General features: G+C 54.5%; 44 protein-coding genes and 1 tRNA gene. 17 read left to right on the forward strand and 28 right to left on the reverse strand.

Annotation, left to right across the window (positions count from 1 at the left end; translation table 11 throughout):
* The 4 genes from DOU50_RS12950 to mmuP all read right to left on the reverse strand — a co-directional run.
* Positions 1–312: ATP-binding cassette domain-containing protein (locus DOU50_RS12950; protein WP_148769521.1), on the reverse strand; the 312-nt coding region annotated here is incomplete at its 3' end.
* 10 nt (positions 313–322) lie between these two features.
* Positions 323–1285 (reverse strand): taurine ABC transporter substrate-binding protein, encoded by a 963-nt coding sequence (gene tauA / locus DOU50_RS12955; protein ID WP_023293188.1) that lies wholly within the window; start codon positions 1283–1285, stop codon positions 323–325.
* A 213-nt stretch (positions 1286–1498) separates the two neighbouring features.
* Positions 1499–2431 (reverse strand): homocysteine S-methyltransferase, encoded by a 933-nt coding sequence (gene mmuM / locus DOU50_RS12960; RefSeq protein WP_148769522.1) that lies wholly within the window; start codon positions 2429–2431, stop codon positions 1499–1501.
* Positions 2418–3818, reverse strand: coding sequence for an S-methylmethionine permease (gene mmuP, locus DOU50_RS12965; protein WP_008503244.1), 1401 nt, complete (start codon positions 3816–3818; stop codon positions 2418–2420). The genes mmuM and mmuP overlap by 14 nt, the downstream gene beginning before the upstream one ends.
* A gap of 363 nt (positions 3819–4181) precedes the next feature.
* Here mmuP and DOU50_RS12970 point away from each other — a divergent pair, with 363 nt between their 5' ends.
* Together DOU50_RS12970 and DOU50_RS12975 are read left to right on the forward strand one after the other, a co-directional pair.
* On the forward strand, positions 4182–5291 hold the full coding sequence (locus DOU50_RS12970) for an AI-2E family transporter (protein ID WP_024906767.1): 1110 nt from the start codon (positions 4182–4184) through the stop codon (positions 5289–5291).
* Positions 5292–5411: 120 nt separating this feature from the next.
* Positions 5412–7196: a diguanylate cyclase gene (locus DOU50_RS12975; protein ID WP_148769523.1), complete on the forward strand. Its 1785-nt coding sequence runs from the start codon at positions 5412–5414 to the stop codon at positions 7194–7196.
* A gap of 31 nt (positions 7197–7227) precedes the next feature.
* Here the strand turns inward: DOU50_RS12975 and DOU50_RS12980 are convergent, their stop codons facing one another.
* Both DOU50_RS12980 and DOU50_RS12985 read right to left on the reverse strand, forming a co-directional pair.
* Positions 7228–7737, reverse strand: a complete 510-nt coding sequence (locus DOU50_RS12980) for a hypothetical protein (protein WP_148769524.1) — start codon at positions 7735–7737, stop codon at positions 7228–7230.
* Positions 7738–7753: 16 nt separating this feature from the next.
* On the reverse strand, positions 7754–8653 hold the full coding sequence (locus DOU50_RS12985; protein ID WP_090418099.1) for a LysR family transcriptional regulator: 900 nt from the start codon (positions 8651–8653) through the stop codon (positions 7754–7756).
* Between the two features lie 109 nt (positions 8654–8762).
* On the opposite strand from DOU50_RS12985, the gene DOU50_RS12990 reads away from it, so the two are divergent.
* Positions 8763–9968, forward strand: a complete 1206-nt coding sequence (locus DOU50_RS12990) for an L-dopachrome tautomerase-related protein (protein ID WP_148769525.1) — start codon at positions 8763–8765, stop codon at positions 9966–9968.
* Here the strand turns inward: DOU50_RS12990 and DOU50_RS12995 are convergent.
* Together DOU50_RS12995 and DOU50_RS13000 are read right to left on the reverse strand one after the other, a co-directional pair.
* A complete protein-coding gene (locus DOU50_RS12995) occupies positions 9965–10369 on the reverse strand; it encodes a helix-turn-helix domain-containing protein (protein WP_148769526.1) in 405 nt (134 codons plus the stop codon). The genes DOU50_RS12990 and DOU50_RS12995 overlap by 4 nt on opposite strands.
* A gap of 123 nt (positions 10370–10492) precedes the next feature.
* A complete protein-coding gene (locus tag DOU50_RS13000; protein ID WP_032646111.1) occupies positions 10493–11137 on the reverse strand; it encodes a TetR/AcrR family transcriptional regulator in 645 nt (214 codons plus the stop codon).
* A gap of 179 nt (positions 11138–11316) precedes the next feature.
* Here DOU50_RS13000 and DOU50_RS13005 point away from each other — a divergent pair, with 179 nt between their 5' ends.
* The 8 genes from DOU50_RS13005 to catA all read left to right on the forward strand — a co-directional run bounded on the left by DOU50_RS13005 (position 11317) and on the right by catA (position 21291).
* Positions 11317–12813, forward strand: coding sequence for an efflux transporter outer membrane subunit (locus DOU50_RS13005; protein ID WP_148769527.1), 1497 nt, complete (start codon positions 11317–11319; stop codon positions 12811–12813).
* Positions 12814–12861: 48 nt separating this feature from the next.
* Entirely contained in the window at positions 12862–14004 is a 1143-nt protein-coding gene (locus DOU50_RS13010; protein WP_032646109.1) for an HlyD family efflux transporter periplasmic adaptor subunit, read from the forward strand.
* A 13-nt stretch (positions 14005–14017) separates the two neighbouring features.
* On the forward strand, positions 14018–15562 hold the full coding sequence (locus DOU50_RS13015) for a DHA2 family efflux MFS transporter permease subunit (RefSeq protein WP_228117533.1): 1545 nt from the start codon (positions 14018–14020) through the stop codon (positions 15560–15562).
* 489 nt (positions 15563–16051) lie between these two features.
* Complete coding sequence (locus DOU50_RS13020) at positions 16052–17125, forward strand: catalase family peroxidase (RefSeq protein ID WP_148769528.1); 1074 nt, start codon at positions 16052–16054, stop codon at positions 17123–17125.
* Positions 17122–17709, forward strand: a complete 588-nt coding sequence (locus tag DOU50_RS13025; protein WP_148769529.1) for a cytochrome b — start codon at positions 17122–17124, stop codon at positions 17707–17709. Before DOU50_RS13020 ends, DOU50_RS13025 begins: the two co-directional genes overlap by 4 nt.
* Positions 17710–18106: 397 nt before the next feature.
* Positions 18107–18601: a molybdopterin-dependent oxidoreductase gene (locus DOU50_RS13030; protein WP_048990400.1), complete on the forward strand. Its 495-nt coding sequence runs from the start codon at positions 18107–18109 to the stop codon at positions 18599–18601.
* Positions 18602–18618: 17 nt separating this feature from the next.
* Positions 18619–20550, forward strand: coding sequence for a putative bifunctional diguanylate cyclase/phosphodiesterase (locus DOU50_RS13035; protein WP_032646104.1), 1932 nt, complete (start codon positions 18619–18621; stop codon positions 20548–20550).
* A gap of 63 nt (positions 20551–20613) precedes the next feature.
* A complete protein-coding gene (gene catA, locus DOU50_RS13040; protein WP_148769530.1) occupies positions 20614–21291 on the forward strand; it encodes a type A chloramphenicol O-acetyltransferase in 678 nt (225 codons plus the stop codon).
* Between the two features lie 51 nt (positions 21292–21342).
* On the opposite strand, the gene DOU50_RS13045 is transcribed toward catA, so the two are convergent.
* Entirely contained in the window at positions 21343–21699 is a 357-nt protein-coding gene (locus DOU50_RS13045; RefSeq protein ID WP_228117534.1) for a hypothetical protein, read from the reverse strand.
* Positions 21700–22040: 341 nt separating this feature from the next.
* On the opposite strand from DOU50_RS13045, the gene DOU50_RS13050 reads away from it, so the two are divergent.
* A complete protein-coding gene (locus DOU50_RS13050; protein WP_024909473.1) occupies positions 22041–22850 on the forward strand; it encodes a DUF4225 domain-containing protein in 810 nt (269 codons plus the stop codon).
* Here DOU50_RS13050 and DOU50_RS13055 read toward each other — a convergent pair.
* The 4 genes from DOU50_RS13055 to proB form a co-directional block, all read right to left on the reverse strand.
* Complete coding sequence (locus DOU50_RS13055; RefSeq protein ID WP_020882780.1) at positions 22847–23161, reverse strand: hypothetical protein; 315 nt, start codon at positions 23159–23161, stop codon at positions 22847–22849. The two genes, DOU50_RS13050 and DOU50_RS13055, sit on opposite strands and share 4 nt — an antisense overlap.
* A gap of 638 nt (positions 23162–23799) precedes the next feature.
* Positions 23800–23872 (reverse strand) — tRNA-Thr (locus DOU50_RS13065).
* A gap of 111 nt (positions 23873–23983) precedes the next feature.
* Positions 23984–25237, reverse strand: a complete 1254-nt coding sequence (gene proA, locus DOU50_RS13070) for a glutamate-5-semialdehyde dehydrogenase (protein ID WP_032646979.1) — start codon at positions 25235–25237, stop codon at positions 23984–23986.
* Between the two features lie 11 nt (positions 25238–25248).
* A complete protein-coding gene (gene proB / locus DOU50_RS13075; RefSeq protein ID WP_008501877.1) occupies positions 25249–26352 on the reverse strand; it encodes a glutamate 5-kinase in 1104 nt (367 codons plus the stop codon).
* A gap of 304 nt (positions 26353–26656) precedes the next feature.
* Here proB and phoE point away from each other — a divergent pair, with 304 nt between their 5' ends.
* Complete coding sequence (phoE, locus tag DOU50_RS13080) at positions 26657–27709, forward strand: phosphoporin PhoE (RefSeq protein ID WP_148769531.1); 1053 nt, start codon at positions 26657–26659, stop codon at positions 27707–27709.
* A gap of 160 nt (positions 27710–27869) precedes the next feature.
* Here phoE and crl read toward each other — a convergent pair whose 3' ends face one another.
* The 3 genes from crl to gpt all read right to left on the reverse strand — a co-directional run bounded on the left by crl (position 27870) and on the right by gpt (position 30136).
* Positions 27870–28271, reverse strand: coding sequence for a sigma factor-binding protein Crl (gene crl / locus DOU50_RS13085; protein ID WP_024909470.1), 402 nt, complete (start codon positions 28269–28271; stop codon positions 27870–27872).
* Positions 28272–28328: 57 nt separating this feature from the next.
* Positions 28329–29573, reverse strand: coding sequence for an esterase FrsA (gene frsA / locus DOU50_RS13090; protein WP_045909843.1), 1245 nt, complete (start codon positions 29571–29573; stop codon positions 28329–28331).
* 104 nt (positions 29574–29677) lie between these two features.
* Positions 29678–30136 carry a xanthine phosphoribosyltransferase gene (gene gpt / locus DOU50_RS13095; RefSeq protein ID WP_010427903.1) on the reverse strand — a complete coding sequence of 153 codons (459 nt, stop codon included), beginning with the start codon at positions 30134–30136 and terminating at the stop codon, positions 29678–29680.
* Positions 30137–30396: 260 nt separating this feature from the next.
* Here gpt and pepD point away from each other — a divergent pair, with 260 nt between their 5' ends.
* Positions 30397–31854, forward strand: coding sequence for a cytosol nonspecific dipeptidase (gene pepD, locus DOU50_RS13105; RefSeq protein ID WP_148769532.1), 1458 nt, complete (start codon positions 30397–30399; stop codon positions 31852–31854).
* Positions 31855–31930: 76 nt separating this feature from the next.
* On the opposite strand, the gene dinB is transcribed toward pepD, so the two are convergent.
* The 8 genes from dinB to DOU50_RS13145 form a co-directional block, all read right to left on the reverse strand.
* Positions 31931–32989 (reverse strand): DNA polymerase IV, encoded by a 1059-nt coding sequence (gene dinB, locus DOU50_RS13110; RefSeq protein ID WP_090418129.1) that lies wholly within the window; start codon positions 32987–32989, stop codon positions 31931–31933.
* 107 nt (positions 32990–33096) lie between these two features.
* Positions 33097–33300 (reverse strand): (Na+)-NQR maturation NqrM, encoded by a 204-nt coding sequence (gene nqrM, locus DOU50_RS13115; RefSeq protein ID WP_023615899.1) that lies wholly within the window; start codon positions 33298–33300, stop codon positions 33097–33099.
* Positions 33300–34523 (reverse strand): NADH:ubiquinone reductase (Na(+)-transporting) subunit F, encoded by a 1224-nt coding sequence (gene nqrF / locus DOU50_RS13120; RefSeq protein ID WP_148769533.1) that lies wholly within the window; start codon positions 34521–34523, stop codon positions 33300–33302. Before nqrF ends, nqrM begins: the two co-directional genes overlap by 1 nt.
* Positions 34524–34533: 10 nt before the next feature.
* Positions 34534–35130, reverse strand: coding sequence for an NADH:ubiquinone reductase (Na(+)-transporting) subunit E (gene nqrE, locus DOU50_RS13125; protein WP_023334613.1), 597 nt, complete (start codon positions 35128–35130; stop codon positions 34534–34536).
* Between the two features lie 6 nt (positions 35131–35136).
* Positions 35137–35775 (reverse strand): NADH:ubiquinone reductase (Na(+)-transporting) subunit D, encoded by a 639-nt coding sequence (locus tag DOU50_RS13130; protein WP_024909466.1) that lies wholly within the window; start codon positions 35773–35775, stop codon positions 35137–35139.
* Positions 35768–36562: a Na(+)-translocating NADH-quinone reductase subunit C gene (locus DOU50_RS13135; RefSeq protein ID WP_061715913.1), complete on the reverse strand. Its 795-nt coding sequence runs from the start codon at positions 36560–36562 to the stop codon at positions 35768–35770. Before DOU50_RS13135 ends, DOU50_RS13130 begins: the two co-directional genes overlap by 8 nt.
* Entirely contained in the window at positions 36555–37790 is a 1236-nt protein-coding gene (locus tag DOU50_RS13140) for an NADH:ubiquinone reductase (Na(+)-transporting) subunit B (RefSeq protein ID WP_061715914.1), read from the reverse strand. Before DOU50_RS13140 ends, DOU50_RS13135 begins: the two co-directional genes overlap by 8 nt.
* Before the next feature lie 3 nt (positions 37791–37793).
* Positions 37794–39134 (reverse strand): Na(+)-translocating NADH-quinone reductase subunit A, encoded by a 1341-nt coding sequence (locus DOU50_RS13145; protein ID WP_148769534.1) that lies wholly within the window; start codon positions 39132–39134, stop codon positions 37794–37796.
* Between the two features lie 298 nt (positions 39135–39432).
* Between DOU50_RS13145 and dpaA the strand changes: the two genes are divergently transcribed.
* A complete protein-coding gene (dpaA, locus tag DOU50_RS13150) occupies positions 39433–40173 on the forward strand; it encodes a peptidoglycan meso-diaminopimelic acid protein amidase (protein ID WP_024909462.1) in 741 nt (246 codons plus the stop codon).
* On the opposite strand, the gene DOU50_RS13155 is transcribed toward dpaA, so the two are convergent.
* Together DOU50_RS13155 and lpcA are read right to left on the reverse strand one after the other, a co-directional pair.
* Entirely contained in the window at positions 40144–40911 is a 768-nt protein-coding gene (locus DOU50_RS13155; protein ID WP_008500262.1) for a class II glutamine amidotransferase, read from the reverse strand. The two genes, dpaA and DOU50_RS13155, sit on opposite strands and share 30 nt — an antisense overlap.
* A 46-nt stretch (positions 40912–40957) precedes the next feature.
* The gene (gene lpcA, locus DOU50_RS13160) at positions 40958–41536 is read right to left on the reverse strand and encodes a D-sedoheptulose 7-phosphate isomerase (protein ID WP_010427884.1); all 579 of its coding nucleotides are present in this window, start codon (positions 41534–41536) and stop codon (positions 40958–40960) included.
* 239 nt (positions 41537–41775) lie between these two features.
* On the opposite strand from lpcA, the gene fadE reads away from it, so the two are divergent.
* On the forward strand, positions 41776–44220 hold the full coding sequence (gene fadE / locus DOU50_RS13165; protein WP_024909461.1) for an acyl-CoA dehydrogenase FadE: 2445 nt from the start codon (positions 41776–41778) through the stop codon (positions 44218–44220).
* A gap of 108 nt (positions 44221–44328) precedes the next feature.
* Positions 44329–45099 (forward strand): amidohydrolase, encoded by a 771-nt coding sequence (locus tag DOU50_RS13170; RefSeq protein ID WP_148769535.1) that lies wholly within the window; start codon positions 44329–44331, stop codon positions 45097–45099.
* A 57-nt stretch (positions 45100–45156) separates the two neighbouring features.
* Here the strand turns inward: DOU50_RS13170 and DOU50_RS13175 are convergent, their stop codons facing one another.
* On the reverse strand, positions 45157–46758 hold the full coding sequence (locus DOU50_RS13175) for a gamma-glutamyltransferase family protein (protein ID WP_148769539.1): 1602 nt from the start codon (positions 46756–46758) through the stop codon (positions 45157–45159).
* Between the two features lie 9 nt (positions 46759–46767).
* Positions 46768–47070, reverse strand: a 303-nt coding sequence (locus tag DOU50_RS13180) for an ABC transporter permease (protein ID WP_148769536.1), incomplete at its 5' end; no start/stop codon positions are given.

The following is a 47070-nucleotide window of genomic DNA, read 5'->3' on the forward strand; positions in this document are numbered from 1 at the left end:
CTGTTCACGATTGACGCCCGCAAGCTGCAGCCCAAACGCCACGTTTTCCTGCACGTTGCGCCACGGGAGCAGGCCTTCATTCTGGAAGACCACGCCGCGCTCGGCGCCGGGGCCTTCTACCTTTTTGCCTTCCAGTTGAATGGTGCCATGCTGATAAGGGACAAACCCGGCGATCAGATTCAGCAGCGTGGTTTTTCCGCACCCGGACGGGCCCAGCACCACCAGCAGTTCACCGCTGTCCAGCGTCAGGTTGATCTCCTCCAGCGCGGGTTTGCCACCGTAATCAGCAGACAGATTTGTAATATTCAGCATGGCGGACTCCTTATTTCACAAAACGATCGGTCACGTACTGGCTGTAATCCGCTGCCACCGCGGGCACTTTGCCCTGCTCTTTCAGGAAGGTGGCGGTATCAACAATCGCTTTGTTTACCGGCCCGGTCAGCTGCTGCACCTGCTGCGCGGGGGTCAGATAGGTGTTGCCCTTCACCAGCCCCGGCACGTCCGCTTCCGGCACGCCGCTCAGGCGGGAGAGTTTTTCCAGGTTGGCGGGCTGCTTCAGCCATTCATCCGGGTTAGAGATGTACGGCTGCTGGGCGTCAATCGCGCTTTTGGCGAAGGCTTTCACCACCTCTGGATGTTTCTCGGCGAAGTCTTTGCGCACGACCCACACGTCGAGGGTTGGCGCGCCCCACTGGCCCACTTTTTCGGAGTCGGTCAGCACGGTGCCGTCTTTTTCCAGTTCGTTCACTGCCGGTGCCCACACATAGGCCCCGTCAATGTCGCCGCGCTGCCAGGCGGCAATAATCGCCGGCGGCTGCAGGTTGATGATTTGTACCTGCCCCGGCTTGATGCCCCAGTGTTTGAGCGCCGCCAGCAGGCTGTAGTGGGTGGTGGAGATAAACGGCACGGCGATGCGTTTGCCTATCAGGTCTTCCGGCTTGGTGATGTTTTTCTTCACCACCAGCGCTTCAGAGTTACCGAGCTGCGAAGCGAGCAGGAACACCTCAATCGGCACCTGCTGGCTGGCCGCAACCGCCAGCGGGCTGGAGCCGATATTGCCGATCTGCACGTCGCCGGAGGCTAACGCACGCACGACGGAGGCCCCGCTGTCGAACTTGCGCCAGTCGACTTTCGCGCCGCTCTCTTTGGCAAAGGTGTTGTCCGCCTGCGCGACTTTCGCCGGTTCCGCAGAAGTTTGATATGCGACGGTGACGTCCACCGCCTGTGCCTGAAATGCCCACAGCGCCAGTGCGCCGAGAAGTGTGATTCGCGATGAAATTGCCATAGTGCCTGCTCCCCTTGTTGTTATGAGGGCAGTATTTCCAACGCGAGAATTTTGATAAAGGAATAAAAATGAATCGCTCATAACGATTCGTTTTTAGATAAAAAGCGGGAAAGGATAGTTGGTTTTGTGCAGTTGTTTTTTTTCCCTCTCCCCGTGGGAGAGGGTCAGCGATCCGTAGGACGGGTAAGGCGTAGCCGCCACCCGGCAAAGCACTCAGCGCTGCGCGTTAAGCTCAGCAATATCCTTCGGCGTGGTGCGACAGCAGCCGCCAATCAGCTTCGCTCCGGCATCCAGCCACTGGGGCAGATACCCTGCCAGCGTCTCGCACGCTTCACCGTGGTGGTGCCAGGTTTTGGTCACCGCGTCATAATGCTCGCCCGAGTTCGGGTAAACCACCAGCGGCAGCGGCGTCAGGCTTTGCAGATGCTTCAGCGCCGCCGTGGTGTTTTCCAGGGCGATGCAGTTAATGCCCAGCGCAACAATGCGCGGAGAGTTGGCCAGCGCGCTGACCACGTCACGCAGGGGCGTACCGTCGCTCAGGTGCTCGCTGTCCCGCAGGGTAAAGGAGAACCACGCCCGGGCGCGGGGATATTCAGACAGCAACGCCGCCAGCGCCTTAATCTCCTCAAAGGACGGTAGGGTTTCGCAGGCCAGCAGGTCAGCGCCCGCATCCAGCAGCGCTTCCACGCGCGGGCGATGGAAGTCGGTGAATGCTTCCGCACTGCGCACGTAGTCGCCGCGATACTCTGAGCCATCCGCCAGATACGCGCCGTACGGCCCAACGGAGCCCGCCACCAGCAGCGTGCCCGCATGCGGATTTTCAGCCAGATACGCTTCGCGCGCCTTACGCGCCAGTTCCACGCTTCTGCCAATCAGGGCTCGGGACTGCGCCTCGTCCAGGCCGCGCGCCGCAAAACCCGCAGGCGTAGCCTGATAGCTGGCGGTGATCGCCACCTGCGCGCCCGCGCGATAGTAATCAAGATGCACTTCGCGGATAAGCTCCGGGTTTTCCATCAGCACTTTGGCAGACCAGAGGCTGTCTGCCAGGTTACAGCCGCGCGCCTCCAGTTCCGTCGCCATCGCGCCATCCAGCACCACAAACGGCTGCTTTTCAAGGAGGGCGGTAAGCGGATTATTCTGCGACATGTTCGGGCTCCTGCGATGTCATATTTCGGGTCAGATAGTAGGCACCATAACACAGGGCGACAAACGGAATCCCGCAATAAAGGGCAATGCGCTGGCTTGGGTCAAACCACAGGCCGACACAGGCCACCACGCAGAGGATAAAACCGAGCACCGGCACCAGCGGATACCACGGCGCGCGGTACTGCAGCGCAGAGAGCGGCTGACCGGACTGCAGATGACGACGACGGAAAACGAAGTGCGACGCGCAGATGCTGATCCAGACGGCCACCACCGCAAAGCCAGAAATCGCCGAGAGCGCGACAAACACCGTGTCCGGCGCCACGACGCTTGAGAACAGCGCCAGCACGCCGCCGAGCATAGAGACCGAGAGCGCCGTCAGCGGCACGCCGTTTTTGTTCACGCGGGCAAAGCAGCGCGGGAGCGTTTTCTCATTAGAGAGCGACCACAACATGCGCCCGGAGGCGTACAGCCCGGAGTTCGCCGCCGAGAGGATCGCCGTCAGGATCACGAAGTTAAAAATATCCGCCGCGTAAGGAATACCGACCTTTTCAAACACCAGCACGAACGGGCTCTTTTCCACGCCCGCCTGCTGCATCGGGATCAGCGCCGCCAGCACAAACACGGTGCCGATAAAGAAGATAATCAGGCGCGCAATGGTGGTGCGGATCGCCACCGGAATGACCTTGTGCGGATTTTCCGTTTCCCCTGCGGCGATACCGATAAGTTCGGTCCCGGAGAAGGCAAAGTTCACCGCCACCATGGTCATCAGGATCGGCAGGCCGCCGTGCGGGAACCAGCCCTCGGCGGTGATGTTGCTTAAGCCCGGCGCGGGTGAACCGTCCTGCATCGGGATAAAGCCAAAGACCGCTGCGCCGCCAAGGATAATAAAGGCGATGATGGTGATGACTTTCACCAGGGAGAACCAGAACTCGCCTTCCGCAAAGAAGCGCGTTGAGATGACGTTCAGGCCAAAAATCACCACGCAGAAGACCACGCACCACGCCCAGACGGGCACCTGCGGGAACCAGTACTGCATGCAGAACCCGGCGGCGGTAAAGCTCGACCCGAGCGCCACCGTCCAGGTGAGCCAGTAGAGCCACGCCACGGTGTAGCCCGTCGCCGGGCCAAGATAGCGGGCCGCATAGACGTGGAACGCGCCGGTTTCCGGCATCGCCACGGAAAGCTCGCCCAGACACTGCATCACCAGCCAGACCACCAGCGCGCCTATCAGGTACGCCAGCAGCGTGCCCGCCGCCCCGGTCGTGGAAATGATGTAGCCGGTATTGAAGAATAACCCTGTCCCAATCACGCCACCCAGCGAGAGCATAATCAGGTGGCGTGTTTTCATGGTGCGCTTAAGCTGCCCATTTTCTTGTTGTGTTTGCATATTACCTTCTATACGTATGGACATCTAAACATCCAAAGAAGGTGTGTTATACCGCGATTGTTAATAAAAAGCTAGATGACCAGACGCAAACGGGCGCGCCGCGCGCTGAGTCTGGGGTGGGTTGTGAGGATCACATAGAGAATCGGACGCCAGGCCATAAGCACCTCCGCAAGCAGATACTTACAGCATGGTGCGGGAAAAGGCGCTCTTCGGTCAGTCGAAAGTGGTATCCGTAAAGCGCGAAGTCATACCGTAACACTGCCCGCAGGACGGGTAAGGCGCAGCCGCCACCCGATGCAAGGTTGGTAATTCTCACAATCAGTTCTATAGTCGACACAGTTTATGAGTAACCAGGACTGACTGATGCGCTTTAACGGACTGACTAAAGGTTTCTTTATTTTCATTCTCGCCCTTGTGACCTGGGCCTTCTTCGACGTGCTGTCGCCCTACTTCTCCGCGATACTGTGGGCCGCCATTCTGACCGTCATCTTCAACCCGGTAAAAAACAAGCTGCGCGCCGCGCTGGGGGATCGCAACGGGCTGGCCTCGCTGTTGACCATCGGTATTATCTGCCTGATCGTCTTTATCCCGCTGATGGTGATCCTCTCCTCGCTCGCCATTGAGCTGAACGTGGTTTACACCAAACTGCAGGAGAACAACACCCAGTTCCCGGAGGTGGTGGCAAGCATCTTCAACCACCTGCCTGACTGGGCCAGCGGCTTCCTCGCGGATCACAACCTGACCAACGCGGCGCAGATCCAGAAAAAACTCTCCGATGTCGCTCTGCAGGGCGGACAGTATCTGGCGGGTAGCGCGTTCCTGATTGGCAAAGGAACGTTTGGCTTTGCGATTAGCTTCGGCATCATGCTGTATTTGCTGTTCTTCCTGCTGAAAGACGGCCCGTATCTGGTGCGCCAGATCCTCGACTCCCTGCCGCTGTCTGATTTCGCCAAGCAGCACCTGTTCGCCAAATTCGTCGGCGTATCGCGCGCCACGGTAAAAGGGACGGCGGCAGTGGCCGTGGTTCAGGGCATACTCGGCGGTATTGCGTTTGCTATTGCGGGTATTGACGGCAGCGTGCTCTGGGGCGCATTGATGGCGTTCCTCTCTCTGGTGCCCGCCATCGGCTCGGCGATTGTCTGGGTGCCCGCCGCCATCTTCCTGTTCGCCACGCACCAGATCTGGCAAGGGCTGTTTATTGTCGGCTTCTTCGTGATCGTCGTCGGGCTGGTGGACAATATCCTGCGCCCGCTGCTGGTGGGGAAAGACACCAAAATGCCGGACTACCTGATTCTGATCTCCACTCTCGGCGGCATGGAGCTGTACGGCATTAACGGCTTTGTGATCGGGCCACTCATCGCCGCGCTGTTTATCGCCTGCTGGAACCTCTTCTCAGGGCGCGATCACGAAGGTAACGCCGAAGAGCTGGACCCCGATTTCATCGAAGAAGGAAAAAACCCTCCAGATTTGTAAGGACGTGACGATAAAGACCACACCAGGCGGCGCTGTGCCGCCTTTTTTTTACGCCTTAAATCAAACGTTTTCTATAATTTGAAGAACGCCATCCTACTCATGTCGTAAAAGGATCATCTGGTGCGAATCGCGACGATAACAAACTGGGCCTACGGTGCTACGGTCTGCCTGACCATCGCCTCAGGCATTATCATGCTGTTGGCATCCAATGCTGACACGGCAGAGCGTCACGCCGTTGAACAACGCCAGCGATTCGATCAGCTCACAGAGGATGTTGAGACAGACGCCTGGGCACAGTCCGATTTAGCGCGCCTTTACGTCATCAAAAAAGATCCCCAAACGTTAAGGGAATACGGTCAGGCAGAGAATGGCTTGAAAAACATCGAGATACTGCTGGAAAAACTGCGGGACAACGGCGCATCGGATGATGAGCTGTCCCTGCTGCGCGAAGGCATAAAAATCATCGATGAGCTGCAGGACGAGCAGCAGACCGCCCTCGCCAGCCTGGCGCGAGGAGAAGACGCCCAGGCCGTTGCCCTGCTCTATGGTGCGCCCTATGAGCAGGAGCTGGATCGCGCGCAGAATCAGATCGATCACTTCCGCCAGATACTCGACAAACGCGTCATCGCCTCCGTTCAGGAGGCAACAAAAAAATCGAAAGCGCTGCGTACCGCCTCTGAGCTAACGGTCGGCCTGACCGCCCTGCTGTTCTTGTTTGTGCTTGGGTTCATCTTAAAACGCCGCGTGCTGCGTCCCGTGGTGCGCCTGAGCGACGTGGTGCACCGTCTGGCATCCCAGGATTACGCGGTTGAAACGCCCAATTTCAACCAGATCGATGAGATAGGCGATATGGCCCAGGCTATCAGCATCTTCCGTGAAAACGGCCTTGCGCGACAGCGTCTGGAAAAAGAGCGGGATGCAGACTGGGCCATCCGCGAGCTGCTGGCACGCATGACCCAGCGGCTGCAGGGGTGTGAAAACTTTAACGATGTGATTAACGTGGCGGAGCTGTTTGCGCCGAATATCGCGCCGGGGATCGCGGGCCGGCTCTACGTGCTCGACCGCGAACCGTGGCAGATGCGCTGCGTTGCGCAATGGCTTTCGCCGGTCGGTGAAGAAAATACGTTCCATCCGGACGAGTGCTGGGCCGTGCGTCGCGGACAGAGTCACCCGCCGGTGAACGGCGAGCCCGATATCGCCTGCTACCATCTTCCGGCATCCCAGGCCGAAAGTTCGCTTTGCGTGCCGCTTATCGCTCAGGGCGAGGCCATTGGCCTGCTCTCCTTCCAGAACATCACGGCGGAGAATGCCCCTTCCCGCGCGTATCTGGAACTGATGGCCGAGGCGCTCGGGCTGGCGCTGGCCAACCAGCGTCTGCGCGACGCATTGCTGGAAAAAGCATTGTTTGACCCGCTCACCGGGCTGCGAAACCGTCATCATCTGGAAGATACCCTGCAAACCCAGACGGCACACGCGAAACGCACCGGCGTGCCGTTAAGCTGCATGATGATCGATATCGACCACTTCAAGAGTATTAATGACCGCTTTGGTCATGAAGCGGGCGACCTGGTGATCAAAAGCGTGGCGTCCATTGTTCAGCGGGCCGCACATGACAACGGGCTGGCATTCCGCTTCGGTGGCGAAGAGTTTCTGGTGCTGCTTTCCGGTGCCGATGAAGCAGAGGCGTACGCCTGCGCGCAGAAGATTTACACCGGCGTGCATGAGCTGTCGCTTCGCTACGGGCTGACCGAGATTGGGCCGGTGGACGTGTCGATTGGCATTGCCAGCTACCCACAGCATGCCCAGACCGACAACCTGCTGCGCGCTGCGGATGTGGCGCTATACCGGGCAAAAGAGCTGGGACGCGCGCGAATTGTGAGTTTTGGGGTGCTGGAGGCGGGCTGACGCTGATTCTCGCGCCCTGACTTTCCCCGGTTCAGGCGCGGGTGATAGCCCAAAGCACCACAATCCCCAGGGCATTGCTCCGCTTTTCCACATACAGGGTGGTATCGGAATAAACATGACCCTGCGGGTTACAGATGCGAATCTCTTTTTTTAATTCCGGCTCGTAGACTTCCGCACCCGAGCAGCTGTGGCGGGTACTGGATTCATACCGGTAAGGTTTGCTCCAGGCCGAATAGTCCCCCTCCAGCAGCCAGGCCGTTGTAAAGACCACGAACATGGCAACCGGCAGACTGCAAATAAAGAAGCCGAGGTAGATTTTTACCGCGCCAGCAAGGCGCTTACCTTTCAGTCTCCCCTTTCTGATGAAATAGACCATCGGCACCAGCGCCAGCAGCAACGCCCCACAGGCAAGGTACTGCTCCCCGCGGATCGAAAGGTATGTCACGCGGTAAATGTTGACTGACCAGACCACAAAACCCGATATCAGTGCTATCCCGCTCACGATGAGTGGGATCCAAAAGGAAAAACGCGCTTTTTTCATGGTGGACTCGTCCTTGTCATTCTTGTCGGGTCAGAAGGTCAATCATTGCCCGGGTGGCTGCTGACTGACGTCGGTGCGGGGCAAACAGCACGGAGAAAGGTCGCGATCGTCCCCGAAGGTGCGGCAGCACCTCAACTAACTGGCCGCCCTGTATTCTGTCGCGAACGATAAATTCATAGCTCTGGCAGATCCCCATCCCCTGCTCCGCCAGCGAAACCACGCCGAGTACATCGTCCGATATTTCAATGGTTGAACCCGGCAACCAGTCAATATCGCGCCCTTCATCATGAAATACCCAGGGGGCGATACGACCGGTGCGCGGCATGATAAACGGCAGGCACTGATGGCGCTGCAGCTCTTCCAGCGTCTGAGGCTTTCCTCTCCGATGCAGGTAGTCCGGAGAGGCGACCAGAAGCAATGCCGCGTCTTCCAGCTTACGCGCCACAAGTCCACTGTCAGGCAACTGTCCCAGACGGATCGCCAGATCGAACCCCTCTGCGATCAGGTCAACGTTGCGATTGGTAATGTTCAGCTCCACCTGTACGCGCGGGTAACGTTGATTATAGTGCGCCAGCAGCGGCGGCAGGCGGTAGTGGGCATAGGTGGTCGGGACACTCATTCTCACTCGACCGGTCAGATCGCCCTCCTGACCCCGGCCAACGCGTTCGGCGTCATCGAGCAGAGAAAACGCTGAGCGCGCCTGCTCAAGATAGACGCGTCCGGCTTCAGTCAGCCCCACCCGGCGGGTCGTGCGCTGTAATAGCTGCCGTCCAAGACGCGCTTCCAGACGGGTGACCGCGCGGCTCAGTACCGAAGGGGTGGTTGAAAGGGCAACCGCTGCGGCAGTAAATGAGCCGTGCTCAACCACAGCAATGAAGACTTCTACGTCGCCGAGGTAATCGAATTTCCGGCTCATTTTGCTCTCTCAGGAACAAATGTTTTTCAATTTGGCTAATTTATCTCCCGTTGGGCGATGAGTAAAGTGGCCAGCATTCATCACCTGAACGTTCCACTGGAGCCTGTCAATGTTCAACCGTCCCCATATTCTGCCCGCCATCGCAATGGCGGCGTTGTTCTCTTTCACGAGTGTTGTCAACGCGGCGAACCACCCGCCTCTGGAGCGCTGGCGAAGCTACGCCGGCGTGAGCTGGGATACCGCTCAAGACGGAAAGATACCTGCGACGTTTTCCGGTTCGGTCAATGCCCCTATTGCAGGTATCCACTTTGATGCAATGGACCGTGCCTTTGTCAGCACGCCCCGGCTGGTTTCCGCCGCAGCACCCGCCACGTTAAGCATTCTGGATACGACGGCGCAGTCTGGCCCTGCCCGCCTGACGGCGTTTCCCTCCCGCGAGGGGAATGCGGTGAACACCGATCCCGCTCAGAGCCTGCGCAACGTGCTCGGTTTTTATATTGACCGTAAAAACGGCTGGCTATGGGCGCTGGACATGGGGTTTGTTGCAGGCGAAACAGAGTCCCCCGCGGGGGCGCAGAAGCTGGTCGTACTGGATCTCCACTCTGGCCGCACCATCAAACGTATCGCCCTGGACAGCGTAGCGGACCGCAAGGCCAGCTTTCTGAATGATGTGGTGGTCGATGAGAACCGCCGTGTCGCCTATATCTCCGACAGCGGCTCGCGGAGTGCGCCTGAAAACCAGGTGGGACTAATTATCGTTGATTTCGCTACCGGTACAGCCCGGCGCGTGCTCGATCGTCACCCTGCGCTGCAGATTGAGCCAGGCGTTAACGTCGTCTCGCACGGGGTTGAAGTCTGGCCTGGTAAACCATTACTGATTGGTATCAATGGCATTGCGCTTTCACCCGATGCGGGTACGCTGTACTGGACGGTGACAACCGGCACGCGCGCCTATGCGGTACCGACTGCAATACTGAGGCAGCCTGCGTCAACCAATGCGCAAATTGCCGGGCAGATCCGCGATCTGGGTCGCGTGGGGGGCAACACCGACGGAATGGTGACAGATGTAAAAGGTAACCTCTACATTACCGATGTCACACGCAATGGTATCGTCAGATACGATCCTGAAACCCATGCCATGTCGCTGATTGCGGCAAGCGAAGAGGTGCGATGGCCAGACACGCCGGCAATCCGTCCGAACGGAGACCTGGTATTTACCTCGAGTCGCCTCAATGACCACTTCGCGGGAGCCGTTAAACCGGGAGAAGAACGCTATGATTTGTGGCGCTTGCGTCGCGATGCTTCAAAGGATTAGTCGCACGTCACCTCAGTAATCAATATCGACAAGCCATTCATGTCATGACTTTTTTTAGCCATCTCACGGTATTTGGTTGGGGAGAGTCCATATTGATTCGAGAACGCTCTGCTGAACGTTGACGGCTCTTCGTAGCCTAACATTGTAAATATATCTGAAACAGAGAGCTGCGTATGTCTGAGCATATGCGCGGCTTTTTCAAGTTTCCGGCTTCGAATATAGAGACCGATACTTATGCCACACTCCTGGCGAAAGTTTCGTTGAATATAAGCCAATGAATAACCGGATTTTCGCGCCACATCCAGAACGGTAATAGGTCTATATAAATTCGAGTCAATCCAGTGAGTCAGGGACTTAATTACAGCTTCACGATCTTTTAAGAGAGTAAACTTTATACACATAAGTATCCACGAAATTTTATTTACAAGAAGGCCGCTGGCAACGTCATCCAATGACAATTGAAAATAATATTTCCTAAAAGAAAAATCACCCTAATAATAGGGTGAGAGAATGCTTACTGTATTTTAGTGAGATGTCTTTGCAACATCCTCATTTTGTTCAGGACCATACAGTTTCATAAACGCATTAACGGAGGCCTGCGCTTTCATGACAATTTCACTTTCGTCCGGCTGATCCTTTCGCGCTTTTAAAAGCAAGGGTTCAAGGATACCGGCCTGGAGAAGAGAGCGAAAATACTCAGCGGCCAGCACAGGGTCATCTTTTCTTAAGATATTTTGATTCATTAAATCGGTGAAAAGCGCCGATACGTTTGAACGCAGTTTTTGCATTCGCTCATAATATAACTCTCCGATTCCCGACCTTCCGGCTTCGGAAATCATTAATCTTTGCAAATCCACAATATCCGGTGAACAAATATAGCGTAAAAAGGCAACGGCAAATTGCTCGATGACCAGCTGTGGTGATTTTCTGAAAAGGCGCACCTGCCCTGCAGTTTCAATAGTCATGCTCTTTATATACTGTTCAGTTTCTGAAGACATGCATTCTACAAATAGCTCTTCTTTCGAAGAAAAGTGACTGTAAATTGTTGATTTTGAGCCACCCACAATCGCGTTAATCTCTGAGATAGACGTGGCATCAAATCCCTTTTGTCGAAACAGTCCGGATGCGACTTCCAGAATCTGTTGCCGTTTAAGCGCTCTTTTATCCATATGTTTCCTCGTTAGTTTAGGTGTCTGACCGGGGCCAACACTTTTTGTTCTCTGATTTCGGAATCACGTCTGGTAGTAGGGTTCGTAATCGTACTGACGAGTACATTTTCATTTGACGGCGCTCAGAAGTCAAGATATAAAGTGTACCGTACTGTACGGTACTGTATTTGGACTTCTCTATGAACAGCATGACGAGCGTACTGATGAAAGGTTTTCAGGAGACACTACTGGGGTGTCGTATTTCCGATTTAACCCGGTCCAGAATAGTGATGGGCTGTGTTGTCATTTCCGCCATCAGTATGAGCGGATGCGCCATGATCCCCGACCTTGGCACCCCACCGCCTATGAAGACGGTCACACAACTTAAAAGCGATCAAAGCTTCCCACATCAGAACGGCCAGTGGCCGAAAGATGACTGGTGGAAGAAATACGGTGACGAGCAGCTCAACGGGCTGATTGATGACGCGCTTAAAAATTCCCCTACGCTTAACATCGCCGAAGCTCGCGTGAAACAAGCGCAGGCGATGACGCAAAGTGCGAGCGGTTCGCTTTTCCCTGAGGTCACCGCAAACGCCAGCTTTATGCGGGACAAAATGAGTTACAACTATGTGACGCCTGAAAGCGCAACGCCTCAAAACTGGAACAGCTATGGCCGTACCACGCTGGATATGAGCTGGGAAATAGATTTTTGGGGTAAAAACCGCGCCGCGCTCGCGGCTGCAACGTCAGGTGAAATGGCGGCTGTCGCGGAAGAAGCACAAACAAGGCTGGTGCTCTCTTCTTCTATTGTTACCGTTTACGCGGAGCTGGCGCATTTATACACCGTACGCGAAACGCTTAACGATACCCTCACTATACGAACCAGTACGCTCGCGTTGTTCCGGCAACGACATGATGCGGGGCTTGAAGATTTATCCAGCCTTCAACAGGTTGAGACGCGTCAACTCAACGCAAAAGCAAATCTGGTGGCAATAGATGAAGCGATTGCGATCAAAAAACATGAGCTCGCTGCATTGATCGGTGATGGGCCTGACAGATCGCTGGCCATAACCGCGCCTAAGGCAACGCTTTTAGCGCATGAGGAACTTCCTCCCAATATTGCGCTGGATCTGATTGGTCGACGTCCTGATATTGTCGCGGCACGTTTACGCGCAGAGGCTGCAGCAGAGCAAATCAAACAGAAAAAAGCCGGTTTTTACCCCAGCGTTAATCTGGTTGCCTTTGCCGGGTTCCAGTCACTGGGTATTAACAACCTTACCCGGAGTGGTTCAGCAATTGGCAGTTTTGGTCCGGCCATATCGTTGCCAATATTTAATACGCAAAAGCTACAGGGTGATTTGAAATACGCCAGCGGTGAATATGGTATTGCGGTGAACGTTTATAACGCCACGTTAACGAATGCACTTCGTGAAGTGAGCGATGCACTCACCAGCAGAGCCTCTCTGAAAGACGAGATGCTTTATTCTCAGGGTGCAGTCACGTCGGCAGAAAAAGCGTATTCGCTCACCAGACAAAGGTATGAAGGAAAGGTCGCTGATTATCTCGACGTTTTATCCTCGGAAGATGAGCTGGTTGCGGCCCGCAGAAAATTAGCCGATGTAAATTCCCGTGCCTTTACGATTGACGTCGCATTAGCGCGTGCATTGGGCGGCGGATATACCTCGAGCAAACAGTGATTTTTAACACCAGGTTAATTACTAAATAGTGGAAAGAAAGGAAATAAAATGAGTCATTCTGCAGCTATTGAAAATCAAAATATTGAATCATCCGATATCAAAAAGAAAAAAAGAAAACGTTTATTCTCTTACCTTGCATTAAGCATCGCGCTGGCTGGCGCAGGCTCGTTCGCATATTGGGAATTAGTGGGTTCTCGCTATGTTGAGACCGATAACGCCTATACCGATGTCGAGTCCGCTCAGCTCTCTTCCGCGATCACCGGTACGGTAAGTGCCATCCTCGTCACGGATTCTCAGGTGGTAAAAAAAGGTGATGTTCTGATCCAGCTGGATCCTACTGATGCAGAGTTAGCCCTTAATCAGGCGGAAGCAAACCTGAACCTGTCCATTCGGCGGGTAAATGGATATAAGGCCACCGACACAAAACTCGGCGCTGAAGTTGTGGCAAATGAAAAAGAGCAAAAACGTCTGCTGGCCCAGGTTGATGCCGCAAACGCTGACTTCCAGCGCGCGACGGTTGACCTCAAGCGACGCGAGGCGCTCATGCAGACAGGCGCGATTTCAGGCGACGAACTGACGCGTATTCAAAACGTTTATGCTTCCGCTCTGGCAAACCTGAATGCCGCTAAAGCCGCCGTGGCGCAAGCCGATGCAGCAAGACAGGCGGCAGTGGGTGCAAGACAGGCGAATGCCGTAATGATTGAGGATGCAAATACCGAGACCAACCCAGAAGTCGCTCTCGCCAGAGCAAAGCGCGATCAGGCCAGACTGGATCTGGAAAGAACCGTGATCCGTTCGCCAGTTGATGGCGTGGTTGCTCGTCGCCAGGTCGAGCTTGGGCAACGTGTCCAGCCTTCCACGCCGTTATTGTCCGTGGTGCCGGTACAGCAAATTCACGTCAATGCCAACTTCAAGGAAGTTCAGCTCCAGCATGTGAAAGTGGGGCAGAAAGTGGAACTGGTGAGCGATCTGTACGGCGACAACGTTCCTTTCCATGGCACGGTAGAAGGCTTTGATGGCGGCACCGGCGCAGCGTTTTCAGTTATTCCTGCGCAGAACGCAACGGGTAACTGGATTAAGGTTGTTCAGCGTTTGCCCGTGCGCATCAAACTCAATGCTGATGAGCTTGCAGCACATCCGTTGCGGGTTGGGCTGTCCATGAAAGCGACAGTTAATTTAAAAAGTGAATAACGGAAACCAGGCTATGTCTACATTCGTTATCGATAACCAGCCGCCTTCGCTGAAGGGCGGTATGTTATGGGTGGGTGCCCTGGTTCTTGCAATGGCAAACTTTTTAGCCGTACTCAATATGACCATTGCAAACGTCACTCAGCCCAACATGGCTGGCGCCCTGGGCGCAGGAACCAGCCAGGGAACCTGGATCATCACGGCCTATGCCGTGGCTGAAGCCATAACGGTGCCGCTATCAGGATGGTTAACCACCCGGTTCGGCGGCGTGCGCGTTTTCTGCATTTCCGTGTTCATGTTTGGCATTTTTTCTTTGCTTTGCGGCCTTTCCACTTCTCTGGGAATGCTGCTGATGATGAGGGTTTTTCAGGGCATGGCGGGAGGCCCTCTGATGGCCTTATCACAAACGTTGCTCCTGCGTATTTTCCCGAAAGAAAAATCCATGCAGGCGACGGGATTATGGGCAATGACCACATTGCTGGCACCCGTTATAGGCCCGGTTCTCGGTGGCTGGATTTGCGATCATTACAGCTGGTCGTGGGTGTTTATCATCAACGTTCCGATGGCTATCGCTTTTTCAGTCATCGCGTGGTCAGTATTAAAAATCTTCGAAGATGAGCTGGTTAATAACGCTATTGATATCGTTGGGTTTGTTTTACTGGTTATCTGGGTTGGTGCACTGCAGATCATGCTGGATGAAGGGAAAGACCTTGACTGGTTTGCCTCAGAAGAAATTTGGGTTCTGGCGATTGTGGCCTGTATCGGCTTTTTAAGTTTCTGCATATGGGAGCTGACCGCCGATCATCCGATTGTCGATATCAGCGTTTTTCGCCATCGTGGTTTTTCGGCCAGCATGTTTGTGCTCGCGCTTGCGTTTGGATGTTTTTTTGGTCTGAATGTTCTCACGCCGTTGTGGCTACAATATAACTTAGGGTATACAACAACATGGGCAGGGATTGTGGTTGCCTGGGGCGGCCTTCTGCAGGTGGTCTTCTCTCCGGTTGCCGCTAACCTTTCCAACAGAATCGATCCGCGCATTCTTATCTTCTTTGGCTGTGCCTGGCTCGGTCTCGATACCTTCTGGCGCTCCTATGCGACGACCGATATGGATTACTGGTCCATCTGTGTCCCTTTGTTATTCATGGGCGTTGGCATGCCGTTGTACTATGTCCCGATTACGGGGCTTGCAATGGGCTCTGTAGATGAAGCGGAAATGCCCTCGGCGGCCGGGTTAATGAACTTTGTTCGAACGTTATCAGGCGCGTTTGCCACATCGCTCGTGACGACGTCCTGGCAGGACCAGCGCTATATTGCGCATGACAGACTGGCGTCCGTCGTTGACCCGACAGGCGATCTTTCACAGTACATCAACTCGGCGCCTCAGCAAGGTGGGCAGTTTGTTAGGGAGCTTTTTGACAAGATGGTTAACAGCCAAAGCATGATGCTTTCTACCAATAATCTGATGATGTCGATAGGCGTCATATTCTTTATCGCTGCTTTTGCTATTGCTTTAGCACCGAAACCCTCTCGCGTTGTTGATGCCGCATCTGTAGGACATTAATCGTTATTCAGCACAGGGATGTGAGCGTCAAATAAAAGAGAACATTTAATGGAAGAAATACCAGGACTTTCTGTACAGGAAAAGCGTTGCTTAATATCAGAAATATATTGTTCAATATATAAAAAAGTGGACGCTTCCCAGTGGAAGAAGCGTCCTAAATCAGGCAATTATTCAGACACAGATTGAAACCGTTAACTGACGATCTCATCGATAATATCGCATACTCCCTACTGTTCATTATTTACATTTTCTGCCATCGCCTACCTGTTTCGCCAATCTTTCTCGCTGGGTCACCGACTCGGTCACAACTTCCGACACGATGAGTAAACCGGTCCTTTTGACAGCGGAAAGGTTTAAACTTTTCGTGATATTCTTTCTTTACGCCCCTTAGTTCCTATACTCGAGCCATATTCGCCACTGTATTAACACCTGTCACGCGCAATACGTTGCGCATAACAGATGAAGATATTTTGTTCTGGAAAAACGTCTATGTCGAAACTGGATTTGAGGTCCAAAAAAACCTGGGGCGCGCTGGCTGCAATCGCCGTTGTCGCCGGTACATTAGCATCTGCTTTTGCATGGACGGCGGGCTGGCTTGGTTCACGCACGGTCAGCCAGGCACTGGTAGGGGAAACACCGAAACCCTTCCCGCCGGGTTTTCGCCGCGCGCATGGAAAAGGCATCTGCTTTGCCGGCACCTTTACGCCAAACGGCTCAGGGGTTTCTCTTTCAACCTCCCGCCTCTTCTCACAGCAGGAAGTGCCCGTGGTGGGTCGATTCTCTATTGGTACTGGCGATCCGCATGCCCCGGATAGTTCGACCAAAACCCTGAGCATGGCGCTGCTGCTGAAGACAGATGACAAGCAACAATGGCGGATGGCGATGAACAACGAGCCTTTCTTCGCCACGCACAGCCCGGAAGGTTTTCTGGCCTTGCGAAAAGCCACGGCCATTGATGCGGCCACCGGCAAACCGGATCCGCAGCGTCTGGCAGACTTTTTGAAAGCGTACCCGGAGGCGGAGAAATACCTTAAATGGGCGGCACAAAAACCTGCGCCCGGCAGCTTCGCGGGCGCGACGTTTTACAGCATTAACGCCTTTTACCTTGTGAACGCGCAGGGGGATCGCCAGGCCGTTCGCTGGATGATGCGTCCGCACGAGCCTTTCCTGTCGATAAGCGATGAGCAACGACAGAAAGCCGATGACAACTTCCTGTTCGAAAACCTGCGTCAGCGCCTGGCGCAGAAGCCACTCTACTGGGATTACGTTTTGCAGCTCGCACAACCGGGCGATCCGGTGGATGACCCATCCCAGCCATGGCCGGACGATCGCAAAAAGGTGGTGACCGGCACGCTGGAAGTGACGCGGGTCGAAGCACAATCCACAGGCGCGTGCCGCGACGTTAACTTTGATCCTTCTGTCGTTCCCGCAGGCGTTGCGGTGTCTGATGATCCCATCTTAAACGCCCGCTCCGCGGCCTACTCCCACTCTTTCAGCCGCCGTGAGCGGGAAATCGGCTACGGCAAGGCCACCGAAGCCGTGCAAAAGCAGGAGGTAAAATGAGCTCAAATAAAGATATGCGAGCGCTCACGCCGCAGCATTTCAATACCCTGGCGCGAAGCCTGCACTGGCTGATGGCGGTGATGATCCTGTCCATGCTTTTCATCGGTGCCGCGATGATGACGTCGTTACATCACCGGATTTGGCTAATCGACCTCCACCGGCCGCTGGGGATCGCCATTTTACTGCTGGCACTGGTTCGTCTGGTCAACCGCCTCCTGAGCCGCACGCCCCCACTTCCTGCCGATTTGCCCGTCTGGCAGGTGCTTGCCGCAAAGGCATCACACTGGATGCTGTATGGGTTAATGCTGGCAATGCCGCTGCTGGGCTGGGCGCAGCTGTCGGCAGCGGGCCTGCCAATTGTCATGTTTGATGGCGTCAACCTGCCGGCGATTGTCCCGACCAGTCCAGCACTCTATGCCTGGTGTCACGACGCCCATAGCCTTCTGGCAAAGTTGCTTTTTGCCGTGGTGCTGGTCCATCTCTCCGCCGCACTCGTTCATGCGTGGATCTACCGGGACGCAGTGTTTGCCAGCATGGCGAAAGGGGGTAAGTCGGCGTCAGCCATCCGGGATGACATGAAGTAAGGCAAGCGGTAGGGGACACGCACAATCAGAATGTTCGTGTCCTCGCTTATCATCATCCTGAAACAGCGCACACAACCGGGGCGCGTATTTCGTCGCCAGATTCGCGCGCCAAAAAGCCACGGACACCCCGCAATTATCGTGGAAGATAATATCTCTCAATTAAAGCGATTATTTTTTAAACAGAAGAGCATTTATGCCCGCAATTTTAGCTTTTATCAAAAAGTTAAGCGTCGCTCTAGTATCAAACACCCAGACACCCGCAACACCTAACTCATTGATTAAAATGAGTTTACATCAATAAAAACGATAAAACCCCCTACTCCCCAACAAAATATATCAACTCGTGTGATATCTAAATTATAATTCTTATACTTCTGTTAAAAAGGTGGAGGTCAAAATGCGATTAACCCTACTGCTGTTATGCTGTCTGGTACAAAGTGTAACCTGGGCTGGCGACCTGCCAAAACCAGTTGGTAAACCCATTTTAACGATTTACGGTAATATAGAAAATACCAATGAAAATGGAAAAGCAGTGTTTGATCTCGCCAGCCTTGAAAAACTCGGAGTAGTGAGTTTCGAGACGACTTCCCCCTGGTATAACGGTCGTACGAAGTTTGAGGGTGTCCCCATGAGCAAGCTCATGGATTATGTGGGTGCAAAAGGTACGAACATTAATGTTATTGCGCTCAATGATTACTCAACCGTCATCCCTCTCAGCGACTTTAAAAAATACAACGCCATACTTGCCTTAAAGGTCAATGGCGAATATATGCGCATCCGCGATAAAGGCCCATCGTTCATTGTATACCCCTATGACAGTCTTCCTGAGTTGAATAATCAGATTTATTACTCACGATCAGCATGGCAGGTAAGCAAAATGAAGATTGAGTAGTCGTTCAGGAGAACATAATGAACAGGATACTGGTTGGTATCATTTTTTCTCTTTTTATCACGACAGGATATATTGCATACCTTGTTTATGATCGACAGCAGGAATTGCAAAAACTGACTCAATACACTGAGTCCTGGTCCGTGGCACAACTGGTATCAGAGTATTACCGTTTTGAATCATGGCTTGGTCTATACGCAACCGATACTGATGACGTTACGATAGACCAGGTCCGTATGCGCCTCGAAATTATGCTCAGTCAGGGCGATTTAATGAAGGGAGGCGATTTAGGTCGCTACATTGACAGCGATAAAACGCATCAGGAGCTCGCTTTACGCTTAGAAAAAATACTGGCCTATCTGGATAGTCATCTTGAAAAAATGAGCCATCCGGAGTTACAGGCGTACCTGACAAATATGCATGAGCTCGACGCACCACTCAGCCAGCTGTCTGCAACGGCATTAACGAAAGATATTAACACGGTTAATGAATCCAACAACAAAATACAAATCCTGTATTATATTTATTCCGCACTTTCTTTGCTTCTGGTGATTTTAAGCTTTATTCTTGGCTTCTTAATGATCTACCAGAATAAAAACATTCTGAAAGCACACATGCAGGTTAAAAGCCTGGCTGACGAACTTCAAATATCAAAAGAAAAACTGCAAATTCAGAACTCGAAGCTGGAATATGATGTTTATCATGACTCCCTCACCGGCATGAAAAACCGCCTTTTCTTCTGGGACGATCTCAACAAAATTAATCTTCAGGCAGATAAAAACCACGTCCCTGTCACGGTGATGTTATTTGATTTAGACCGCTTCAAAGAGGTCAACGATACCTATGGCCATGATACGGGAGATTTGCTGCTGAATCAGGTATCCCGACGGCTGACCTCGATGAGCAGCGCAACGGATACATTTTACCGTTTGGGCGGCGATGAATTCGCCCTTCTCTCCAGCGGACTCACGGAAACCGCCGCCGTTTCGCGCGCCAAAGAAATCAGCGATCATATCAGCCAGCCCTATACGATTAATAACCAGCTGATAAAAATTGCCACCTGCGTGGGCATCGTTTTATCAGATAATGAACGACGCTCTGATTATCTTTACAAATTTGCCGACCTGGCCCTCTATGAAGCGAAAAAAGAAGGTTCGCAGCAGATCAAAGTCTTCCGGCAGTGGATGCTGCAAAGACTGCAGGAAAGCAGGACCCTTGAACATGATATGGCTCTGGCGATCGATCACAATGAATTCGTTGTGTATTACCAGCCTATTGTCGATGCATTCAGCAATGAAATTTACGGCTATGAAGCGCTTATTCGCTGGATACACCCGGTGAAAGGGATACTCGCGCCAGATTATTTTATTTCCGTCGCTGAAAAAACGGGAATGATCAATGAGATCGGCAAGTCGGTGCTTGAGATGGCCTGCCGGGAAGCGGTGTCCTGGGCGGTGCCGGCCAGGATCTCGGTGAATGTCTCACCCGTTCAGCTAGGCACTAAATCGTTTACCACGATGGTACAGTCCATTCTGAAAGAGACGGGGCTACCGGCCAACCGACTTGAGTTAGAGGTAACAGAGTCGTCGCTCTTCAGTGACAGCAACATGCCGATCACTATTCTCAAAAAGCTCCGGGCACTGGGCGTAAAAATTTCCATCGATGATTTCGGAACGGGATATTCCTCGCTTTCACGACTGAGTGAACTTAATTTTGATAAAATTAAAATCGACAAATCCTTTGTGAACCCGATATCCACGCAGGATGATGCCCTTAATATCGTTAAGTTAATTACCGGCATGGCGAAAAGCCTCAACATGCGGGTCATTGCAGAGGGTGTTGAAACCGAAGCGCAGCTTGAACGTCTTCAGGCGCTTGGCTGCGATCTTGTGCAGGGATATCTGTTCGGAAAACCACAGGCTGAGATTGACAGGAAGATTAGATACGGTTGAAATGGTTGTGCGGTTGTTTCTGGCCCAAAATCATGTAGACGATTGATAATCAAAGGTTAAACAATGAAAAAAACAGCCCCGGCCTATACGCCTGTTGATTTATCTCGTTGGCCAAGGAAGGAGCATTTTGAAGTCTTCCAGTCATTCGCTGAATGCGCAATTAACCAAACCGTTCTGATCGACATTACCGCGCTGCGAAAACATATCAAAGAGGTCGGCTGGAAGTTTTACCCGACGATTATTTTTCTCCTGTCTAAAATTATGAACCGGCATCCTGAGTTCCGCATGGCCATGAAGGACAATGAGCTCGTCGTCTGGAATGAAGTTCATCCAAGCTATACGATTTTCCATCCCGAAACGGAGACGTTTTCGTCATTGTGGAGCCACTATGACGGCAATATTCATCACTTCCAGAACACGTATGCAGAAGATACGGCCCGCTATGGCAATAACCTTTCTTACTGGCCGAAGGAAGAGTCCCGGGAAAATGTCTTTTTCGTGTCGTCGATTCCGTGGGTAACGTTTACGAACTTTAATATGAACATTGCGCATATGAAGAACTTCTTTTCGCCAATGTTCACGTTTGGAAAATACTACGAGCAGGATGGAAAAGTGCTGTTGCCGCTCGCGGTGCAGGTCCATCATTCGGTGTGCGATGGCTTCCATGTGGCAAGAATGTTTAATGAGTTGCAGGAGATGTGTGATGGTTTGTCGGCGTTGTCAGAGGAACCTGGCGCATGATGCGTAAGAAGTGTTGATGGTTTCCTTTTGTCGGGAGTGGGTGTGAGAAGCCTACCGGCCTTTCATTATTTTATGCGCTTTCCATGTGAGGCCAAGTGGAATCAGATACCAGACCGCAATAACGCCAATAATTGCAACAGGTAAGTAATATAATAGCAGCGAGGGCGTATAAAAGACGGGAAGGAAAATCAGCGGTGCAAGGATAAGCATCAGACAGATAATCCCTCCATAAAAACGCTTGCTCAGTTCATCTATTAATGTTGAAAGCGTTTCGCCAGTATTTTCATTACTACTTAATACTTCTTTCAGACGAGACAATTGCTTATTCGAAAAACCATTATCCAGTAGATCTTTTTCCGTTAGTTCACTGGTCATTTGCTCGCCTATCTTCATGGTAGTTATGTTCATGCAAGAATACCCTTAAGATGAGCTTTTTTAAACACTAGCCCAACTGAGGAATTACCAGAGATAGCAGACAGGATTGAGGATCAATAAGCACTATGAATCGCCACAGGTTTAACAGACGCCTCAGAGTCATGTTGGACTGACCCCATCCCGGTAGACGATCCTGCACGTACTCCAGGACGTTTGATACGTCGGACAATGAAAAATAGAGAATTACCGCGTGGAGTCCCAGAGTTTGATTATGTGTTCGTTCCGCTAAAATCAGACGTTGGGAAAGCATTTCCTGTTGTCTTCGACCTTATTGCACGTAAAATGACCAGACACATTTTGGGAAGGAGTCTTTAATGGATATTGCGCTGCTCAACAGGGGCTGGAACAGAACATGGTCAGATACCATGGTGAATCTGGAAGCCCGGAAACTCGTCGAAACAGCAAATCGGCTATCAGCTTTCTATTTGCAAGATGGGATAACACGTATCAAGTTTGTTGGAGAGATAAAACAGGTTGTAGATAAAGAATTTGAAACAGCACGACGAGCTAAAACCGATGAAGAATGTATTGTATGCATCAAAAATCTTCGTGCTGAAACAGACAACCTGCTTGAACAAGAGCGTCTATTAAAAACCAAGTCCGCACAGCTTTACGCGAAGGTCGAGTTTGTTAAGGAAAATAATAAAATCGTCGGTTATGTTATATCCGCTGTAAATGTGGTGCTATCAGGCGTGGTTCTCTTTGGTGGCTTTATGATGTTATCCACTATGGGGCCGATTGGTATGCTGGCTGGGGCAGTCCTGATTGCCGATGGAATGAACGGATTAACGAAAGAAGTGCTCAACTTTGATCAGCCAGCAGGACATATACCCTCGCAAGGTATCATTGCTGACTCCGCGATGCATACGGCCCAGTTCATGGGATTTAATCCTAACACGGGCTTGGCTCTCTATAATGGTGTTACTCTTGGTGCCAGTGTGTACAGCATTGTTGGACTCGCTCGAAAAACTGGAGCCTGGAGATTATTCCGCTGGCTTCCACACGATTACTATCGCAAAGTCAGCACAATGAGCACTCCTAAGCTAACAATGAAGATTGTCGGTTATGGTGTTAAAGCAAAAGTGATTTTCGATCTATTGACAACCGAAAATGGAACCAGTTAATCCTTGATAGTTTTTCGGTAACGCCAGGATTTATAGGAAATTACCGGCGGCTGTGCAAAGGACATAATGGCAACCCCAAAGATCATCGCCAGCCCCCATGCAAATGCTCTATCAGGTGAGCTGAAGACGATAAGTAGCAGTAGGATTAAGGCACACACAGCCACCACTCCCGCTAAGGTAACAAATCGCCTAGCGAGGTCATTTATGGCCTCTCCAAGCGTTCCTCCATATTTTTCAATATTGCTTTTTATCTTCTGCAATTCGGGCTGCGTAAACCCTGAACGTAACAAAGCCTCATCAGTCACTTTCATATCGTCTCGTCCCTTATCTTCCAGAAGTGCTTTCCCAATCGCTGATTGTACAAGCAATCATACTGATGAACTTTACAGCAATCCACATGATGTTTGTGCAATGTATCAGATTTAAGACAATAGAAGCCATAAAGCCCCGTTAGTGGTACAAGCAACAAGCGGAGCGTAGCGACTTCATCAGGCCAACCTAGTTGGTTTCGCTTTGCGAAAGTCACCAGTGACCAAATCAGATTGTCAGAGAGATCACACCTTATCAGGGTGCTCGTGTACCTTTCGGAGCGTGAGCGAAGCGCTGGCAGAGCCGGATCTGTTGCTACCGGGGCATTACCACTATTCACCTGTTTACGCAGCCACAAGGCCGCACATCGGGCTTAAATGCGTGTGATCAATCTGTTTCGGGATGGTTTAGAGACGTTGGCAGCGTCATCAGCTTCGAGTTGATAGCGGTTCGTGGGGACTGTTCACGCTTTGTACCTGTTCGAGCTTTACAACTACAGGCCGCTACGTGCTAACATCCCTGAATAGCCACTGTTAACCATAGCGGCAACTGTTGGTCATAGAATCCCTTAAAAAAAGGTTGTATCTTGAGAACAAAAATCGTCTTAACTTATTGTTTTTAAAGGATTTTGTTGTGTGAGTGCCGATAATAGGAGTCGAACCTACGACCTTCGCATTACGAATGCGCTGCTCTACCAACTGAGCTATATCGGCCCTGAGAGGCCGGTTACGAATGTAACCACGGGGCAAAAGGTTAGATCTATCCGGGTGATGCGTCAATGCCCTTTTGAATCAAACGGCTACTTTTGCATCACCCGTGATTATTTACGCACGAATCGTATCGTCACCGAAGCCGATCCACTTGTACGTGGTCAGCGCTTCCAGCCCCATCGGACCGCGCGCGTGCAGTTTCTGCGTGCTGACCGCCACCTCAGCGCCGAGGCCGAACTGGCCGCCGTCGGTGAATCGGGTGGAGGCATTTACATACACCGCAGAGGAATCCACTTCGTTCACGAAGCGATCGGCATTGCGCAGCGTACGCGTCAGGATGGCGTCAGAATGCTGCGTGCCATGCTCACGGATGTGCGCAATCGCGTCGTCAAGATCGCTCACGATTTTCACATTCAGATCCAGTGACAGGAACTCGTCGTCGTACTGCTCCGCGTTGACGGGAACCACGTTAGCCGGGCCATCCTGCAGCAGCGCGAGCGCACTGGCGTCAGCATGCAGCGTCACGCCGCTCTCTGCCATCTGTTTGCTCAGGGCTGGCAGGAAGGTGTTCGCAATATCCTGATGCACCAGCAGCGTTTCAACGGTGTTACAGGTGCTTGGACGCTGGGTCTTCGCGTTAACGATAATCTTCAGCGCCGGTGCAATCTCAGCGCTATCGTCGACCACGATATGGCACACGCCGATACCGCCGGTGATCACCGGAATCGTCGACTGCTCGCGGCACAGCTTGTGCAGGCCAGCGCCGCCGCGTGGGATCAGCATGTCGATGTATTTGTCCATGCGCAGCATTTCGTTGACCAGCGCGCGGTCCGGGCTCTCAATTGCCTGCACGGCACCCGCCGGTAATCCACACTCTTCCAGCGCCTGCTGAATGACTTTCACCGTCGCGGCATTGGTGCGCCAGGTCTCTTTCCCACCGCGCAGAATAGCGGCGTTGCCGGTTTTCAGGCACAGGGAGGCGACATCCACCGTCACGTTTGGACGGGCTTCATAAATAACGCCGATAACGCCGAGCGGCACGCGGCGGCGCTCTAGGCGTAAACCGCTGTCGAGCAGCCCGCCGTCGATTACCTGCCCTACCGGGTCGGCCAGATTGCAGACCTGACGAACATCGTCGGCAATGCCTTTCAGGCGGGCCGGGGTCAACGCCAGACGGTCGAGCATGGCTTCGCTCAGACCGTTTCGACGCGCCTCAAGTAAATCCTGCTCGTTGGCGAGCAAAATCTCCTGGGACTGTGATTCCAGATAATCAGCGATTTTTTCCAGCACGCGGTTTTTCTCGCGGCTGGAAAGGAGCGCCAGTTTATAAGAGGCGGCCTTCGCGGCGGCGCCCATTTGTTCCAGCATGTTCTGGCTCCTTAACGAATAATCATGTCATCGCGATGTACGGCAACCGGGCCATATTCATAGCCCAGAATGGCGTCGATCTGCTGTGAGTGGTGACCCGCGATGCGGCGCAGGGCATCGCTGTTATAACGGCTTACGCCGTGGGCGATGTCGCGGCCTTCGAGGTTACGGATACGGATCACTTCACCACGGGAGAAGTTGCCTGTCACGCTTTTAATTCCTTTAGGAAGTAATGAACTTCCTCGTTCCAGAATCGCGGCGGTTGCCCCTTCATCGACGACGAGTTCGCCCGCAGGCGGCGCGCCAAATATCCAGCGTTTACGGTTTTCTAGCGGGGATTCCTGAGCGTGGAAGCGGGTGCCGACCGAGATGCCTTCCATCACGTCACCAATCACGCCTGGGCGGCTGCCCGCCGCAATGATGGTGTCGATACCGGCGCGGCACGCCACGTCAGCGGCCTGCAGCTTGGTCCCCATGCCGCCCGTTCCGAGGCCGGACACGCTGTCACCGGCGATGGCGCGCAGCGCATCGTCGATACCGTGAACGTCGGTAATCAGCTCGGCTTCCGGGTTAGAGCGCGGATCGGCAGTGAACAGCCCCTGCTGATCGGTCAGAAGCAGTAATTTATCGGCACCGGCCAGAATGGCGGCCAGCGCAGAGAGGTTATCGTTATCGCCTACTTTGATTTCAGCGGTAGCAACGGCATCGTTCTCGTTAATGACCGGAACGATATTGTTGTCCAGCAGCGCGCGAAGGGTATCGCGGGCGTTCAGGAAGCGCTCTCTGTCTTCCATATCCGCACGCGTCAGCAGCATCTGCCCGACGTGGATGCCATAGATAGAGAACAGCTGTTCCCAGAGTTGAATGAGTCGGCTTTGCCCCACGGCGGCCAGCAGCTGTTTGGAGGCGATCGTCGCGGGGAGTTCGGGGTAACCCAGGTGTTCACGCCCGGCGGCAATCGCCCCGGAGGTCACAATCACAATACGATGCCCTGCGGCATGTAACTGAGCGCACTGACGTACAAGCTCAACAATGTGGGCGCGATTTAGGCGGCGCGATCCGCCTGTTAAAACACTGGTACCGAGTTTTACCACCAGCGTCTGGCTGTCACTCATGATTCTCTGCCGTTCAACGATAAGGGAAAGTAATGTCGAACGAACGTTTTAGCAGGAGTCAGCCCCGTTGCCAACTGCCTTAGCACATAGCGAAACACTTTGTTGCGCGGGATCAGGAAGCGTAGCGGGAGAATTTGACACTTTTATTACCGAAATAATAAATCACAGTTTTTTAAAATTATTCTTAGTTTGTCATAAAAGTTTCATTCCAGAACGATAAAACCCTTCCTGTTTTTTCACGGGACTTAAGCATGAGCTTAACGTCCAGCGAATTTTTTAGCGCGTTTATAAGACAGGATCGAAAATGAAAAAGAGCACTCTGGCATTAATGGTTATGGGCGTAGTGGCTTCTGCATCCGTTCACGCAGCTGAAGTTTATAATAAAGATGGTAATAAGCTGGACGTGTACGGCAAAGTGAAAGCCATGCACTACATCAGCGATGATGCCACCAAAGATGGCGATCAGACTTACGTTCGTTTCGGTTTTAAAGGCGAAACCCAGATTAACGATCAGCTGACGGGCTATGGCCGTTGGGAATCTGAATTTGCGGGTAACAAAGCCGAGAGCGACTCCTCTCAGAAAACCCGTCTGGCGTTCGCGGGCCTGAAGCTGAAAAACTTTGGTTCTCTGGATTACGGTCGTAACCTGGGTGCCCTGTATGACGTTGAAGCATGGACCGACATGTTCCCTGAATTCGGCGGCGACTCTTCCGCGCAGACCGATAACTTCATGACTAAGCGTGCTACCGGTCTTGCTACCTATCGTAACACCGACTTCTTCGGCGCGGTTGACGGCCTGGACATGACCCTGCAGTACCAGGGCAAAAACGAAAACCGTGACGCCAAGAAACAGAACGGTGACGGTTTTGGTACCTCTCTGAGCTATGACTTCGGCGGCAGCGATTTCGCCGTCAGCGGCGCTTACACCAACTCTGACCGCACCAATGCGCAGAACCTGTTGGCGCGTGGCCAGGGCCAGAAAGCAGAAGCCTGGGCAACCGGTCTGAAATATGACGCGAACGATATTTATCTGGCAGCGATGTATTCAGAAACCCGCAATATGACGCCAATTTCTGGCGGATTTGCAAATAAAGCGCAAAACTTTGAAGTGGTCGCACAATATCAGTTCGACTTTGGTCTGCGCCCGTCCCTGGGTTATGTCCAGTCTAAAGGCAAAGATATCGAAGGTATTGGTGACGAAGATCTGGTGAAATACATTGACGTTGGCGCGACCTATTACTTCAACAAAAATATGTCCACCTTTGTTGATTATAAAATCAACCAGATTGACGACAAAAATAAACTGGGCGTGAGCAGCGATGACATCGTTGCCCTGGGTATGACCTACCAGTTCTGATGATGCGAAATAAAAAACCGGCCTGTGCCGGTTTTTTTTATTTCGGGGATTAATGCGGGCTGGTGCCCTTACTCCGGCCCTCTCCCACGGGGAGAGGGAGAAAACCATCATTTTTTGTAGGCCGGGTAAGGCGAAGCCGCCACCAGGCGCTGGGACACCATCAGGCAGTCAGCTTCACCGCTTCGCTGGAAAAGTTATCTGCGGGCTCGAGCTTGAGATCAAGAGTCGCCAGCAGTGCGCGAGCCTTATCATGGAACTCTTTTAGCGTATATTCCAGGCGGTCAATCACTTCCTGATCTTTAATAGAGGTCGCCTGCCAGTTGCCGTCTTTATTAAACAGGCCAAACTGGTAGCTATACGTAAAGCGTTTTTCCTCTGCTTCCATTTCCATCCACCAGCCCCAGAATTCACGTTTTTCGGGTGCAGGCTTCACGTTGACGCATACAGCCAGGCAGTCGAAAAAAAAGCGATTCTCTTCACACTGCTCTTCTCGAATATACGGGCCGAGAGCCATAAACTTCTTAATCAGTCTACTTTTCGGGTGTCCACTCGGTAACGTCATTGCGATCTCCTTTTGTGAAGCCACTGTTTTACCAAACCAGCAAAATTTAGCAATCTATTAACACAATCTCTGAGCGATCCAGCGCGTAATCTCTTTCAGCGCTTTATCGAAATTCTGATAGACCGGGCTGAACGGCACTTCTAGCAATTTGCCATCCGCAGATGACGACGTGATTAAGCGCGACTCTTCTTCCGGACTGAACGGATCGTTTTTCCAGAATCCCGACAGCATCGGCGTTGGGCAGCGACGTCCCAGCAACCCTTGCGTTTTTAACGAGTAGCGATTGAGCTCAACGCGCAGCGCTTCGTCTGATGCATCATGCATGCCAAGACGGCTGGCCAGCACATCAAGGTACATTTCAGGTACGCTCCCCTGGCGTGCAGGATCGCTGAGCAGGGCGTGAACGACCGGACCAAGGCAGGCGACGGCTTTCAGGCGAGAAGATTCAAGGTAAGCCAGACGCACCGCGACGTTTGCACCAAAGCGGAAGCCAAATGCCGCCACGCGGGTGTGGTCGACCCACGGAATGTTTTCCAGCGCTTTTAGCGCATGCTGGTGCAGCAGGCTGGAATCCTGAGTCAGTTTCCATTTGGAGGAGAAGCCGATTGAGGGCATATCCAGCGTCAGCATGGCGATCCCTTTTGGTGCGAAGTAACGCTCATACAGGCTGTAATAATCGATCTGCAACGAATCCAGCCCACCGCACATAAGGACGGTCGGGAACGGGCCTTCACCTTCAGGCATATGCAGGAACCCGGTAATGGATGACCCACCCGGAATGGTAAACTCGAGTTCGCGCATCTGGCCCGGCAGGCGTTGAGCCGCCTCTTCATAGGCGCGATTCGCCAGCGCCTGTGCCTGCTCGGCCAGCTCATCACCTTTCAGATGTGGATACGCGGCAATGGCGTAGAGATTGGCCGCATGCAGCCAGTGCTTGCCGCTGCGCGTGGCATCCTCTTCCTGGGTGGCTTTCTGCTGCCAGAGCATTGCCTGTTTAGACCACTCGTAGATCCAGTTTCCGCCGCGATAGCCCACTACCGTATCATAGAGTTCGCTGTCGGTACGCTCGGCTTCACTCATCACGATACGCGCCTGCACGTCAAGGATTTCACGAGGATCGATACCGCGCCAGACCCACATCAGGCGGTTAATCATACGATACCAGTGGGGCACGTTTTTACCGTCTAACGCGGACTGGACGGCAGGCTGGGTACCCGGATTAAAGCGACGCACCAGCGTCGACGTTTCAGGGTGTTTGAAACGGGGTTTGAAAAGTGTCTCGGTGAGATTCGCCTGCGTCATTGCGTTGCCTCCATGAATACGTCATATGAAGACTATTGTAACGCGTGGCAGGCCAAAAAGAACAACGCCCGGCATTGCCGGGCGTGTAAAGTTACGTACTGGGATTAACGGCCTGAAATCGGCGGTACGAAGACCACGCCCATATCCCATGGCTGTTCAATCCAGGTATCCTGCGGGATATCAATCACGTAATCGTCAACCAGCGGGCGGCCCGCCGGTTTCGCGAAGATAGTGACGAAATGTGCTTTCGGATACATTTCGCGGATAGCGACCGCAGTACCGCCGGTATCTACCAGGTCATCAATCACGATGAAACCTTCACCGTCGCCTTCCGCGCGTTTCAGCACGGTCAGCTCACGCTGGTTGTCATGGTCATAGCTGGAGATGCAAACGGTATCGACATGACGAATACCCAGCTCACGTGCCAGCAGCGCCCCCGGTACCAGACCGCCACGACTGACGGCAATAATGCCTTTCCACTGTTCGGAAGGCATCAGACGCGCAGCCAGTTTGCGTGCGTGAATCTGCAACATGTCCCAGGTGACGACGTATTTTTCGCTCATGTGAAGTGTCCCAGCCTGTTTTTATACGGCTTAAAAAGTGTTCGAGGGGGAAATAGGTTGCGCGAGATTATAGAGATCTGGCGCACTAAAAACCAGTGTTTAGCGCCCTCTGCCTGTGTTTTTACATGCTTTATGCTACCAGCCAGCAGAGAAAGTGGTATTCTCAGTTTCATCTCGCAAGCCTGACTTGTGGTAACTATTAACCTGCTAACCCTGTGACCTGCAACCCTGTTTGCAGCGCCTCGACAAGGAGACTTATCGTGTCTGAACTGTCTCAACTATCTCCGCAGCCGCTGTGGGATATTTTTGCCAAAATCTGCTCCATTCCACACCCTTCCTACCATGAAGAACAGCTTGCCGAACATATTATGGGCTGGGCGAAGGAAAAAGGTCTGCATGCGGAACGTGACCAGGTTGGCAACATTCTGATCCGCAAACACGCCACCGCAGGCATGGAAAACCGCAAACCGGTTGTGCTGCAGGCGCACCTGGACATGGTGCCACAGAAGAACAACGACACCGTTCACGACTTCACCAAAGACCCAATCCAGCCGTACATCGACGGCGACTGGGTGAAAGCACGCGGCACCACCCTGGGCGCGGATAACGGCATCGGTATGGCCTCTGCGCTGGCGGTACTGGCTGACGACAGCGTTGAGCACGGTCCACTGGAAGTGCTGCTGACCATGACCGAAGAAGCGGGCATGGACGGCGCGTTCGGTCTGCAGGCGAACTGGCTGCAGGCAGATATCCTGATCAACACCGACTCCGAAGAAGAAGGTGAGATCTACATGGGCTGCGCGGGCGGGATTGATTTCATCTCTACCCTGCCGCTGTCGCGCGAAGCGATTCCTGCCGGTTTCCAGACCTTCAAGCTGACGCTGAAAGGTCTGAAAGGCGGCCACTCCGGCGGCGATATTCACCTGGGTCTGGGCAACGCCAACAAGCTGCTGGCGCGCTTCCTGGCAGGCCATGCGGCTGAGCTGGATCTGCGTCTGGTTGATTTCAACGGCGGTACCCTGCGCAACGCGATCCCACGCGAAGCCTTCGCCACCGTGGCAGTACCGGCGGCAAAAGCCGACGAGCTGAAAAAACTCTCCACCGTATACCTGGATATCCTGAAAAACGAACTGTCGGCGAAAGAGAAGAACCTGACCGTGGTGCTGGAATCCGTCTCCACGGATAAAGCCGCGCTGACCGCGAAGTCTCGTGACACCTTCGTTCAGCTGCTGAACGCGACGCCAAACGGCGTGATCCGCAACTCTGACGTGGCGAAAGGCGTGGTGGAAACCTCACTGAACGTGGGCGTGGTGACCATGAGCGACGACAGCGCGGAAATCATCTGCCTGATCCGCTCCCTTATCGACAGCGGTAAAGAGTACGTGGTGAGCATGCTGGAATCTCTGGGCACGCTGGCGGGCGCGAAAACGTCTGCAAAAGGCAGCTACCCGGGCTGGCAGCCGGATGCAAGTTCTCCGGTGATGGCGCTGGTGCGTGAAACCTATCAGCGTCTGTTCAACAGCACCCCGAACATTCAGGTGATCCACGCCGGTCTGGAATGTGGTCTGTTCAAGAAGCCGTATCCGGATATGGATATGGTGTCCATCGGGCCAACCATTACCGGACCGCACTCGCCGGATGAGCAGGTTCATATCGAAAGCGTCGGTCACTACTGGACGCTGCTGACTGAACTGCTGAAAGCGATCCCCGTTAAGTAATTCCCTCACCCCAGCCCTCTCCCAAAGGGAAAGGGTGAACAACGTAGGCCCGGTAAGCATAGCGCACCGGGCTTTTTTACAATCCTAATACCAGCTGTCGCTCTAACTGCGGATCCAGCAGCGTGACGTGCAATCCCACCAGCCTTACTCCTCGCCCGCCTCGTCTTTCTTCCCATGCCTTTTTTGCCGTCGCGATAAGATCGTCTTTATTCAGTCGCGGCCAGACGTGTTCCTGCGTGGTCTGCTGGAAGTCGTTGAATTTTAATTTGATACCCTGACGGGCAATCAGCAGGTCTGGCTTCACCTTGCTTAAGCGTCGCTCCAGCTCCGGGTAGAGCTGTTCTGTGATAATGGTTTCGCATTCGGACCAGTCATGAATATCTTCAATGAGGGTGCGCTCAACGCCGACGGATTTCCGCAGCCGTTCGCTGTTCACATCGCGATCGTCAATCCCCTGGCTGCGCTCCCACAGCACGCGGCCAAACTTCCCGAAGCGCTTGAGCAGCATGGCGAGGTCGCTTCGCTGCACGTCTTCGCAGGTCCGTAGCCCCATGCTTTCCAGCTTTGCGGCGGAGACTTTCCCGACGCCGGGGATTTTACCGAGCGGTAGCGTTTTCAAAAACACAGGCACCTCTTCCGGCGTGATGACGTACTGGCCGTTGGGCTTATTTAAATCGGAGGCGATTTTGGCGAGGAATTTAACGGGCGCGACCCCCGCCGATGCCGTCAGATTCAGCTCGTTGAAAATCGTCTGGCGGATCTCCTGCGCCATCAGCGTGGCGGAGCCGTGGCAATGCACGCTGTCGGTCACATCGAGATAGGCTTCGTCCAGCGACAGCGGCTCTATCAGAGAGGTATAGCGGGAAAAGATTTCCCGAATATGCAGGGAAGCCTCTTTATAGGCGTCGAACCGCCCGGGCAGAAGCGTGAGATGAGGGCAAAGCTTTAAGGCCATCGCCGTCGGCATGGCGCTGCGCACGCCAAATTTGCGCGCAGGATAGTTGGCGGTGCTGATGACACCACGCTGAACGCGGCTGCCGCCAATGGCGATGGGAATATCCCGCAGCGCCGGGTTGTCTCGCATCTCCACTGCGGCAAAAAAGCAGTCCATATCAACATGGATTATTTTGCGCATAGTAAGCCCTCACTCATCACTGGATAAGTATACAGTAAACAAATGAGGGTTGAGAAGTGTGCGTGGGAATTGTCGGGTGGCGGCTTCGCCTTACCCGACCTGGCAGATTAAATGATGCGCTGCTGCTCGCGGGCCATTCTTTTTTTCCGCGCATCGCACGGTTCCGGGCAGTCGCAGACCTTTTCCATCCCAATGGAGGAAATACCGCCGCAGCTGCCCTGAATGCTTTTCCGTTTAACGATCCAGCCTAACGACATGCCGAAGATGACAAGCACAAAAACCACAAAGGTTGCCAGAAACGTCAGCATCATCAGCCTCCAAAATCATCGAGCATGATGTTCTCATCTTCAACGCCGAGATCTTTCAGCATCTTAATCACGGCGGCGTTCATCATCGGCGGACCACACATATAGAACTCGCAGTCCTCGGGTGCAGGGTGCTGTTTGAGGTAGTTTTCATACAGCACGTTGTGGATGAACCCCGTATAGCCCGTCCAGTTATCTTCCGGCTGCGGATCGGAGAGCGCCACATGGAAGGTAAAGTTCGGGTTTTCACGCGCCAGCTGTTCAAACTCGTCGTCATAGAACATTTCGCGCAGCGAACGCGCCCCGTACCAGAAGCTGATTTTACGCTTGCTGCCGAGCCGCTTGAGCTGGTCAAAAATGTGCGAGCGCATCGGGGCCATACCGGCACCGCCGCCGATAAAGACCATTTCCGCGTCGGTATCTTTCGCGAAGAACTCCCCGAACGGACCGGAGATGGTCACCTTATCTCCCGGCTTCAGAGACCAGATATATGACGACATCACGCCCGGCGGTGCATCCGGCACATTCGGTGGCGGCGTGGCGATACGCACGTTGAGCATAATAATGCCCTTCTCTTCCGGATAGTTAGCCATGGAGTAAGCGCGCAACGTCGGCTCTTTTACCTCGGATACAAAGCGGAAGAGATTGAATTTGTCCCAGTCGGCGCGGTACTCCTCAGGCACGTCGAAGTCCGCATACGCCACGGTATGCTCAGGACACTCAATCTGAATGTAACCCCCGGCGCGGAACGGAACATCTTCCCCTTCCGGTACCCGCAGCTTCAGCTCTTTAATAAAGGTGGCTTTGTTATCATTGGAGATAACCTCGCACTCCCATTTTTTAACGCCGAAGATCTCTTCCGGCAGCTCAATCTTCATGTTCTGGCGCACCGCGACCTGGCAGGCCAGACGGCAGCCCTCTTTTGCCTCACGCTTAGTGATATGCGCCAGCTCGGTGGGCAGAATATCGCCACCGCCCTCTTTTACCGTCACGCGGCACTGTCCGCAGGAGCCGCCGCCGCCGCAGGCTGAGGAGACAAAAATACCGTTACCGGAGAGCGTGTTGAGCAGTTTATCTCCCGCAGGCGTGCGGATCTGATTCTGCGGATCGTCGTTAATATCAATCACCACGTCACCGGAATTCACCAGCTTCGCGCGCGCCGCCAGAATGAGTCCTGACAGCACCAGTACAATCAGCGTGAACATCACCACGCCAAGGATAATTTCCATCTGTTAGCCCTTATAGCTGCACACCGGAGAAGGACATAAAGCCCAGCGCCATCAGCCCGGTGGTGATAAAGGTGATCCCTAAGCCACGCAGACCCGCAGGCACGTTGGCATATTTCATTTTCTCGCGGATCCCCGCCATGGTGACTATCGCCAGCATCCAGCCGATGCCGGAACCAAAACCGTACACCACGGATTCACTGAAGTTGTAATCACGCTGAACCATAAACGAGACGCCGCCAAAGATGGCGCAGTTCACCGCGATCAGCGGCAGGAAGATCCCCAGCGCGTTGTACAGCGACGGGAAGTACTTATCGAGGATCATCTCGAGGATTTGCACCAGCGCCGCGATCACCCCGATAAAGGTGATGAAGTTCAGGAAGCTGAGATCAACCCCTTCCACCAGCGCGCCGTCCCGCAGCACGAAGTTGTACACCAGATTGTTAATCGGAACCGAAAGCCCCAACACAACGGTGACCGCCACCCCCAGCCCAAATGCCGTAGAGACCTTTTTAGACACGGCAAGGAACGTGCACATGCCGAGGAAAAACGCGAGCGCCATGTTTTCAACAAACACCGCGCGCACAAACAAACTCAGGTAATGAGCCATCGTCGGTTACTCCTTTTCCTGCTGTTCTGGCTTCAGCGTACGAATCAGCCAGATCAGCAAACCGATAATGAAAAATGCGCTAGGGGCCAACAGGAACAGGCCGTTTGGCAGATACCAGCCACCGTTCTGTACCGTGTCCAGCACCGTGATGCCAAACAGCTTGCCGCTGCCAATCAGCTCGCGCAGGAACCCCACGGTCAGCAGGATCGCGCCGTAGCCCAGGCCGTTGCCGATACCGTCCATAAAGCTCGCCAGCGGCGGCATTTTCATGGCGTAGGCTTCCGCACGCCCCATGACGATACAGTTGGTGATAATCAGCCCGACAAACACCGAGAGCTGTTTGGAGGTTTCATAGGCGAAGGCGCGCAGCAGCTGATCGACCACGATCACCAGCGAGGCGATGATCGCCATCTGCACGATGATCCTCACGCTGTTGGGAATGTGGTGGCGGATCATCGAGATAAACATGCTCGAAAACGCCGTGACCAGCGTGACGGCCAGCGTCATCACCACCGCCGTTTCCAGCTTGGTCGTTACCGCCAGGGCCGAACAGACGCCCAGCACCTGCAGCGTGATCGGGTTATTGGCGAGCAGTGGGCCAATGAGCACCTTTTTCACTTCTTTCAGTTCACCGGTATCAGCCATTGTTCAGCGCTCCTTCACGTACGTTTTTCAGGAAAGGACCAAAGCCCAGCTCGCCCATCCAGAAATCAAAACTGTGCTGCACCCCGTTTGAGGTGAGCGTGGCGCCGGAAAGCCCGTCGACCGCGTAGTCGTCACCGGGACGTGCCGCCCCTTTCATCACCTTCAGCGCAGGCAGACCGTTATCGTCGAGCACTTTCTTGCCGACAAACTGTGCCCGCCAGTTCGGATTTTCCACTTCGCCGCCCAGCCCCGGCGTTTCGCCCTGGTCATAATACGCAATGCCTTTAACGGTGCGGCCATCCGTATCAAGGGCCACAAAGGCATACATCATTGACCACAGGCCGTTGCCGTAGACAGGAAGCACCACTTCCTGAATGCGTTTTTGGGGGTCACGCACCAGGTAAATTTCGGCCAGGTTGCTGCGACGCTTAATCCCGGCCGGATCTTGCGATGCCTCGAGCGTCACGCTCATCTGCGGATCTTTCAGCGCCAGCGCCTGGTTGAAGGTTGCCGGGTCTTTATCCAGCAGTTCACCCGTTTTTAAATCCACCAGCCGCGCGGAAATACGTTCGGCAAAGACGGCCGAAACGTCGTCTGCGCTCATTCCTTCCTGCATCAGCCCGGCCACGGCCAGAATGTTGCGCTGTTTATCCAGCGCGCGTTGCTCCTGCTGCAGGGGTTTTAACCCCACGGCAGAACCGGCCACGACGATGGAACAGACCAGACAGAGCACCAGCACCACCAGCAGCGTTTTGCTGATGCTGTCGTTATTTTTAACCTCAGCCACGCGCCTTCCTCCGCTTGATGTTGGCCCGCACCACCAGGTAGTCGAACAGCGGCGCAAACAGGTTGGCAAACAGAATGGCCAGCATCATCCCTTCCGGATACGCCGGGTTGACCACGCGGATCAGGACACACATCGCGCCAATGAGCACGCCATAGCTCCATTTACCTTTATCTGTAAACGAGGCCGAGACCGGGTCCGTCGCCATGAACATCATGCCGAACGCGAAGCCCCCCAACACCAGATGCCAGTACCACGGCATGGAGAACATCGGGTTGGTAGTAGAACCGATAACGTTGAACAGGGTGGCGGTCAGCACCATGCCGATCATCACGCCCGCCACAATCCGCCAGGAGGCCACGCGCCCAAACAGAATGATTGCCCCGCCAAGCAAAATCATCAGCGTCGAGACTTCACCGATGGAGCCCGGAATGTTGCCAATAAAGGCATCAAGCCAGGTAACTGGCTGACCCGTCGCGTTGTTCACCAGCGTTTCGCCACCGTGGGCCGCCCACTGTGAAAGCGGCGTCGCGCCGGAAAAACCGTCTGCCGCCGTCCAGACCAGGTCGCCCGAGATTTGCGCCGGATAGGCAAAGAAGAGGAACGCACGGCCCGCCAGCGCCGGGTTAAGGAAGTTCCGCCCGGTGCCGCCGAAGATCTCTTTGGCAATCACCACGCCGAAACTGATGCCCAGCGCCGCCTGCCAGAGCGGTAAGGTTGGCGGGACAATCAGGGCAAACAGAATCGAGGTCACGAAGAAGCCTTCGTTGATCTCGTGTTTACGGATGATGGCAAACAGCACTTCCCAGAAGCCGCCCACGATAAATACCGTGAGGTAAATCGGCAGGAAGAAAACCGCGCCCAGCGTCATCATGCTGATCCAGCCCGCGTCTGCAGCGAAGCTCACCCCTAACGAATGGGCCAGACGGTAGTGCCAGTCAGACTGAAGCACCTGCGCCAGCTGCTGTGCATCGTACATGTGGTGCAGCGCCGGAATGGTCTGCAGACCGACGTTGTACATCCCCCAGAACATCGCCGGGAAGACCGCAAACCACACCAGGATCATCATCCGCTTAAGGTCGATGGCGTCGCGAACGTGCGCCGCGCCTTTCGTCACCAGCCCCGGCGTGTAGAAAATGGTCGCCGTTGCTTCATACAGCGGGTAGTACTTTTTGAGCTTCCCTTCGGTAAAGTGCGGCTCAATTTTTTCAAAGAGGTGTTTTAAGCCCATCGGTTATCCTTCCTGCTCAATGCGGGTTAACACCTCGCGCAATACCGGTCCATATTCGTATTTTCCAGGACAGACATAGGTACAGAGCGCCAGATCTTCTTCGTCAAGTTCCAGACAGCCTAGCGCCTGCGCGCTGTCGGTATCACCGGCGAGCAGATCGCGCAGCAGCATGGTCGGCAGAATATCCAGCGGCATGACGCGCTCGTAGTTACCAATCGGGACCATGGCGCGCTCGCCGCCGTGCGTACTGGTCGAGAAGCTAAACAGCTTATTACGCAGGAAATGGCCCAGCGTAGTGCGGGTAACGGAATATTTTTCCGCACCGGGCAGCACCCAGCCGAACAGCTCTTTCTCACGCCCTTCCTGCACAATGCTGACCTGCAAATGAAAACGTCCCAGATACGCGTGTGCATTGGCAGCATGGCGTCCGCTGAGGACCGAACCGGAAATCAGGCGGTTTTCACCCTCTTTGGTTTCCCCCACCAGCAGTTCATTGATGTCTGCGCCCAGCAGCGTCTTCACCAGGCGCGGGTGTGCAGCCTGCGGCCCGCCGATGGCGATGACGCGTTCCGCGCAGAGTTCACCCGTAGTAAAAAGCTTACCGATGGCGATAACGTCCTGGTAATTCAGATGCCAGACCCGTTTCGTCAGGCTTACCGGCTCAAGAAAGTGGATGTGCGTTCCGACCAGACCCGCCGGATGCGGGCCAGCAAACTCATTAAACGTGACCTGCCCCTGCGGATGCCCGCCAAGCTTGCCGCCGGCCTGGCAAACGTGGACTTTCCCTGACGTGAGGCGGGTTAAAACGGTCAATCCGGCATCGAAGGCTTTGCGCTGTGCCAGGATAACCGGCTGCGGGTCCACGCTAAGCGGATTGGTGTCGATGGCCGTGACGAAAATCGCGGCCGGTTCCGTGCCCGGAACAGGGGATTTGCTGAAGGGACGGGTACGAAGCGCGGTCCATAAACCGGACGCCAGAAGCTGAGCATGAACGGCGTCACGGCTCAGCGACGCGAGGTCTGCGGCATCGTAATGGGCGAATTCACGCTGTTCATTCCCTTCAATGCGGATAACCACCGACTGCAGAACGCGTCGTTCGCCACGGTTAATCGCCACAACGGTGCCGCTCGCGGGGGCCGTAAACATCACGCCGGGATTTTTTTTGTCCTCAAAGAGCGCCTGTCCTTTGATCACGCGATCGCCTTCCTGTACCAACATAGAAGGTCGCATTCCCAGGTAGTCGTCGCCCACAATGGCGACATGATGGACGCTTGCGCCTGTCGAAACGTGCTGCGCTGGCACGCCTGCAATCGGCAGATCAAGTCCTTTTTTTATTTTAAACATGTGGTTAGCAGGTTTCCATGAACAACAATCCAGTGGCCGCGAAGTGTAACATTTTCCCCTTCTCGCGGGCAGGGAATCCGCCGTCGCGCGCGCCAAATTGCGAGCTAATGCGCAAAGTTCCTGGAGCCATCGCGATTTTGATGGTTTATAAAGTAAAACTAATTTGTAAACTCACCGCCCGGCTCTTGCGAAAATCTATAGCGGTGCTAATGTGAGCGCTCCTAACAGAATAATCTGATTTCGGGTCTCTTTTGCCGTCCTGGCAAGTTGGTCATGGTTTTATCAAGGAACTAGTAGTATGCGTAAAATCGCATTGTTCATTGCGATGCTTCTGATTCCGTGCATGTCGTTTGCCGGACTGCTCAGCAGTAATAGCTCAACGACGCCGGTCAGCAAGGAATATAAACAGCAGTTAATGGGATCGCCGGTTTATATTCAAATCTTCAAGGAAGAACGCACTCTCGATCTGTTTGTGAAAATGGGCGAGACCTATCAGCTGCTTGATAGTTACAAAATTTGTAACTACTCCGGCGGGCTGGGGCCAAAACAGCGTCAGGGCGACTTCAAAAGTCCGGAAGGGTTCTACAACGTTCAGCGCAGCCAGCTCAAGCCTGACAGCCGCTTCTATAAAGCCATTAACATCGGCTTCCCGAATGCCTATGACCGTGCTCACGGTTATGAAGGTAAATACCTGATGATCCACGGTGCCTGCGTGTCTATCGGCTGTTATGCGATGACCGATTCCGGCATTGATGAGATATTCCAGTTCGTGACCGGCGCGCTGGTCTTTGGACAGCCTAGCGTACAGGTCAGCATCTATCCGTTCCGCATGACGGACGCCAACATGGCGCGTCACAAGTACTCATACTACGCGGATTTCTGGAAACAGCTGAAGCCGGGTTACGACTACTTTGAGCAGACCCACAAGCCGCCGGTGGTCTCTATCGTAGATGGCCGTTACGTGGTCAGCAAACCGCTGAGCCACGAAGTCGTCCATCCACAGCTGGCGTCAAATTACACGGTCCCCGAGACAAAATAGCACCCACTCGCCTGGCATAATCTTTTGCCAGGTTTCGTTGCCCGTCAGCGGCTGCGTTGCAATGACTGTGACCACATCGTTCGGTGTGGTCTCCTTCTGAAAGTCTATCTCCACATCCTGATCCAGCAGCGTCGCCACGCCAAACGGCGCACGGCGGGTGATCCAGAACAAATTCGTCGAGCAGAACGCCATCACATAGCGGCCGTCAGAGAGCAGCATGTTGAACACGCCTTTTTCGCGCAGCTCTGTCGCCAGCGTCGCGATGTATTTGAACACGGCAGCCATGTTGCCTGGCGTGCGGGGATACCGCTCCGTCAGCTTGTGCAGCAGCCAGCAGAAGGCTTTTTCGCTATCCGTTTCGCCGACCGGGCGGAAATTGCCCGTCTCCAGCGACTTATAGCCCGTGAGTTGCCCGTTGTGCGCGTAGGTCCAGTTACGGCCCCACAGCTCGCGGGTAAACGGATGGGTATTTTCCAGCGCCACTTCGCCACGGTTAGCCTGACGGATGTGGGCGATCACCGAGCGGGACTTGATGGGGTAGTCCTGCACCAGTTTGGCAATCGGTGAGTTAAAGCTGGGCTGTGGATCTTTGAACGTGCGACACCCTTTGCCTTCGTAGAAGGTGATGCCCCAGCCGTCTTTATGCGGCCCGGTTCCTCCACCGCGCTGAACCAGCCCGGTGAAACTAAAGCAGATATCGGTTGGCACATTGGCGCTCATCCCGAGCAGTTCGCACATACGTCACCTCCACAACAGCGGGGGCAAGAGTGCCCCCAGCGAAGTCTTACTTAACCATCTCTTTTTCGATCAGCTGGATCAGGATGTGGATCACTTTGATGTGAATTTCCTGAATACGGTCAGCATAACCGAAGTGCGGAACGCGAATTTCAACATCCGCAGTACCGTCCATCTTACCGCCATCTTTGCCGGTCAGGGTGATGACTTTCATCCCTTTTTCACGCGCGGCGGCGATCGCTTTGATCACGTTGCCGGAGTTGCCGGAGGTAGAAATCCCCAGCAGCACGTCGCCTTCACGGCCTACCGCTTCAACGTAGCGGGAGAAGATGTGATCGTAACCGAAGTCGTTGCCTACGCAGGAGATGTGGCTCACGTCTGAAATCGCAATCGCCGGGTAGCCCGGGCGGTTTTCGCGATAGCGTCCGGTCAGCTCTTCTGCGAAGTGCATCGCGTCGCAGTGGGAACCGCCGTTACCGCAGGAAAGCACTTTGCCGCCGGCTTTGAAGCTGTCGGCCAGCAGGACCGCTGCGCGCTGAATAGCGTGAATATTGGCATCATCTTTCAGAAAGTTCGCCAGCGTTTCCGCCGCTTCGTTCAGTTCGTTACGAATAAGATCCTGGTACATGAGGATAATCCTTCAGTATTGATGAAATAACACAGTGGAGTGTACCGGATAGCGCGAAAAGCGAGAAGCTAAAGCCATGCGAATCGTCCGGCGTTTTGATTTTTTGTGCCGGCTAAAACACGAACAATGTGAACCAGGTTGTAATTATTTTGTAAACACATTGCTAAAGGAATTTACATCAACTACAACCATATCATCACAAGTGGTCAGACCTCCTACAAGCAAGGGAGCTTTTCTTTATGATGATTTTGAGCATTCTCGCAACCGTTGTTCTGCTCGGTGTGTTGTTCTATCACCGCGTAAGTTTATTCCTGAGCAGCCTGATTCTTCTGGCCTGGACGGCTGCGCTTGGCGTCGCAGGTCTCTGGAATATCTGGCTTTTAGTCCCTCTTGCCATCATTCTTCTGCCGTTTAACCTGGCGCCGATGCGTAAATCCATGATCTCTGCGCCGGTGTTCAAAGGCTTCCGCAAAGTGATGCCGCCAATGTCGCGTACCGAGAAAGAAGCGATTGATGCGGGCACTACCTGGTGGGAAGGCGACCTGTTCCAGGGCAATCCGGACTGGAAAAAGCTGCATAACTACCCGCAGCCGCGCCTGACCGCTGAAGAACAGGCGTTTATTGACGGCCCGGTAGAAGAAGCCTGCCGTATGGCAAACGACTTTGCCATCACCCACGAAATGGCCGATCTGCCGCCAGAGCTGTGGGCGTACCTGAAAGAGCATCGCTTCTTCGCGATGATCATCAAGAAAGAGTACGGCGGTCTGGAGTTCTCCGCTTACGCTCAGGCTCGCGTGCTGCAGAAGCTGGCGGGCGTTTCCGGGATCCTGGCGATTACCGTTGGCGTACCTAACTCCTTAGGGCCGGGCGAACTGCTGCAGCATTACGGTACGGAAGAGCAAAAAGATCACTACCTGCCGCGTCTGGCACGCGGTCAGGAAATCCCGTGCTTCGCGCTGACCAGCCCGGAAGCAGGCTCCGATGCGGGCGCGATCCCGGATACCGGCGTGGTCTGCATGGGCGAGTGGCAGGGCGAGCAGGTGCTGGGCATGCGCCTGACCTGGAACAAGCGTTATATCACCCTGGCGCCTATCGCCACCGTGCTGGGTCTGGCCTTTAAGCTCTCTGACCCGGAAAAACTGCTGGGCGGCGAAGAAGATCTGGGCATTACCTGTGCGCTGATCCCAACCTCTACCCCAGGCGTCGAGATTGGTCGTCGTCACTTCCCGCTGAACGTGCCGTTCCAGAACGGTCCGACCCGCGGTCAGGATATCTTTGTGCCGATTGACTACATCATCGGTGGTCCGAAAATGGCCGGTCAGGGCTGGCGTATGCTGGTGGAATGTCTGTCGGTGGGCCGCGGCATTACCCTGCCGTCGAACTCAACCGGCGGTCTGAAGTCGGTCGCGATGGGGATTGGTGCCTACGCGCACATCCGCCGTCAGTTCAAAATCTCCATCGGCAAGATGGAAGGTATCGAAGAGCCGCTGGCGCGTATCGCGGGCAACGCCTACGTGATGGACGCCGCCGCCACGCTGATTACCTACGGCATTATGCTGGGCGAAAAACCAGCCGTACTGTCCGCCATTGTGAAGTACCACTGTACCCACCGCGCGCAGCAGTCAATCATTGACGCGATGGATATCGCGGGCGGTAAAGGCATTATGCTCGGCGAAGGCAACTTCCTGGCGCGCGGCTATCAGGGCGCACCGATTGCCATCACCGTGGAAGGGGCAAACATCCTGACCCGCAGCATGATGATCTTCGGTCAGGGCGCAATTCGCTGCCATCCTTACGTTCTGGAAGAGATGGCCGCCGCGCAGAACAACGACGTGGATGCCTTCGATAAGCTGCTGTTCAAACATATCGGTCACGTGGGCAGCAACAAGGTGCGCAGCTTCTGGCTGGGCCTGACGCGCGGCCTTACCAGCGCCACGCCGACCGGCGATGCGACCAAACGTTATTACCAGCATCTGAACCGTCTGAGCGCCAACCTGGCCCTGCTGTCTGACGTTTCCATGGCGGTGCTGGGCGGCAGCCTGAAGCGTCGCGAACGTATCTCTGCCCGTCTGGGCGATGTGCTGAGCCAGATCTTCCTGGCCTCTGCGGTCCTGAAACGTTACGACGATGAAGGCCGTCAGGAAGCGGATCTGCCGCTGGTGCACTGGGGCGTGCAGGATGCGATGTATCAGGCTGAACAGGCGATTGACGATCTGCTGGCGAACTTCCCGAACCGCTTTGTGGCAGGCGCCCTGCGCGTGGTGATCTTCCCGACCGGTCGTCACCACCTGGCGCCGTCCGACAAGCTGGACCACAAGGTGGCGAAGATCCTGCAGGTACCGAGCGCAACCCGCTCCCGTATCGGTCGTGGTCAGTATCTGACGCCGACGCCACATAACCCGGTGGGTCTGCTGGAAGAAGCGCTGCTGGACGTGATGGCTGCCGATCCGATTCACCAGAAGATCTGTAAACAGCTGGGCAAAAACCTGCCGTTTACCCGTCTGGACGAACTGGCAAAACAGGCGCTCGCCGGTGGCATTATCAATAAAGATGAAGCCGCTCTGCTGGTGAAAGCCGAAGAGAGCCGTCTGCGCAGTATTAACGTGGATGATTTCGAACCGGACGAGCTGGCGACGCAGCCGGTAAAGCTCCCGGAGAAACACCGTAAACCTGAAGCGGCGTAACGCGTTTCGCTTATACAAACCCCGCCTCGCGCGGGGTTTTTTATTGCCACATTTTCTCGTTATGTCGTGCTACAGTGTCAAAAAGTGGTCGTTTGAGGAGTCTGAATTGTGCCTGGTCTGAAGATTTCTATTTTGCAGCAACCTTTAGTGTGGATGGATGGCCCCGCCAACCTGCGCCACTTTGATCGTCAACTGGAAGACATTACCGGGCGTGATGTGATTGTCCTGCCGGAAATGTTCACCACCGGCTTCGCCATGGAAGCGGCACAACAGTCAATGCCGCAGGAAGAGGTGGTGGCCTGGATGCACGCCAAAGCGCAGCAGACTAATGCGCTGATCGCCGGCAGCGCCGCCCTGCAGACCGAACGCGGGCCGGTGAACCGCTTCCTGCTGGTCGAGCCGGAAGGAAAGGTGCATTTCTACGACAAGCGCCACCTGTTCCGTATGGCGGATGAGCACCATCACTATGAAGCCGGTCACGAGCGCGTGGTGTTTGAGTGGCGCGGCTGGCGTATTCTGCCGCTGGTCTGCTACGACCTGCGCTTCCCGGTGTGGTCGCGTAACCGCAACGATTACGACCTGGCGCTGTATGTGGCCAACTGGCCTGCACCGCGCTCCCTGCACTGGCAGTCGCTGCTCGTGGCGCGCGCGATTGAGAACCAGGCGTACGTGGTGGGCTGCAACCGCGTGGGGACGGACGGCAACGGGCATCACTATCGCGGCGACAGCCGGGTGGTGAATCCGCAGGGCGAGATCATCGCCACCGCCGAGCCGCATCAGGCGACGCGTATTGATGCGGAGCTGTCCTTGACGGCGCTGAAGGAGTACCGGGAGAAGTTTCCGGCGTGGCAGGATGCGGATCCTTTTAGCATTGAGTGAAAAAAAAGCCGGGTGGCGGCTACGCCTTACCCGGCCTACCAATGTTGCTCGCTTCTTTTAACTCACCAGCGCCTGCCCATCCTTGCGGCTTTCCGTCGCGGCCACGTAGTGCCCTTCCGGCAGGCGGTAAATCACCTGCGCACCGCCGAAGTTGTAGTCCTGAAGCGGATCTTCCACCACGATCTGATGCCCGCGCGCGCGCAGGGCGGCAATCGTATTGCGATCGAACGTCGATTCAACGATCACCTCCCTGCCCTGCACCACGCGCCAGCGCGGGGCGTCGATTGCCGCCTGCGGGTTTTGCCCGTGCAGCATGATGCGCAGCGCCATCTGCATGTGCCCCTGCGCCTGCATCGGGCCGCCCATCACGCCGAAGGACATCAGCGGCTGGCCGTTGCCGTCCATCGCAAAGCCCGGAATGATGGTGTGGAACGGGCGCTTGCTGCCCGCCAGTGCGTTCGGATGCTCAGGATCAAGCACAAAGCCACAGCCCCGGTTTTGCAGGCTGATCCCGGTATCCGGCACCACGATGCCTGAACCGAAGCCCATATAGTTGGACTGAATAAACGAGACCATCATCCCGCTGGCATCCGCGGTGCTGATGTAGACCGTGCCGCTCTGCGTCGGGGAACCGTAGACAAAATCAGATGCGCTGTCGTGGTTGATCAGCGCCGCGCGCGACTTCAGGTAATGGTCGCTCAGCAGCTCTTTCGCCGCGAACGCCATGTGCTCTTCGTCCGCCACGTAGCGGTCGAGATCCGCCAGCGCCAGCTTCATCGCCTCGATGGACAGGTGCAGGGACTGCACGGAATCCGGATGATGCTTCTCAATGCCGCACTGCTCCAGAATGCCGAGCGCAATCAGCGTGGCGATCCCCTGACCGTTAGGCGGTAGCTCATGCACCGAACCGCCCGCGAAGTCGCGCGACAGCAGCTCTACCCAGTCCACGCGATGGTTGGCCAGATCCTCAGCCGTCAGGTGCGCGCCATGTTCTTTGGCGAAAGCGGCAATTTTCTGCGCCAGCTCGCCGCGGTAAAAGGCGTCGCCGTTAGTTTTCGCAATCAGTTCCAGCGAGTTCGCCTGCGCCGGGTTGCGGAAGATCTCCCCCACGCGCGGGGCGCGGCCTTCCGGCGCGAAGCAGGCGCTGAAGCCCGGCTGATCTTTCAGCTTGCTATAACCGCGCTGCCAGAGATGCCCAATCAGCGGCGAGACCGGGAAACCGTTGCGCGCATAGTCAATGGCAGGCTGCGCCAGGGTGGTCAGCGGCAGCGTGCCGAAGCGTTCCGCCAGCGCGACCCAGCCGGATACCGCCCCCGGCACGGTCACCGCGTCCCAGCCGATTTCCGGCACCGCTGTTTTACCGGCAAACAGATCTGCATGCCAGCTGGCTGGCGAACGACCGGACGCGTTCAGACCGTGCAGCTTTTCGCCGTCCCAGACGATGGCAAAGGCATCGCTGCCGATCCCGTTGCCGGTCGGCTCGACTACCGTCAGCGCCATCGCGGTGGCAATGGCCGCATCCACGGCATTCCCGCCCAGCTGCAGCATCTTCATGCCCGCCTGCGCCGCCATCGGCTGAGACGTCGCAACGGCGTTATGGCCCAGCATCGGCGGGCGGCGTGAATCGTAACCGGACGTAAAATCAAGCGCTTTGGTCATCATGACTCCTTAGTCATGGCGCGGATCGAGCGCATCGCGCAGCCCGTCGCCGAGTAAATTAAAGCCCTGCACGGCAAGGAAAATCGCCACGCCGGGGAAAATGGACATCCACGGGGCCTGCTCAAGAAAACCTTTAGCGGTGTTGAGCATAGAGCCCCAGGACGGATTGGGCGGCTGCTGTCCCAGCCCTAAAAACGACAGGCTGGCTTCAGCGATTATCGCCGAGGCAATCGCCAGCGTGGCCTGCACCAGGATCGGCGACATCACGTTGGGCAGGACGTATTTAATGATGATCCAGCGATCCGGCAGGCC

The sequence above is a fragment of the Enterobacter sp. C6 genome (genome assembly GCF_008122455.1).
Classification (GTDB): Bacteria; Pseudomonadota; Gammaproteobacteria; order Enterobacterales; family Enterobacteriaceae; genus Enterobacter; species Enterobacter pseudoroggenkampii.

Coding starts and splice junctions, on each gene's coding strand:
- tauA (WP_023293188.1), bottom strand. CDS start 1,285: ATGGCAATTTCATCGCGAATCACACTTCTCGGCGCACTGGCGCTGTGG.
- mmuM (WP_148769522.1), bottom strand. CDS start 2,431: ATGTCGCAGAATAATCCGCTTACCGCCCTCCTTGAAAAGCAGCCGTTT.
- mmuP (WP_008503244.1), bottom strand. CDS start 3,818: ATGCAAACACAACAAGAAAATGGGCAGCTTAAGCGCACCATGAAAACA.
- DOU50_RS12970 (WP_024906767.1), top strand. CDS start 4,182: ATGCGCTTTAACGGACTGACTAAAGGTTTCTTTATTTTCATTCTCGCC.
- DOU50_RS12980 (WP_148769524.1), bottom strand. CDS start 7,737: ATGAAAAAAGCGCGTTTTTCCTTTTGGATCCCACTCATCGTGAGCGGG.
- DOU50_RS12985 (WP_090418099.1), bottom strand. CDS start 8,653: ATGAGCCGGAAATTCGATTACCTCGGCGACGTAGAAGTCTTCATTGCT.
- DOU50_RS12990 (WP_148769525.1), top strand. CDS start 8,763: ATGTTCAACCGTCCCCATATTCTGCCCGCCATCGCAATGGCGGCGTTG.
- DOU50_RS12995 (WP_148769526.1), bottom strand. CDS start 10,369: ATGTGTATAAAGTTTACTCTCTTAAAAGATCGTGAAGCTGTAATTAAG.
- DOU50_RS13000 (WP_032646111.1), bottom strand. CDS start 11,137: ATGGATAAAAGAGCGCTTAAACGGCAACAGATTCTGGAAGTCGCATCC.
- DOU50_RS13005 (WP_148769527.1), top strand. CDS start 11,317: ATGAACAGCATGACGAGCGTACTGATGAAAGGTTTTCAGGAGACACTA.
- DOU50_RS13010 (WP_032646109.1), top strand. CDS start 12,862: ATGAGTCATTCTGCAGCTATTGAAAATCAAAATATTGAATCATCCGAT.
- DOU50_RS13015 (WP_228117533.1), top strand. CDS start 14,018: ATGTCTACATTCGTTATCGATAACCAGCCGCCTTCGCTGAAGGGCGGT.
- DOU50_RS13020 (WP_148769528.1), top strand. CDS start 16,052: ATGTCGAAACTGGATTTGAGGTCCAAAAAAACCTGGGGCGCGCTGGCT.
- DOU50_RS13025 (WP_148769529.1), top strand. CDS start 17,122: ATGAGCTCAAATAAAGATATGCGAGCGCTCACGCCGCAGCATTTCAAT.
- DOU50_RS13030 (WP_048990400.1), top strand. CDS start 18,107: ATGCGATTAACCCTACTGCTGTTATGCTGTCTGGTACAAAGTGTAACC.
- DOU50_RS13035 (WP_032646104.1), top strand. CDS start 18,619: ATGAACAGGATACTGGTTGGTATCATTTTTTCTCTTTTTATCACGACA.
- catA (WP_148769530.1), top strand. CDS start 20,614: ATGAAAAAAACAGCCCCGGCCTATACGCCTGTTGATTTATCTCGTTGG.
- DOU50_RS13045 (WP_228117534.1), bottom strand. CDS start 21,699: ATGAACATAACTACCATGAAGATAGGCGAGCAAATGACCAGTGAACTA.
- DOU50_RS13050 (WP_024909473.1), top strand. CDS start 22,041: ATGGATATTGCGCTGCTCAACAGGGGCTGGAACAGAACATGGTCAGAT.
- DOU50_RS13055 (WP_020882780.1), bottom strand. CDS start 23,161: ATGAAAGTGACTGATGAGGCTTTGTTACGTTCAGGGTTTACGCAGCCC.
- proA (WP_032646979.1), bottom strand. CDS start 25,237: ATGCTGGAACAAATGGGCGCCGCCGCGAAGGCCGCCTCTTATAAACTG.
- proB (WP_008501877.1), bottom strand. CDS start 26,352: ATGAGTGACAGCCAGACGCTGGTGGTAAAACTCGGTACCAGTGTTTTA.
- phoE (WP_148769531.1), top strand. CDS start 26,657: ATGAAAAAGAGCACTCTGGCATTAATGGTTATGGGCGTAGTGGCTTCT.
- crl (WP_024909470.1), bottom strand. CDS start 28,271: ATGACGTTACCGAGTGGACACCCGAAAAGTAGACTGATTAAGAAGTTT.
- frsA (WP_045909843.1), bottom strand. CDS start 29,573: ATGACGCAGGCGAATCTCACCGAGACACTTTTCAAACCCCGTTTCAAA.
- gpt (WP_010427903.1), bottom strand. CDS start 30,136: ATGAGCGAAAAATACGTCGTCACCTGGGACATGTTGCAGATTCACGCA.
- dinB (WP_090418129.1), bottom strand. CDS start 32,989: ATGCGCAAAATAATCCATGTTGATATGGACTGCTTTTTTGCCGCAGTG.
- nqrM (WP_023615899.1), bottom strand. CDS start 33,300: ATGATGCTGACGTTTCTGGCAACCTTTGTGGTTTTTGTGCTTGTCATC.
- nqrF (WP_148769533.1), bottom strand. CDS start 34,523: ATGGAAATTATCCTTGGCGTGGTGATGTTCACGCTGATTGTACTGGTG.
- nqrE (WP_023334613.1), bottom strand. CDS start 35,130: ATGGCTCATTACCTGAGTTTGTTTGTGCGCGCGGTGTTTGTTGAAAAC.
- DOU50_RS13130 (WP_024909466.1), bottom strand. CDS start 35,775: ATGGCTGATACCGGTGAACTGAAAGAAGTGAAAAAGGTGCTCATTGGC.
- DOU50_RS13140 (WP_061715914.1), bottom strand. CDS start 37,790: ATGGGCTTAAAACACCTCTTTGAAAAAATTGAGCCGCACTTTACCGAA.
- DOU50_RS13145 (WP_148769534.1), bottom strand. CDS start 39,134: ATGTTTAAAATAAAAAAAGGACTTGATCTGCCGATTGCAGGCGTGCCA.
- dpaA (WP_024909462.1), top strand. CDS start 39,433: ATGCGTAAAATCGCATTGTTCATTGCGATGCTTCTGATTCCGTGCATG.
- DOU50_RS13155 (WP_008500262.1), bottom strand. CDS start 40,911: ATGTGCGAACTGCTCGGGATGAGCGCCAATGTGCCAACCGATATCTGC.
- lpcA (WP_010427884.1), bottom strand. CDS start 41,536: ATGTACCAGGATCTTATTCGTAACGAACTGAACGAAGCGGCGGAAACG.
- fadE (WP_024909461.1), top strand. CDS start 41,776: ATGATGATTTTGAGCATTCTCGCAACCGTTGTTCTGCTCGGTGTGTTG.
- DOU50_RS13175 (WP_148769539.1), bottom strand. CDS start 46,758: ATGACCAAAGCGCTTGATTTTACGTCCGGTTACGATTCACGCCGCCCG.